At 60.9% G+C, this 57,671-nt stretch carries 40 protein-coding genes and 1 riboswitch (1 of these 41 running past the window's edge); of the genes, 21 read left to right on the top strand and 19 right to left on the bottom strand.

The window, feature by feature from the left end; genetic code table 11:
• A protein-coding gene (locus A6A03_RS03310; RefSeq protein ID WP_066783539.1) for a YifB family Mg chelatase-like AAA ATPase crosses the window boundary here: on the top strand, positions 1-1,154 show its 3' portion. The gene continues 364 nt to the left of window position 1, outside the view; 1,154 of the gene's 1,518 nt are visible here — the last part of the coding sequence; its start codon lies off the left edge, out of view; its stop codon occupies positions 1,152-1,154.
• Position 1,155: 1 nt separating this feature from the next.
• Here the strand turns inward: A6A03_RS03310 and A6A03_RS03305 are convergent, their stop codons facing one another.
• Positions 1,156-1,641, bottom strand: a complete 486-nt coding sequence (locus A6A03_RS03305; RefSeq protein ID WP_066783537.1) for a hypothetical protein — start codon at positions 1,639-1,641, stop codon at positions 1,156-1,158.
• Between the two features lie 480 nt (positions 1,642-2,121).
• Between A6A03_RS03305 and A6A03_RS20270 the strand changes: the two genes are divergently transcribed.
• From A6A03_RS20270 to A6A03_RS03295, 3 genes are read left to right on the top strand one after another with little or no spacing between them, the layout of a single operon-like run.
• Positions 2,122-2,421 carry a hypothetical protein gene (locus A6A03_RS20270; protein WP_172812278.1) on the top strand — a complete coding sequence of 100 codons (300 nt, stop codon included), beginning with the start codon at positions 2,122-2,124 and terminating at the stop codon, positions 2,419-2,421.
• Positions 2,418-3,689, top strand: a complete 1,272-nt coding sequence (locus tag A6A03_RS03300) for a lipopolysaccharide biosynthesis protein (protein ID WP_066783534.1) — start codon at positions 2,418-2,420, stop codon at positions 3,687-3,689. The genes A6A03_RS20270 and A6A03_RS03300 overlap by 4 nt, the downstream gene beginning before the upstream one ends.
• Before the next feature lie 53 nt (positions 3,690-3,742).
• Positions 3,743-4,921, top strand: a complete 1,179-nt coding sequence (locus A6A03_RS03295; protein ID WP_066783533.1) for a glycosyltransferase family 4 protein — start codon at positions 3,743-3,745, stop codon at positions 4,919-4,921.
• A 22-nt stretch (positions 4,922-4,943) separates the two neighbouring features.
• Here the strand turns inward: A6A03_RS03295 and A6A03_RS19935 are convergent, their stop codons facing one another.
• Complete coding sequence (locus A6A03_RS19935; RefSeq protein WP_245668804.1) at positions 4,944-5,258, bottom strand: hypothetical protein; 315 nt, start codon at positions 5,256-5,258, stop codon at positions 4,944-4,946.
• Between the two features lie 384 nt (positions 5,259-5,642).
• Between A6A03_RS19935 and A6A03_RS03290 the strand changes: the two genes are divergently transcribed.
• From A6A03_RS03290 to A6A03_RS03280, 3 genes are all read left to right on the top strand, one after another.
• Positions 5,643-7,127 (top strand): hypothetical protein, encoded by a 1,485-nt coding sequence (locus A6A03_RS03290; RefSeq protein WP_066783532.1) that lies wholly within the window; start codon positions 5,643-5,645, stop codon positions 7,125-7,127.
• A gap of 404 nt (positions 7,128-7,531) precedes the next feature.
• Positions 7,532-8,857, top strand: coding sequence for a polysaccharide pyruvyl transferase family protein (locus A6A03_RS03285; protein WP_066783531.1), 1,326 nt, complete (start codon positions 7,532-7,534; stop codon positions 8,855-8,857).
• Positions 8,854-10,017, top strand: a complete 1,164-nt coding sequence (locus tag A6A03_RS03280; RefSeq protein WP_066783530.1) for a glycosyltransferase family 4 protein — start codon at positions 8,854-8,856, stop codon at positions 10,015-10,017. The genes A6A03_RS03285 and A6A03_RS03280 overlap by 4 nt, the downstream gene beginning before the upstream one ends.
• A 13-nt stretch (positions 10,018-10,030) precedes the next feature.
• On the opposite strand, the gene A6A03_RS03275 is transcribed toward A6A03_RS03280, so the two are convergent.
• The 3 genes from A6A03_RS03275 to A6A03_RS03265 are packed head-to-tail and all read right to left on the bottom strand — an operon-like array spanning position 10,031 to position 13,307.
• Positions 10,031-10,753 carry a class I SAM-dependent methyltransferase gene (locus A6A03_RS03275; protein ID WP_066783529.1) on the bottom strand — a complete coding sequence of 241 codons (723 nt, stop codon included), beginning with the start codon at positions 10,751-10,753 and terminating at the stop codon, positions 10,031-10,033.
• A 53-nt stretch (positions 10,754-10,806) separates the two neighbouring features.
• The gene (locus tag A6A03_RS03270) at positions 10,807-11,238 is read right to left on the bottom strand and encodes a c-type cytochrome (RefSeq protein WP_066783528.1); all 432 of its coding nucleotides are present in this window, start codon (positions 11,236-11,238) and stop codon (positions 10,807-10,809) included.
• Positions 11,235-13,307 carry an NAD(+) synthase gene (locus A6A03_RS03265; RefSeq protein WP_066783527.1) on the bottom strand — a complete coding sequence of 691 codons (2,073 nt, stop codon included), beginning with the start codon at positions 13,305-13,307 and terminating at the stop codon, positions 11,235-11,237. Before A6A03_RS03265 ends, A6A03_RS03270 begins: the two co-directional genes overlap by 4 nt.
• 586 nt (positions 13,308-13,893) lie before the next feature.
• Here A6A03_RS03265 and A6A03_RS03260 point away from each other — a divergent pair.
• From A6A03_RS03260 to A6A03_RS03240, 5 genes are all read left to right on the top strand, one after another.
• Entirely contained in the window at positions 13,894-15,354 is a 1,461-nt protein-coding gene (locus A6A03_RS03260) for an NAD-dependent succinate-semialdehyde dehydrogenase (protein ID WP_066783525.1), read from the top strand.
• The gene (locus A6A03_RS03255; RefSeq protein ID WP_342673053.1) at positions 15,351-16,715 is read left to right on the top strand and encodes a flavin monoamine oxidase family protein; all 1,365 of its coding nucleotides are present in this window, start codon (positions 15,351-15,353) and stop codon (positions 16,713-16,715) included. Before A6A03_RS03260 ends, A6A03_RS03255 begins: the two co-directional genes overlap by 4 nt.
• 88 nt (positions 16,716-16,803) lie before the next feature.
• On the top strand, positions 16,804-18,390 hold the full coding sequence (locus tag A6A03_RS03250; protein ID WP_082908912.1) for an amidase: 1,587 nt from the start codon (positions 16,804-16,806) through the stop codon (positions 18,388-18,390).
• A gap of 77 nt (positions 18,391-18,467) precedes the next feature.
• Complete coding sequence (gene accC, locus A6A03_RS03245; RefSeq protein ID WP_066783521.1) at positions 18,468-20,243, top strand: acetyl-CoA carboxylase biotin carboxylase subunit; 1,776 nt, start codon at positions 18,468-18,470, stop codon at positions 20,241-20,243.
• A gap of 186 nt (positions 20,244-20,429) precedes the next feature.
• Positions 20,430-20,756: a cupin domain-containing protein gene (locus A6A03_RS03240; protein ID WP_066783519.1), complete on the top strand. Its 327-nt coding sequence runs from the start codon at positions 20,430-20,432 to the stop codon at positions 20,754-20,756.
• A 15-nt stretch (positions 20,757-20,771) separates the two neighbouring features.
• Here A6A03_RS03240 and A6A03_RS03235 read toward each other — a convergent pair whose 3' ends face one another.
• Positions 20,772-21,518: a metalloregulator ArsR/SmtB family transcription factor gene (locus tag A6A03_RS03235; RefSeq protein WP_066783516.1), complete on the bottom strand. Its 747-nt coding sequence runs from the start codon at positions 21,516-21,518 to the stop codon at positions 20,772-20,774.
• Between the two features lie 85 nt (positions 21,519-21,603).
• On the opposite strand from A6A03_RS03235, the gene A6A03_RS03230 reads away from it, so the two are divergent.
• The gene (locus A6A03_RS03230) at positions 21,604-22,611 is read left to right on the top strand and encodes a glycosyltransferase family 2 protein (protein ID WP_066783514.1); all 1,008 of its coding nucleotides are present in this window, start codon (positions 21,604-21,606) and stop codon (positions 22,609-22,611) included.
• An 844-nt stretch (positions 22,612-23,455) separates the two neighbouring features.
• On the opposite strand, the gene A6A03_RS03225 is transcribed toward A6A03_RS03230, so the two are convergent.
• From A6A03_RS03225 to A6A03_RS03180, 11 genes are all read right to left on the bottom strand, one after another.
• Positions 23,456-25,117, bottom strand: coding sequence for a phytoene desaturase family protein (locus tag A6A03_RS03225; protein ID WP_066783513.1), 1,662 nt, complete (start codon positions 25,115-25,117; stop codon positions 23,456-23,458).
• A gap of 141 nt (positions 25,118-25,258) precedes the next feature.
• Positions 25,259-27,730 (bottom strand): DUF2298 domain-containing protein, encoded by a 2,472-nt coding sequence (locus A6A03_RS03220; protein ID WP_066783512.1) that lies wholly within the window; start codon positions 27,728-27,730, stop codon positions 25,259-25,261.
• Entirely contained in the window at positions 27,727-35,211 is a 7,485-nt protein-coding gene (locus tag A6A03_RS03215; protein WP_066783511.1) for a DUF2298 domain-containing protein, read from the bottom strand. Before A6A03_RS03215 ends, A6A03_RS03220 begins: the two co-directional genes overlap by 4 nt.
• 93 nt (positions 35,212-35,304) lie before the next feature.
• Positions 35,305-35,556 carry a (2Fe-2S) ferredoxin domain-containing protein gene (locus A6A03_RS19930; protein WP_076798208.1) on the bottom strand — a complete coding sequence of 84 codons (252 nt, stop codon included), beginning with the start codon at positions 35,554-35,556 and terminating at the stop codon, positions 35,305-35,307.
• 383 nt (positions 35,557-35,939) lie between these two features.
• The gene (locus A6A03_RS03210; protein WP_066783510.1) at positions 35,940-36,788 is read right to left on the bottom strand and encodes a 2-oxoacid:ferredoxin oxidoreductase subunit beta; all 849 of its coding nucleotides are present in this window, start codon (positions 36,786-36,788) and stop codon (positions 35,940-35,942) included.
• 75 nt (positions 36,789-36,863) lie between these two features.
• Positions 36,864-38,600, bottom strand: coding sequence for a 2-oxoacid:acceptor oxidoreductase subunit alpha (locus tag A6A03_RS03205; RefSeq protein ID WP_066783509.1), 1,737 nt, complete (start codon positions 38,598-38,600; stop codon positions 36,864-36,866).
• A 678-nt stretch (positions 38,601-39,278) separates the two neighbouring features.
• Complete coding sequence (locus A6A03_RS03200; protein WP_066783508.1) at positions 39,279-39,680, bottom strand: type II toxin-antitoxin system VapC family toxin; 402 nt, start codon at positions 39,678-39,680, stop codon at positions 39,279-39,281.
• Entirely contained in the window at positions 39,674-39,958 is a 285-nt protein-coding gene (locus A6A03_RS03195) for a hypothetical protein (protein ID WP_066783507.1), read from the bottom strand. Before A6A03_RS03195 ends, A6A03_RS03200 begins: the two co-directional genes overlap by 7 nt.
• 415 nt (positions 39,959-40,373) lie before the next feature.
• Entirely contained in the window at positions 40,374-44,606 is a 4,233-nt protein-coding gene (locus A6A03_RS03190) for a bifunctional RecB family nuclease/DEAD/DEAH box helicase (protein ID WP_066783506.1), read from the bottom strand.
• On the bottom strand, positions 44,590-45,093 hold the full coding sequence (locus A6A03_RS03185; protein WP_066783504.1) for a YcxB family protein: 504 nt from the start codon (positions 45,091-45,093) through the stop codon (positions 44,590-44,592). Before A6A03_RS03185 ends, A6A03_RS03190 begins: the two co-directional genes overlap by 17 nt.
• 12 nt (positions 45,094-45,105) lie before the next feature.
• On the bottom strand, positions 45,106-45,519 hold the full coding sequence (locus tag A6A03_RS03180; RefSeq protein ID WP_066783502.1) for an ATP-binding protein: 414 nt from the start codon (positions 45,517-45,519) through the stop codon (positions 45,106-45,108).
• Between the two features lie 122 nt (positions 45,520-45,641).
• Here A6A03_RS03180 and A6A03_RS03175 point away from each other — a divergent pair, with 122 nt between their 5' ends.
• From A6A03_RS03175 to A6A03_RS03140, 8 genes are all read left to right on the top strand, one after another.
• Positions 45,642-46,688, top strand: coding sequence for a [LysW]-lysine hydrolase (locus A6A03_RS03175; RefSeq protein WP_172812276.1), 1,047 nt, complete (start codon positions 45,642-45,644; stop codon positions 46,686-46,688).
• Positions 46,689-47,200: 512 nt separating this feature from the next.
• A riboswitch (cobalamin riboswitch) is annotated at positions 47,201-47,341 on the top strand.
• Positions 47,342-47,493: 152 nt separating this feature from the next.
• Positions 47,494-48,555 carry a prenyltransferase/squalene oxidase repeat-containing protein gene (locus A6A03_RS03170; RefSeq protein ID WP_245668802.1) on the top strand — a complete coding sequence of 354 codons (1,062 nt, stop codon included), beginning with the start codon at positions 47,494-47,496 and terminating at the stop codon, positions 48,553-48,555.
• A gap of 95 nt (positions 48,556-48,650) precedes the next feature.
• The gene (locus A6A03_RS03165) at positions 48,651-49,571 is read left to right on the top strand and encodes an adhesin family cell surface protein (RefSeq protein ID WP_066783499.1); all 921 of its coding nucleotides are present in this window, start codon (positions 48,651-48,653) and stop codon (positions 49,569-49,571) included.
• 104 nt (positions 49,572-49,675) lie between these two features.
• A complete protein-coding gene (locus A6A03_RS03160; RefSeq protein ID WP_066783498.1) occupies positions 49,676-50,287 on the top strand; it encodes a histidine phosphatase family protein in 612 nt (203 codons plus the stop codon).
• 2 nt (positions 50,288-50,289) lie between these two features.
• Positions 50,290-51,042, top strand: coding sequence for an adenosylcobinamide-GDP ribazoletransferase (gene cobS, locus A6A03_RS03155; RefSeq protein ID WP_066783497.1), 753 nt, complete (start codon positions 50,290-50,292; stop codon positions 51,040-51,042).
• A gap of 90 nt (positions 51,043-51,132) precedes the next feature.
• Positions 51,133-52,260, top strand: a complete 1,128-nt coding sequence (locus tag A6A03_RS03150; RefSeq protein ID WP_066783496.1) for an energy-coupling factor transporter transmembrane component T — start codon at positions 51,133-51,135, stop codon at positions 52,258-52,260.
• Positions 52,261-52,759: 499 nt separating this feature from the next.
• On the top strand, positions 52,760-53,515 hold the full coding sequence (locus tag A6A03_RS03145; RefSeq protein WP_082908910.1) for a winged helix-turn-helix domain-containing protein: 756 nt from the start codon (positions 52,760-52,762) through the stop codon (positions 53,513-53,515).
• A 684-nt stretch (positions 53,516-54,199) separates the two neighbouring features.
• Positions 54,200-55,363 carry a Fic family protein gene (locus tag A6A03_RS03140; RefSeq protein WP_066783493.1) on the top strand — a complete coding sequence of 388 codons (1,164 nt, stop codon included), beginning with the start codon at positions 54,200-54,202 and terminating at the stop codon, positions 55,361-55,363.
• Positions 55,364-56,248: 885 nt separating this feature from the next.
• Here the strand turns inward: A6A03_RS03140 and A6A03_RS20585 are convergent.
• Together A6A03_RS20585 and A6A03_RS03130 are read right to left on the bottom strand one after the other, a co-directional pair.
• The gene (locus tag A6A03_RS20585; protein ID WP_172812275.1) at positions 56,249-56,560 is read right to left on the bottom strand and encodes a HEPN domain-containing protein; all 312 of its coding nucleotides are present in this window, start codon (positions 56,558-56,560) and stop codon (positions 56,249-56,251) included.
• Positions 56,557-56,973 (bottom strand): nucleotidyltransferase family protein, encoded by a 417-nt coding sequence (locus A6A03_RS03130; protein ID WP_082908909.1) that lies wholly within the window; start codon positions 56,971-56,973, stop codon positions 56,557-56,559. The genes A6A03_RS20585 and A6A03_RS03130 overlap by 4 nt, the downstream gene beginning before the upstream one ends.
• Between the last annotated feature and the right edge of the window lie 698 nt (positions 56,974-57,671).

Below are 57,671 nucleotides of genomic sequence, written 5' to 3'. Positions count from 1 at the left end.
CAATGGCGGCGGTGGCCCGTACCCACGGCATTGCCACCATGTACCTGCCGGTGGAAGACGCCGCCGAGGCAGCATTGATCGAGGGGTTGCGGATTATGCCGGTGCGCTCGCTGCGCGAATTGGTCGAACACCTCAGCGGCGCGCGGGTGATCCTGCCGTATCACAAAGTCACTGGTTTTACGCCGCCTCCGCCTAAACCGCATGTGGATTTTGCCGATGTGCGGGGGCAAGAGCACGTCAAGCGCGCCTTAGAGGTGGCTGCCGCTGGCGGGCACAATGTGCTGATGAGCGGGCCGCCGGGATCGGGCAAGACGATGCTAGCGCGGGCGTTGCACTCAATCTTGCCGCCGCTGAGCTTTACCGAGGCGCTCGAAGTGACCAAAATCTACAGCGTCGCCGGGCAACTGCCACGCGATATGCCGCTGGTGCGCGAACGGCCCTTCTGCGCGCCACACCACACCGTTTCCACCGCCGGATTGGTGGGTGGCGGCAGCCGGGTGCGACCGGGCATGATCTCGCTGGCCCATCGCGGCATTCTCTTCCTCGACGAGCTGCCCGAATTCGGCCACCGGCTCGAAGTCTTGCGCCAGCCGCTCGAAGATCGGGTGGTGACACTCAGCCGGGCCCATGGCAGCGTCACCTACCCGGCGTCGTTCATGCTGGTTGCGGCCCAAAACCCCTGCCCCTGCGGCTGGCATGGCGACCCTGAACGCACCTGCAACTGCCCGCCAATGCTGGTCAACCGTTACCAACGGCGGGTCAGCGGGCCGTTGCTCGACCGGATCGACATTCACGTCGAAGCGCCGCGGATCAACTACGACAAACTGAGCCACCACCTGCCCGGCGAGCCGTCGGCAATCGTGCGCGAGCGGGTGATCGCTGCGCGCCGCCGCCAAAGCGAACGGTTGCTTGATCACCCGCGTTGCCACAGCAACGCCGACCTCGGCCCAGCCGAAATCCGCGCCTTCTGCACCCCGGACAACGCCGGCCAAGCGTTGCTGAAAGCTGCCGTGCAGCGGCTCAACCTCTCAGCGCGCAGCTACCACCGGGTATTGCGGCTGGCCCGCACCATCGCCGATTTGGCTGGCGCCGAACAGGTAGCAGCGCCGCACGTGGCTGAAGCGATCCAATACCGGCCCCGGCAAGGAGAGTGAGTTAGGGTGAAACTATCACACTGCTCATCACCAACTCACCGGAAGGCAGCGTCTGCACGCTAAACGGTTGCACCTGCTCGCGAGAGTAGGCTGACGCTGCTTGTTCGTTGAACACAATCGCCACCGAATCTCCCGCAGCGACATCGCGGAGCGGAACGCTAAACAGACCATCCGCGCCTGTGGCGGTCTCCGCGATCACAGCATTATTGCGCGACAAATTGACAATCCGAATTGGCGCTTGCGGCGGCCCGCCGCCGTTCAACTGGTTATCAGTAGCGCGCACCGGTTCGACGATGTAAAATGCCAGTATCTGTTGCTGGTTGGGATTAGATGATGGTCCCGGATAGCTAGCAGTGGTAGTGGCGTCCGATGCAGGTTGCGGGGCAGGGTAGGCTACTGAAGCAGTTGGAGTTGGTTCAGGCGTTGGAGAACTAGCACATCCGGCTAACAGCAGAACGCAGAGCCAACCAATGAGTAGACGTCGCATAAGAACCTCGTTAACCAGAACGGATACACATTGCACACCTTATAGAGTATACCGCATCACTCTTGGGTAGCGTGAACCCGGATGCAGATTTCTGCGCTATTGGAGAGGTGTTCACGGTAGGATATTGCATAGATGGAAGCCTTGGTTAGGGAAAGACTCGTTCTGCGGCAAGATGGCGCATCGCTGCCCTACAAATCAAGCTAACCACATTGACAAATGTTTCGCTCGTCTGGTATACTCACCAGCGTTGTTACTAGCCTTGTCAAAATTTTAAGATATAGCAATTGATTTTGAAATTAGCATTCTATAGTTTCATTTTTGCTCGTATCGGAGTACATTTGCTAATTATGAACCATCAACGTTTTGTTGTTTTTGGAATGCGACGGGCTGGTAGTACCCTCCTTGTATCTGTATCGAATTCGCATCCACACATTTGGTGCTACAGCGAACTATATTTATCAAGGACGCTGGAAGAGCTATTTGCGACGGTTACTTAAGCCATTCGTATTGCACTATCTGCTGCTCTATCCGCACTGGGTCTACGTTACCGCCGTTTGTCAGGTCGATGGCTTCCAACTGATCGTTCATCAGAATGAAGAAATGAACCATCTTCTCGCCAAACTGATTAAGCACAACTGGCGAGTTATCTCCATTCGTCGTCGTGATACGCTGCAATGGGTCTGCTTGGAGGCAATGCCCTTCGCAACGCGCATTCCGCATCGTTATGGGCAAAACCGGCGACACGACGAGCCAATGCATCTTGTTGCCATCAAAATATGATTACATCAAAGCAAAAAGCAATCAAACGTTACCTAAACGGGATTATTCCACCAACAATAGCGGTACTAGCGCGTGGATTCGCGGTGGTTACGGCAGGGACATTATTCAGTCGCCTGCTTAGTGCAATTGCCGGCATTTTGTTGGTTCGATACTTCGATGGTCCGGCTTTATACGGGCAATATGCCACATTGATCACCACGCTAGCCTTAATGGCAAATCTCCTTGGCTTTGGCTTCGATACATGGCTCTTGCATGAGGGTGGTCGCGATCCTCATCAATTATCGTTCAATGTGCGCCGTCTGCTAGTTCTGAAGTTTATTGCTGCAAGTATCTTAATCGGCGCAATGACTATAGCTTGGTCACAGGATGGGATTAGCTGGCTCTTAATTATAGGTATGCTCGGAGTCATTGCCGAGAGTTATATTCGTACCGGCCATGTCGTATTGCATTCAGTTAATCGCAACTCTTTAGTAGCCATTCTGCAAAGTCTCGATTCCTTATTATTGTTGGCGCTCGTGCTGATCTTGATGATTTGGCCGCCGAGCGTTGCGATAGTTGTAGCTGGTCAAACGATAGTCAGTGGCATAACCCTTGTTGTGGTGGCTGTGCTCTTAGCTGAATACCTGCGCGGTTCATGGCGACCGCTGCACCTTGGCCATTTGATGCAAAGCGCTAGCTTTTTTGTGCTGTCTGATGTATTAGCTAGTATTTATTCGCAATCGCAAATTGCAATGTTGGCATTTTTTACTGATGATATAATTGTTGGCACGTTTCGTTCCGCTATTAACCTTATTTCTATGACTTTTCTTGTGCCACTTGCTATGTTTAATGTTGGTTTGCCGATGCTTAGTCGCTCTAGCCTTGATCAACGCCAGCGCCGGCAACTGTTGCTTGGTATGATTGGAATGGCCGCACTGTATGGCATAGCTATGTTTATTGGCTTTTGGTGGTTTGGTGGTGATGTGTTGCGTCTGGTATATGGAACGAAATATGATGCCACTATTCCCCTGTTAAAACCGCTAAGTATTGTGCCGCTGGCCAAGTCGCTTAGTTTTGTGGCTGTGGCGGTAATACTGGCATTAGGTGCGCAACGGCTGCGGGTGGTCATTCAAAGTATTGTTATGGTAGCAAGCCTCGTTAGCGGTTTAGTCCTGATACCTCGCTTCGGTCTTGACGGGGCAACGCTGACCTATAGCACGGTCGAAGCCGTGCTCTGCGTGTTTTATTGGGTAGGAGCCATCCATACATTGCGGATGAAACGGCTCTAATCACTGTATCGTTGCGGGCTGGATAGGGATCGCTATATTGTGTTAGGTTAGCTATGGATAAGCGAACTAAAGTCGTACAACTCATTCCGGGGTTGATTGTAGGAGATTTGGGTGGTGGTCTTGAGCTTTATAGTATTCGCTTAGCCCAAGCGTTAGATCCTTCTCAGTTTCAAGTGCAAGTAGTCAATCTCTGGCGCTTTCATCGTTCAATCGAACAAAAATGGGAAGCAGAGTTGCGAAGTTCCGGCATTGAGGTACACTATGGCGCGCCATTTGATTCACGAATGTTGCGATCCGTCTATATGGCTTGGCATCGGTTGCGTTCACTGTTTGCGGTGCTTAAGCCTGATATTGTCCATGCGCACGGCGAATATGCCGGTATCGTAGGGATGGCATTACGGTTAACCTCCGCACGCATGCGGTTGATCCGCACATGCCAAACCACACTCGAATTTCCGCGCCATCCCTCATTGCGCGTCGTTACATCGGCTCTGTACGCATTACTGGTTTCGGCGCAGGTAGGAGTCTCGGCTGATATTGTGACCAGTCTTGAGCGCCAGAAACTCGTCCGGCTCAGGCGCCAGCCAGTCTGGTTAATTCATAATGGGATCGACCTCGAACGAACTCTGAGCCAGCGTACCGGAACAAACTTGCGCGCCGAATTAGGTCTAGCGCCTGATGCGCTGCTCTTTGGCCTCGTTGGACGGCTAACTGAACAAAAAGGCATTCCTGACGCTTTACAAGCCTTTGCGCAGTTGCGGTCGCAGTTGCCACATGCGTTATTGGTCATCGTTGGATCTGGCTATGGTGCAAAGCCGCAAGCTTTGCAGGCACAGGCAACAGCACTCGGTCTCGATCAATCGGTTTTTTGGTTGGGAGCGCGGGCAGATGTGATCAATATCATAGCTAGCTTTGACGTGCTGGTCTCTTCATCGTTGTGGGAAGGATTGCCAACCGTCATTCTCGAGGCCATGGCATTAGGGACGCCAGTGGTAGCTACCGACATTCCCGGCACTCGCGATCTCATTATTCATGAGCAAACCGGCCTCTTAGTGCCACCACGCCAGCCTAGTGCGCTGGCGCAGGCAATGGTACGATTGGCCTGCGATCGAGATTTAGCTGCCCGATTAGCCTCCGCTGCCCGCGAACGCGCAACCCAATTCACAATTGAATCCGCCGCTCGCCAGTATGAACAGCTTTACCGCTTGTTGATGGGCAGAAACGGCGAATAACCCGAAAGTATTATCGAGAGTCCTATGACTCGATTTTGACCCTCAACTCACCGACATCGAGTTGTTGCCCAGCTTCAATTTTCCAAATCCGCGGTGAGCCATCGCTATTACGTACAACATCATTTAGCCCAAAAGGATCTCCCACAACAATGACATACTCCTTTGGCGGTAAATCAGGTAGGACAAAACGCCCTGCGGTATCTGTTTCCGTCGCAGGCGTGAAAGCGACATCATCGACATAAATAGCGCTCTCTTCGTTGCGAAGCACTTCAGCGAAAGCAACGCGCACGCGATAAATTGGCTTTCCGGTAATGCTTGATAGGATCCGGCCAACCACAACTGCCTGTCCACTTGCCGGGGTAGGGACAATCAGAGCGTTAGTAGGTGTGGGAGTGGATGGTGCTGCTGAGCACGCTATTAGACTGAGGAGTGCGAGCAGGATGACAATAGTGCGCAAGGGTTTCCTCCAAGGTAATAATGAGGGAAGAGCTTTCCGAGTTATAACTGCAAGAGTGAGTATGCTCTAGCATAAATCTCCCACGTCAACCCTATGACGTGCCGCTATGACCTCATATTACTCACAAGTACGATTGAATGCAAGCCTGTTACCTAGAGAACGTATGGGTGGTAGTCTATTCGTAGTATAGTCGATTCGACCGTAGATATGGTACCCTAGCTCGTGAATAAGGGTGCAGTCCGCTAACTTCCTAGGAGGTATCTCATGCGCCGGCGATTGAGCTTACTGCTGATGATCATGGCTTTACTAGTCGCTTCGGGCAATTTTGCCACTTCCGTTAGTGCGCAAAGCAGCGCCTACAACACCAATTTTATCACTTCTATCACGTATCAAAACATCAGCAACGCTAATGCAACAGTTACATTCACCTTCTATCCGCCTAGTGGCAGCTCAGCTTCACCAATCACCTTCAACCGCACGCTCGCTGCAAATGCTGGCGCATCGTTGTTTGTCGGTGGTGCATCTGAATTGAGCAGTTTCTCTGGTCAAGGATCGGCCGTTATTTCATCGGATCAGCCAATTGTTGCCACTGTCGTTCAACTCCCGCAGAGCACAACGGTGCGTAACCGCCCGCTCTCAAATGGGTTCGGCAGCAATGATGGCAGCAATAACGTCTTGATCGCGACCGTACTGAAGAATCAATTTAATCAGACGACGAAGTTCTCGATTCAGAACGCTGATACCAGTACCATCAATGTGACATTGCGGTTCTTCCGGGTCGGCGAAGCGACTGCTGTGCATACCGAAACGTTTTCGCTGAATGTTGGCACAGCTCGCTTCTTTGACGCCGGCACGATCAGTCAGCTCGGCACGAGCTTCAACGGCTCGGCAACAATTGAGGCCACGGGTAAGGTCGTTGCCACGGCGATTGAGGCAACAATCGATAGCACGTACCGGGTGAGCGCCTTCGAAGGGGTTGGCACAGCCCAATTCAGCAATACTGTCTATATGCCGAGCGCGTTGTGCGGCTTTGGCGGCAGCTTACAGCGCACCGCCTACGCTGTCCAGAATACGAGCACTACGAATTCGGCAACGGTGACGGTGAGCTATCGCGATACCAATAATAATGTTGTTGCTACGCAGAGTGCTACTATCTTGCCCGGTGGCAAGCAGAGCTTCCAAACGTGCGACGCCAGCGGCATTCCTAGCAACTACAACGGTTCGGCAGTTATTACGAGCACTGGCGCCCCCATCGTTGCTATTGGTAAGGTGTTCGCAATGGCATCTGCGACCGCTTTCCTTACGGCATTCGTTGGCTCTGGCAGCGGCGCCCAGAAGTTGGCTGCTCCGTATGTGCGCTGGACGAATACGCGCTTCGATATCAATCCGGGTAATCGCCAACGCGCGTTTATCGCTATCCAGAATGTCGGTACTGGTGCTTCAGGGAATATTCTTGTGAAGTACTTCGATCGGAATGGTGTTCTGGTAGGTACGCATACCATTAATTCAATTAATCCCGGCCAGAAGACCAATTCAAATCCAACCCAAGCAACGCTCTCGCCCAGCCAAACGCCGGATAAATTGACGGAATTTGGCTATGATGGGACGGCTATTGGTGGCAGTGCAACGATCGAATGCACAAATCCCGGTTGCCGGATCGTGGCCGTCATTCGTATCGTCTCAGCTAACTCAGCCACTAATCCGAATGATATTGTGGCAGAAGACTACAATGGTATTCCAATTAACTAAACCGTAGCCATACCAACTGGCGGCCCCCTGCCCGTATTTGGGTGGTGGGCCGCTAATCATTGTGTAATTTTATTGTAAATCACTCTTGAAGTCTCGGTCACGTGTACTTCTGTGCCGTACTATCTTCAATACATTGATGTTGGAACCGGTTCTATTCGTGGTTCTTGAGTGTTATATAACCGCAAAAATGTGAGTAATATTGCAATTGGAAATGTTGTTGCGGTAAACGCTGTGATTTCTTGTACTTTGCATAATCTTAGATAAAATTGATGGGTGCAGATTTGACTTTCAGACAAAACTCAGTACAATAACGCTTGGATATGTGTTCTTTTGTAATTGCTTGTCTCGATAAGCAGTTATTATTTTCATGTACTAAATGATTCTGAGATGTGGTCTGAAACTGCATGAAGATAATTCTCATCAATAACCATTCAATCCTCAATGCTGGCGACTACGGCATTCTTCTTCAGTCATTACGTTTGCTGGAAATGGCTTTCCCTCAGGCCGATATCGTACTTACGTTCAATGATGTGGCTTCAGCACGGGTCGCATTGCCTACATATCGTATCCATCGCTCGCCGATCAGTTGGATTTCTGAGCAAGATGCCCAGCGTAGACCCATTGGAGTTTTACCGATACTGCGGTATGTTTATCTGCTGGCGATCGTCGTTAGTGCATTGCTGTTTCGCTGGCTGAAACGGCCAGTGCGTATCTTTGGAGATCCACAAAAACAGGCGCTCTATGAAGATCTGGCAACAGCCGACATGGTTGTTGCTTGTGGCGGCGGTTATTTGTATACCAATCCGAAACAGTGGCGACCTACCGGTTGGTTTACCTTTGCGAGTTCGCTATGTTGGTGGAGCGTGTTGCTCGGTCGACCGCTCATTATGCTGCCGCAATCGATTGGCCCACTCTATGATCTGTTCCCAGCCCAATTGGTCAGATCGATTCTCCGCTATGCCAGACTCGTTTGGGTTCGTGAATCGATCTCGTTACGCCGAACACACGAATTAGGCGTTACGCAGGCTCAATTGGAACCGGATCTGGCGCTAGGGATGGAATCAGCGTCAGCGACATTGGCGCAAGCCTTATTGGCCTCGTATCTGCCAGCAATCGCTGATGCACCGATGCGCGTGGGGATCACTGCGATTGATTGGCAGCGCCAGAATGACTCATTTACTCACCAACACATATATGAGACGGCGTTGGTGGAATGTATTGATGAACTTACCGGACGTGGCGCTATAGTGGTGCTCTTCGCCCAAACTTGCGGTCCGACCGTCTTAGAAGATGATCGGTTGGTTAATCTGCGCTTGTATCAGCGCGTGCGCCATCCGCAACGAGTTGTGATGATCAATGAGATACTCCATCCAGCTCTCTTACAAGCCTTATATGGATGCATGGATTATTTCATTGCGACACGCCTTCATTCGTTCATTTTTGCCACTAATGCTGGCGTACCGGCTATCGTGATTGGTTATCTGAGTAAAAGTGCAGGCTTATTGGCAGATATGGGTGCGCTGCATCGCCATATTGATATTCGCCAGTTGACCGGTGCTAGCCTCATTGCAGCATTTGACGCTTTGCAGCGCGATGATTGCCAGCATCAACTCGATACGTATGTGCAGAATGCGCGCCAACGCCACAATGCGATAGTTCAGACACTGCGCAGGATCGCTGGTTCGTTAACAACGGTGTCCAATGATGAGCTGACAAGCTGGAAGATATGACTCACCGGATCAAAGTTGTGCAAATCGTTTCTGGCCTTGTGGTCGGAGATATTGGCGGTGGAAGCGAACTCTATGGTATTCGATTAGCCCAAGCCCTTGATCATAACCAGTTTGATGTGCATGTGGCTAGTTTGTGGCGCTACAATCGCCCGATTGAACAGTACTGGGAAGATGTGTTACGCCAGTGCGGCGTGACTGTGCATTACGGCGCTTCCTATGTGCCGCCTTTGCGATATGCGCTGCTTGCAGCCTATCGTGGGTTGCGCAAATCATTAGCGTGCCTGCGCCCCGATATTGTCAATGGTCACGCAGAATTTGCAAGTATTGTCGGCACAGCCCTTGCTATCTCTGGTATAGGGCAATATTTTATTCGGACAAGTCACTCGACGCTCGAATTTCCTCATCGTCGATACCTGCGCCCATTGATCCAGTCGATGTACGCTATGGTTGCTGCGGCCCAAGTTGGGGTTTCGCCTGTCATCGTTCAGCAACTTCAGCAGAACCCGGTGCAACGCTGGCGTAATACACCCGTTCACTATATCAGCAATGCAATCGATACCAAGCAGATAGCATTGTTGCAAGATACATGCACTATTCGAGATGAGTTGCACATCGGGTCAGAGATCCCGCTATTTGGGATTGTTGCTCGTCTGACCACTCAGAAGGGCATTCCCTACGCGCTGCAAGCGTTCGCGCAGGTGCTCGAACGCTTGCCAGCGGCGCGATTGGCGATCGTCGGCGCTGGTCCAGACGAGGAAGAACTACGTAGTTTGGCGGTGCAACTGGGTGTGGCTGATCATGTCCACTGGTTGGGCGGGCGATCAGATGCGTTGCAGATTATTGCATCGCTTGATGTGCTCGTGCTATCTTCGTTGTGGGAAGGCTTGCCAACCGTCATCTTAGAAGCGATGCTTGTCGGCACACCCGTTGTAGCCACTGCTATTCCCGGCGTAACCGAACTAGTGATCCATCAGCAAACCGGCTTGCTGGCCCCCCCTACTGATCCGAATGCGCTGGCCGCGATGATGATATTGATGATCGAGCGTCCTGAGCTAGCCCGCCAGTTCGCGGCTGCCGCTAAAGAGCATGTCAAGCAGTTCACGATCGAGCGGGCTGCTCAACAATATACCCAACTCTACCTCGACGTCATGAAGCGATAACTAAGCCCAGTGCTTATTCGGGTTGTTCTACTGGTACAGGTTTGCGCACAATCGCAACATAGTTTTTGGGGTAACCGCGAGCCGTGAACTTGATCCGCGTTTCGAGTGCGTGAAACGCAATTGATAATGTCGCAAATACGATCTTTAACAAAAGCAAGATAGGGGCGAGACCATAGCCTGCTATTCCAGCACCGATCGCACGAGGGCGGTATGGCAGATAGCGAGCCATACCGTTTAATTGATAACCCACAGTGCCAAAATACCCTTCTAACCAGTCTATTCGCTCAATGACAAAGCCGGTGGTAGTGAACAAGTATCGCAAAGCGAACTGTGTATACCGATAGAAATCGTACGGTTGTTCATGTTCCTCATAGAATAGCGGCCCAGTATAAATCATCTTACCACCCGGTTTGAGCACGCGATATAATTCGTTCAAGACTAATACCGGCTCTGGCAAGTGCTCCATCACTTGGTTAAAGACGATAACATCGAACCGGTTATCTTCAACCGGGATGCTTTTTAGGTCACACACGTAAGTTGACGGTGCATACGGCTTGTTCACCTTATGGAAATCGGCTGATTCGTAGCGGGTATGCTGGAAGAGACTACGGTATGGCGCTTCGCCGGCGCCAGCATCTAAGACGAGCGCACCTTGGGGAATGGTCGCGGCGAATGCGGCATTTTCCTGCCATAACCGGTACCGCGAAGAATTGAAGTTAAGTAATCGCTTGATCATAGTCGGATATCCTCACGTTAGCGATCTCATAGTACGTTGGTGGAACATCATGTTCACTCCACCTGCAACAAATACGCTACCAATGCTTCGATTTGGGACGGACGGAAGTCGTTGCCATAGGTGCGCGGCATTAACCCGGCTGGGTAGCCGGGGGTGAGTACGGCGTCGGGATCGACAATCTCGCGGCGCAGCCACTCGGCGGCGCTGAGGCCTTCGCCGTTAGTCGCTGCGCGGGCGCCGATGCCGGCCAGCGGCGGGCCGAGCGCGGTTGGCCCCGCTGGATCGAGGCTGTGGCAGCCGAGGCAGTAGATGGTGTAGAGCCGTTGCCCTTCGGCGACCGGGTCGGGCGGGTCAGGCCGGTTGCAGCCGCCAAAAAGCGTGATTGCGATCAGGCAGGCGGCATACACGCTAAGGCGCAATATACGGGCATTGCGGCCTTGCCGGCTTACGACCTTACGGCTGGTGTCTGGCGGTGTTGCACTCATCCCACATCCACTTCGGCAATCAGGCGATCGATCTCAGCCAGCCAGACGGCGGCGCTGGCGTCGCTCGGCGCGCGCCAGTCTCCCCGCGGCGAGAGGGCGCCGCCGGAGCCGACTTTGGGGCCGTTGGGCATAGCCGAGCGTTTGAATTGGCTGATTTGGAAGAAGCGGTAGAGGAAGACCCGCAGCCAGTGCAGGATGGTGGGTAGGTCGTAGGCTCGCCGGTCGGCAGCCGGCAAGCCTTCTGGCCACGCGCCGGCGCTGGTGTCGCCCCATGCATGCATAGCCAAGAATGCCACTTTGCTGGGCCGGAAGCCGTAGCGGGTGATGTAGTAGAGGTTGAAATCTTGCAGCGCATACGGCCCGATAATCTCTTCAGTGCGCTGGGCCGGTTTGTCGTCGCTGTTGGCCGTCGCCGGCACCAGTTCGGGCGAGATTTCGGTGGCGAGAATATCAGCCAGCACGCGGTTCGCTTCTTCACCCAATTCGCCGCTGCGAATGACATACCGGATGAGGTGCTGGATCAGCGTTTTCGGCACCGAGGCGTTGACGTTGTAGTGGGCCATTTGGTCGCCGACGCCGTAGGTACACCATCCCAACGCAAGCTCGCTAAGGTCGCCGGTTCCAACGACGATCGCATTGTGGTAGTTGGCCAGCCGGAAGAGATGCGAGGTGCGCTCGCCAGCTTGCACATTCTCGAAGGTGACGTCGTAGACCGGCGCGCCTTCGCCGGCGGGGTGGCCGAGGTCGCGCAGCATTTGCAAGGCCGAGGGCCGGATGTCGATTTCGTGCGCACTGACGCCGAGCGCAGCCATCAGGGCATGGGCATTGGTGCGGGTTTGGCTGCTGGTGGCGAAGCCCGGCATCGTGTAAGCTAGCACGTTCCGGCGCGGCAGGCCGAGCCGATCCATCGCCCGCGCGGCTACGATCAGAGCTTGGGTACTGTCGAGACCGCCCGATACGCCGATCACCACCTTTTCGACCTTGGCACTGCGCATGCGCTGGATGAGGCCATGCACCTGAATGTTGTACGCTTCGTAGCAACGCTCGTCGCGGGTGGCGGGGTCGTTGGGCACATAGGGAAAGCGCGCCACGTCACGCCGTAGATCGGTGACGATCGGCGCGGTGAGCGGTAGCGCGATCGTGCGCATCGCTCGCAACCGCTCGCGGTAGTCGCCAATGCTGTCGCTGAAGCTGGTCTGGCGCATACGATCTTGCTGCAACCGTTCCAGATCGACGTCGGCAACGATGATCTGCTCTTCGTCGCAGAAGCGTTGCGATTCGGCCAGCAGATCGCCGTTTTCGCAGATTAGGGCATGGCCATCCCACGCCAGATCGGTCGTGCTTTCGCCCAAACCCGCTGCCGAATAGAGGTACGCAGCGATCGTGCGGGCCGATTGGCCCATGCACAAGGCCCGCCGGTAGTCGGCTTTGCCGATGGTGATGTTGGAAGCCGACAAATTGCAAAGTACAGTTGCGCCGGCCAGCGCGGCGAAGGTGCTCGGCGGCAGCGGCGTCCACAAGTCTTCGCAGATTTCGACATGCACGGCTAAGCCGGGAATAGCCGGCGCTTCGTAGATTAGATCGGCACCGAACGGCACGGTCTGGCCGGCGATGCGAATCGTGTCGTTGATCGCGTCGCGGGCGGCGGCGAAGTGACGTTTTTCGTAAAATTCACGATAGTTAGGTAAATAACTCTTTGGGGTTACTCCTACGATGTGCCCGTTGCAAAGCGCAATTGCGCAGTTGAACAAGCGGCCTTCGTGGCGGAGCGGCGCACCGATGAGCAGCAGCGCGTTAAGCTCGCTGGAAGCGGCGGCAATTTCGGCCACCGCCTGCTCAACAGCGTCGAGCAAAGCGGTCTGTTGGAAGAGGTCGTCGTTGCTGTAGGCCGAGATCCCTAGTTCGGGGAAGAGCACGAGCACTGCGCCGGCAGCGGCGGCGCGGCGAGCGAGGGCGATAGTGCGCTCAGCGTTAAACGCCGGCTCGGCGATGCGCACCGCCGGGATAGCGACGGCGAGGCGGGCGAAGCCGTGGCGGTAGATCGATTGGAACGGATGGGTGTGGTTCATAGGCGGATCATGAGGCGCAGACCTGATGGCAATCTGCGCCGGTTATGCTAAGGATGGCTAAGCGTATGATACCGCATTCGCGAGGGAATTGGCGCTGGGAGAGCGCAAAGCAAGCCAAGACGCAGAGATTCTTAACGCAAAGGCGCCAAGGACGCAGAGGGCGCGAAGGTGTGGGAAAGGGTTATCCGCAACATGCCCTCAGCGTCCGTTATGGAGGCAACCGGTTGCCTCCACTCCAGCCCTCCCCCGTTTAAGGGCAGACAGAATGCATGTGCATAGGTGTGGTTGATGGCTTTGAGATACGCTCGTGTCCCCTCACCCCCAGCCCCTCTCCCACTGGCGCGGGAGAGGGGAGTCCGATTCAGTCCGTGCCGGCATCCTTCCCGCGTGAGCAGGAGATTACTTCGCCGCGCGGAGCGCGGCTCGCAATGACAACATAGGAGCGGGAGATGGCATACCGCTTGCCGCAGGCGCGGTACAATAGATGAGGTTCATTCGGCGGGCAGAATCTTATGCGATGAGCAAGTGTGGCTGCAAGTTGCCGCACCGCCTGCGAGCTTGGGCGTAGATTGGGAAGGAGCGAACGATGACCGTAGCGGGAGAGGGGCCGTTGGCAACGCTGCCGTTTCGCTTGTTGATCAATGGCGAGTGGCGTGAGGCGGAGAGTGGCGCGACCTTTGCGGTGGTTAATCCGGCGAATGGTACGGTGTTGGGGTATGTGCCTGACGCTGGCGTGGCCGAGACGCGGCTGGCGATTGCGGCGGCGGTGGCGGCGCAGCCGGGGTGGGCAGCGACTCCGGCTGGCGAGCGGGCGGCGCTGTTGCGCCGGGTGGCAGGGTTGATGTTGGAACGGCAGCAAGAGCTGGCGACGATTATGACCCTCGAACAAGGCAAGCCGCTGGCCGAGGCGCGAGGTGAGATCGCCTACGCGGCGAGTTTTCTCAGTTGGTTTGCCGGCGAAGCCGAGCGCATCTATGGGATGACCATCCCGGCTTCGACTAACGCCAAGCGAATTATGGTCTTGCGCCAGCCGGTCGGGGTGGTGGCGATGATTACGCCGTGGAACTTTCCCAGCGCGATGATTACCCGCAAGCTGGGGCCGGCCCTCGCTGCCGGCTGTACGGTGATCGCAAAACCTGCTGAGCAGACGCCGCTCTCGGCGCTGGCGCTCGGCCAACTCTTTACCGAGGCCGGCGCGCCTCCCGGCGTGGTCAATATCATCACCTGCCAAAACCCGCGTCCTTTTGCCGACACGATCTTCGCCGACACCCGCGTGCGCAAGATTAGCTTCACCGGCAGCACCGAAGTCGGCAAGGAACTGATGCGCCGCTCGGCGGATACGCTCAAGCGGGTGTCGCTGGAGTTAGGCGGCAATGCGCCGTTTATCGTCTTTGCCGATGCTGATCTCGATGCGGCGGTGCGCGGCGCGATCGCCTCGAAGTTTCGCAACGCTGGCCAAACCTGCGTCTGCGCGAACCGGATCTTTGTCCAGCGCCCGATCTATGCCGAGTTTGCCGAACGGTTCGCCGCCGAGGTGGCCCGGTTGACGGTTGGCGACGGTTTGCAGCCGGGGGTGAACATCGGCCCGCTGATTGACGAGCAGGCTCGCCGCAAGGTCGAGCGCCACGTGCATGATGCGCTCACCGCCGGGGCGCGAGTGGTGGTTGGCGGCGGCCCGGCCCCGCTCGGCGGCAATTTCTGGCTGCCGACCGTGCTGCTCGATGCGCGCAGCGATATGCTCGTCGCTCGCGAAGAGACATTCGGCCCGGTCGCGCCGCTTATCCCCTTCGATGATGAGGCGGAGGTGATCCGGATGGCGAACGACACGCCTTACGGGTTGGCCGCCTACGCATTCACCCGCGATGTGGGCCGGGTCTGGCGGTTGGCTGAAGGGTTAGAATACGGTATCATCGGGATTAACGATCCGATCCCTTCGACCGCGCAAGCGCCGTTCGGCGGCGTCAAGCAGAGCGGGATCGGGCGCGAGGGCGGGCCGACCGGGATTGATGAGTATCTTGATATCAAATACGTTTCGATTGGGATTTGAGCGGGCGGTTTGGGTTGGTCTCGTCTTGGCCTTTGCTCAAGCGATGCCAGAGACGGGAACGGGGGATAAACGGAAGCATGGCCGGAACAATAGCTGATGATCGCCTCGATGTGGTGGTGATTGGGGCCGGCGCGGCGGGGTTGGCGGCGGCCCGCACCTTGCACGACGCCGGCGCGCGGGTGGCGGTGGTCGAGGCGCGGCCCCGGATTGGCGGACGAATCTGGACGGAGCGCAGTTGCGGGCGGTACCCGATTGAGCTGGGGGCCGAGCTGATCCATGGTGCGCAGACGAGCACGGTCGAGCTGGCGGAAGCGGCTGGGTTGACGCTTGACGAGGTGGATCGGTACAACGGCTTGCGCTGGGGCGCGCCGGCCCGTCCGGTCAACGAGTTGCCGCCAGACGATCCGGCGCGGCAGGCGATTGGGCAAGCGCGCGCGGTGTGGGGCGGGTTGGCCGCGCGTTATCCCGATGGTGCTGCCGATCGTTCATTAGCCGATGAATTACGGTACAACGGTTTGACCCCAGCCGCCATTGCGATTGCCGATGTGGTGCTGGCGCAGACCTGCTGCGCCGAAGCCGAGTCGCTCAGTTGCCTCGACGCGGCCCGCGAGCAACGGGTCGATCGGGCCGGGCCGCGCGAATTTAGGCTGCGCGAGCGGTACGATACCCTCTTGGCGTGGCTGGCCCGCGATCTCGATCTGCGCCTCGGCCAGCCGGTGCGGGCGATCCGCGATCACGGCGACCGGGTGACAGTGGATACAACCGCTGGCATCATAACCGCACGGCGCTGCATCATCACTGTGCCGGTAGCCGTGCTGGCCGCCGGGATGATCCGTTTCGATCCCCCGCTCTCGGCCCGCAAACAGGCGGCGATCGCCGCCTTCCGCACGCGCCCGGCGACGAAACACTTCTTCTGGTTCGATGCTCCGCTGTGGGACGCCGGCTTTGCCTACGCCGCCCACAACGGCCTCTTTGCCCGCTGGTGGACGCCGGCCCATCCCGATCTGGCCGCGCCGCTGCTTTGCAGTTACGTCACCGCCGAGCGCGCGGCGGCGCTCGACCGCTTAGCTGACGAGACGGTGCGCGAGTTGGGGTTGGCGGAACTGGGCCAGTTGCTGGGCCGCGACGATGTGGCGGCGCACTGTGTGGGCTTCCGGCGCTACCGCTGGGCCGCCGACGAATATGCCCGCGGCGGGTATGCCCATCTGCCGCCGGGAATGGCGTGGGCGCGGCCAGTGTTGGCGGCAGCGGAAGGCAATCTGCATTTCGCCGGCGAAGCCACCGCCCACGACAGCAACCCGCAGACAGTGCATGGCGCAATCGACAGCGGGCGGCGGGCCGCCCACGAATGTTTAAGATAGCGTAAAGATAATGTAGAGACGCACGGCCGTGCATCTCCCAACGGCCGTGCGTTTCCACCACCGCCAATAACGACAACGTGAGGATAGCATGCCCAACGACACCACCATCGACCGGTTACGGGCCGCATTGCGCGCCGCTGGCATTCCGGCCACCGAATCCGATTTTGCCGGCATCATCGAAAAGGGCTTTCTCAGCCGCCTGCCCGACGTCGAACGGCTGCTCGACGCGGTGGATCACGAACAGTTGCCTGATATGCTCGATGCGGCCAGCCTGCCGCCAGCGGCCAGCCCGCCCAACGGCGGCCTGCCGGCGAGCGATGACCCGACGACGATCCTCGGCATTGCCAGCCAATTGCAGCGGCGAACGGTCTCGGCGGTGGAGCTGGCTGAGCAGGCGTTGGAGCGGATTGCCGAGCATGATGCCGAGTTGAACGTCTTCCAGATCGTGATGGCCGAGAGCGCGCTAGCCGATGCCCGCGCCGCCGATGCCGAACTGGCAGCGGGCAAGGTGCGCAGTCCGCTGCACGGCGTGCCGGTGGCGGTGAAGGATCTGTTCGACGTAGCCGGCTACCCAACGGCGGCAGGTTCGCGGATTCGCGCCGGCGTGATGGCGGCCACCGATTCGACTGTTGTCGAGCGATTGCGCGCCGCTGGCGCGGTGATCATCGGCAAAACCCGCATGTCGGAGTTCGCCTACTCACCCGGCTCGAACAACGCGCACTACGGCCCGACGGCTAACCCCTACGATCGCCAGCGCGATAGCGGCGGCAGCAGCAGCGGTAGCGGGGTGGCAACCGCAACCGGCATGGCGTTTGCCGCGATCGGCACCGACACCGGCGGCTCGATCCGCATTCCGGCGGCCCACTGCGGGATCGTGGGTCTCAAGCCGACCCATGGCCGGGTGAGTCTGGCCGGCGGCTTTACCCTCTCGTGGTCGCTGGATCATGCCGGGCCAATGACGCGCACCGTCGCCGACGCGGCGCTGGTGCTGAGCGTGATCGCCGGGCCTGATCCGCGCGATCCGCGCACCTTGCGCCCAGCGCCCGACTTTACCGGCGGCGGGTTGGTGGCCGGCGTGCGCAACCTGCGCGTAGGTTTGGTCACTGCTGACGGCAGCGGGCAAGCGCTGGCCGGCCCCGCCGAGCTAGCGGCGATGCAGCGCGCTGCCGATGCACTGGCCGGCCAAGGGGCAATCGTGACGCCGATCGATGTGCCTGAACTGGAAGAGCTGCGCTTGCTCAATCAGGCGCTGCTGGCGATGGAGGCGGCGGCGCTGCATCTGCCATGGCTGCGCACCCGGCTCGACGACTATGGCGAGTTTATGCGCCACCGCATTCTGGCAGCCTTTATCTATTCGCCGGCTGATGTGACGCGGGTGCAGCAGGCGCGGGCGGCGTTGCGACGGCGGGTAGCGGCGCGCTTGGCCGACGTTGATCTGCTGATCACACCGGTTGTACCCGGCCCGGCGCCAGCGTTAGGAGTACCGACCCCAACCTCATTCACCGGGCCGTGGAACTTCCTCGGCTGGCCAGCGCTAAGCTTGCCGGCGGGGATGGGTGATGACGGCGTACCGCGCGCGGCGCAACTGGTGGCTCGCCCGTGGAACGAACCGCTGCTGCTGCGGGCGGCTTTCGCTGCTGAACAGGTGCTAGGCCGGCTGACGCCATCTCTGTAACACGGCGCGCTATGCTACAATTGGCACCGCGCTGCACAACGTTGAAGCGGCGCAAGCAGCATTGAGGAGCGGCTGCAATGTTTCGTACAGTACTTGTTGCGAACCGCGGCGAGATTGCGTTGCGTGTGATGCGCGCCTGCCGCGAATTGGGTCTGCGCTGCGTGGCCGTCTATTCAGAGGCCGATCGCGATGCGCCCCATGTGGCTTATGCCGATGATGCTTATCTGATTGGCCCGCCATCGCCGGCAGAGAGCTACTTGAACATCGAAGCGATTATTCGCGCTGCCAAGGCCACCGGCGCCGAGGCGATCCATCCCGGTTACGGGTTTCTAGCTGAAAACCCCAACTTTGTGCGGGCCGTCACGGCGGCTGGGTTGGTCTTTATTGGCCCGCCGGCGGAAGCGATGGAGCGCATGGGCGGCAAGACGGCGGCCCGGCGCGAAGCGGCAGCGGCGGGTGTGCCGCTGGTGCCCGGCGTGCTTGAGCCGGTGGCCGATGCGGCTGAAGTGAAGCGGTTGGGGAAGGAGTTTGGCTACCCGATCGCGATTAAGGCGGTTGGCGGCGGCGGCGGGCGCGGTTTGCGGGTGGTGCGCTCGCCGGAAGAGGTGGAAGAGGCGTTTGCGGCGGCCCGCCGCGAAGCCGAGGTCGCCTTCAAGAACGGTGAACTTTATGTCGAGAAGTACCTCGACGACCCGCGCCACATCGAGATACAGGTGCTGGCCGATGGCTACGGCAATGCGGTGGCGCTCGGCGAACGCGACTGCTCGGTGCAGCGCCGCCACCAGAAGCTGATCGAGGAGTGCCCTTCACCGGCGCTGACCCCTGAACTGCGCGCTGAGATGGGGGCGGCGGCGGTGCGTCTGGCTAAAGCGGTCGGCTATGTCAGCGCCGGGACGCTTGAATTTCTCTATCAAGATGGGCGGTACTACTTCCTTGAGATGAACACCCGCATTCAGGTCGAGCACACAGTGACCGAGATGGTCTACGGCGTCGATCTGGTAGCGGCCCAAATCAGGATCGCCCAAGGCGAGAAGCTATGGTTGAAGCAAGAAGACCTTGTGCCGCGCGGGCACGCGATTGAATGCCGGATCAACGCTGAAGACCCGCTGCACAACTTCCGCCCGGCGCTGGGTGCGATCGGCGAGTACCGCGAGCCGGTGGGGCTAGGGGTGCGGGTGGATAGCGGGGTGCGGGCTAATTACACCGTGCCATCGCACTACGACTCGCTACTGGCGAAGCTGATTACGTGGGGAGCCGACCGCAACGAGGCGATTGCGCGCATGCGGCGGGCGCTCACCGAGTACCGCATCGAAGGCGTCACCACGATCATCCCCTTCCACCTTGCTGCCCTCGAACACCCGGTCTTCGTGGCTGGCGCGGCGACGGTCAACTTCATTCCACGCCACCCGGAGCTGCTCACCCGCACGGCGGAGCTGATGCCGCCAGCGGCAACGCCGGCTCCGGCAGAACCGGCCCCCGAACCACGCCGGTTTACGGTGGAAGTGAACGGGCGGCGGTTTGGGGTGGCGGTGTTCGGCGATGGTATGAGCCTTGTTCCGCCCCATCCGACTGCGGTGCGCGGCCCTGCGCCGCGCCGGGTGGCGCCGAAGAAGGCGGCGCTGGCCGCGCCGGTTGATGGCGTAATCAGCCCCATCCAAGGCCGGGTAGTGGCGGTGCGGGTGGCCCACGGCCAGCAGGTCGAAGCCGGCCAAGTGTTGTTCATCGTGGAAGCGATGAAGATGGAAAACGAGATCGCCGCCCCGCACAGCGGTACGATCGGCGAAGTGCGGGTCGAAGTCGGCGCGACGGTCGAAGCCGGCGCCGTGTTAGCGACCTACCAAACCACCGGATAAAATGCCCCCGTAGAGCCGCACGGCCGTGCGGCTCCAATTATATCAACGTGATCTGGATCACCCCCGTCAGGCCGGTGATCAACGCAATCTGGATCATCCCATCGCGCCGCACAGCCGTGCGGCGCAACGATTTTTTTGGTATCATCACCGTAGGATCAGCGTGATTTCCCGACACAGGAGGTCCCCATGTCCGAACGGCCATGGATCGAATTATTTCCCGGCGTATTCCGGCGGCGCATTGCCTTGACCGGGCGGATGTACCAGATGGCAGTGCGGCTAGAGGAGGGTAGTCACGTACCGTTGCACAGCCATCCCGAAGATCAGGTGGCGTATGTCGTGAGCGGTCGCTTGCGCTTTCAGCTTGGCGACGAGCTGATCGAAGCCGCTGCCGGCAGTTCGATCGCTATCCCCGGCGGCACGCCGCATGCAGTCTGGACGCTAGAAGAGACGTTGGCGATCGACACCTTTAGTCCGCCGCGGGCCGACTATTTGGCGGCTGATGGTGATCGGTGAGGTTGTGGTTGCGCATTAATGCGCGCCAAACCACCTTGACAGCAGCGCCAACAACCCGCACACCCGTTCGCGCAGCTCGTCGCGCGCGGCGATAAAGGCGGTGTAGCGTTGGTCATCGTCGCCAGTCGCCGCCGCCGGGTCGGCAATACTCCAGTGAATCTGGCGAGCAGCGGCCGGCCAGACCGGGCACTCTTCGCGGGCAATGTCGCACACGGTGACGATGACCTGCGGTTGCTGATCGAGGATCGCTTCAATCGGTTTGGCGGTCTGCTGATCGATCGGTACGCCAACCGCTGCCATCACAGCAATGGCCAGCGGGTGGATCGGTTGCGGTTGGGTGCCGGCGCTCACGGCCCGCACCTGTCCGCCGCTCAGCGCGCGCAGCCAGCCTTCGGCCATTTGCGAGCGGGCGCTGTTGGCGCGGCACAAGAACGCGACCGTGACGGGGGGCAACGGCGGCGGGGTTGGTTCCGGCAGGGCCAATTCGTGCCCAATTTGGGCGAGCAAGGCCGTGAGCGCGGCGAGGTGCAAGCTGTAGTAGACCACTCTGCCATCAGCGTCGCTGCGGTGGGCATTGACCAACCCAGCTTGCCGCAGCATATTCAGGTGGTACGAAACCAGATTTTGGGCCAGACCAGTTGCCGCCACCAATTCAGCGACTTGCCGGTCGCTGTCGCGCAGGACGGTGATGAGTTTCCAGCGGGTTTCGTCGGCCAACAGGCGCAACCCGTTCAACGCTGATGCTGGTTGTAGCTCGGTCATGGTCGTGCAGCCGGCAAGCGGAATCAATGTAGCCGGTATGGTACCAGAGACCGCTAGTATCGGCAAGGATCACGCTGTGACATCGATGCTCCCGATCGCGGCTGAATATCCGCTCTGGGCAGACTATGCCCAGCTCACTGCTCACTTGCCGCCGCCGGTGATCCGCAATCCGGCGCAGCCGTTGGTGAGTATTGTGGTGCCGTCGCTGAATCAAGGGCGCTACATTGGCGATACGCTGCGCAGCATTTTGGCGCAAGAATATCCCAATCTGGAAGTGTGGGTGATCGACGGCGGCAGCAGTGATGAGACGCCAGCGGTGTTGCGCGCGTTTGCCGGCGATGCGCGGGTGCAGGTGGTGGTGGGCAAAGATGCCGGCCAAGCCGATGCGATTAATCGCGGTTGGGCGCGGGCGCGCGGGTCGGTGTTGGCATGGCTCAATAGTGACGATACCTACTTGCCGGGGGCGATTGCTTCACAGGTGGCGGCGTTGCAAGCCCATCCGGCGGCGGTCGCCGTCTACGCCGATGCGCTCTACACCGATGCGGCGGGCCAACCGTTGCGCACCATCGCGGCCCGCCCCTACCATCCACTCGCCCTGCTGCGCTTGCTCATCCCCATCCAGCCGACGGTCTTTATCCGCCGGGCAGCGGTCGGGCTAGCCGGCCCGCTCGATCTGCGCATGCGCTACGCGCTGGATACTGCGTATTGGGTGCGGTTGGCCCAACTCGGCTCGTTTCAACCTACGTCTGCTGTGGTGGCGACCTACCGGCTGCACGCCGCTTCGAAGACCGTGGCGCAGTTTGCCGGTTTTTACCGCGAATGGTTGCAAATTGCCGAGCAGACTTTTACCGCGATGCCAGAGCTGTCGCCGGCGCGGCGCGAGGTGTTGGCCGATATTTACGCGGCGATGGCCAACCTCGAAGCGCGTAACGGCTCGCTACGCGCGGCGCTGCGCTACGCAGCATACACATTGACGCTGGCCGGCTGGCGGCCCCGCTTGGCCAAGACGCCGCTGATGTTGCTGGATCGCGTGCTCGGCAGCGATCTCGCCGAGCGGGCCGGTAGTTGGTGGGGCAGGCAAACACGCGGGTAGAGTCATGGGTTTACCGCAGAGGGCGCAGGGGAAATGTAACCGCAGAGGACGCGGAGGGCGCAGGGGGTTGCGTTCTCCTCTGCGTCCTCTGCGCTGTCTGCGGTAAACCCATCAATCACTCGCCGAAACGCGGAGAACGGGGAGAGGGAATATTACCACAGAGACACCGAGGACGCAGAGGGAAGATGCGCGCCGTAGGTCGCCCCACCCTCTGCGTCCTCTGCGCTCTCTGCGGTAAAACCATCAATCACTCGCCGAAACGCGGAGAACGGGGAGAGGGAATGTTACCACAGAGACGCAGAGGACGCAGAGGACGCAGGGGATTACGTTCTCTTCTGCGTCCTCTGCGCTGTCTGCGGTAAAACCTCAACCATCCGCAGAGAGCGTTCAAGGGCGGACAGAACCTCCGATCCGGCACCCGGCCCTGAAGGGCCGGGCTAGGGTTACGAAGCCCGCTGCGCGGGCTGCTAGCCCTCACCCCCAGCCCCTCTCCCACTAGCGCGGGAGAGGGGCGTGCAAAGCCGGGTGTTGAGGCATTGCACCGCGATCAACGGATGTGACCGAGCACATGTCCTGTCCGCCCATCAATAGAGAGCGAAAGGAGTGTACGTTCTCACGTTCTCCTCTGCACTCGCTACGGTAAACCCTCTCTGCGTCCCCTGCGCCCCCTGCGGTAAAACCTCTTCTGCGCCCCTTGCGGTCAAAACCTCAATCACTCGCCGAAACGCGGAGAACGGGGAGAGGGAATATTACCACAGAGACGCAGAGGACGCAGAGGGAAGATGCGCGCCGTGGGTCGCCCCACCCTCTGCGTCCCCTGCGCCCCCTGCGGTTCATGAACCGCTTACGGGCGCAAGAGCCGGCGTCCGGCAAGCACCGCGCCAGCGGCGAGTGCCCCTGCTCCCAACACCAGCGGCCCCCAACGGCGCTGCTTGGTGTCGGCCAGCACCACGCGGGCCGTGTTATAGCCGCTCGCGCCAAAGACGCCACCACCGGGATGGGTGCTGGCGCCGGTCAGGTAAAGACCGCGGATCGGCGTGCGGTAGCCGGCCAGTTCCGGCAGCGGGCGGAAGAAGAACATCTGGTCAAAGCTCATCTCGACGTGCATCACGTTCCCGTGCAGCAACCCGATCCGCCGCTCAAGGTCGAGCGGGCTTTGGATAAAGCGGTCAATAATCTTGCCGCGCATATTGGGCGCGTAGCGGTAGAGCACTTCGAGGATCGAGTCGGCGACCGATTCGCGGATATCATCCCACTGGCGGCCATCGCTGAGCTTGTAGGGGAAGTATTGCGACCACAAGAAGACGGTGTGCTTGCCGGGAGGGGCGACATCGGGATCGATGGCCGAGAAGGTCATTGCGATCACCGCCGGATCGCGGCTCGGTTCGCCGCGCAGATAGTCTTCGTAGGCCCGGCGCACATAGTTCATACTGGGGCTAAGCAACTGCAAGCCGTGATGGCTTTCGTGCGGGCGACCATAGCTGCGGGCTGCGGTGTAGTCGGGCAACTCCTCGGCGGCGCAACGCACCGTCATCCCAAAGCCGTTGCCGATGCGGATATGATTGAGCCGGCGCACCAGATCGGCGCTGAGGTGGTCGGGGCCGACCAGTTGCAGGAAGGTAGTCAGCACGTGCGCATTCGAGACCACGATCGGGGCCGAGTAGCGCTGGCCGTCGGCGGTCTCAACCCCTTGCACCCGCCCGTTTTGGACAATGATCCGGCGCACGGGGGCGTCGAGCACAACCTCGCCACCCATGGCTTTGAGCGAGCGGGCCATAGCTTGCGTCAACATACCTGATCCACCGCGCGGATGCTTGGCCCCGCTGTAGTGCAGCATCGCATGCCAGCCGAAAAAGTCGCCGGCGCCGATCTCGTCCGGCGGCGGGCCGCTCTGCGCGGCCAGCCACGTCATCGCTGCCCGCATTGCCTCGCTCTCAAAGGTCTCTTCAATCAACTGAGCATAACTGGTGAAGAGACGGCGGGTCACTTCCAGCACCTGCTGCTCGGCCTTGGGCAAGCGCGGAATGCTCGACGCCACCTTACCGAACAGGCGCGTCACCGAGGGCGGATTGAGGAAGACATCGAACACCGCCTCGTTCAGCGGCGTCCAGAAGTCAAGGAAGCGTCGGTAGGCTTCGGCGTCGCGCGGGCTGACGGTAGCGATGCTCTGGCACGTGCGCTCGACATCGCGGTAGAAGTAGATCGCGCCGCTCCCGTCGGGCAGGGGGTAGAAGGCGTACGGATCCATGTCGATGTACTCGAGGCCGTGCCGTTCGAGTTCGAGGTCGCGCACGATTGGAGTGAGATGTATCATGATGTGGGCCGACGAGCCGACATCGATCTTGTAGCCGGGGATGACCTCTTCGGTGCAGACGGCGCCGCCGACGATGGGTCGTCGTTCGAGCACGAGCACGCGCTTCCCCGCTTTGGCGAGATAGCCGGCGCAGGTAAGGCCGTTGTGGCCTCCGCCGACGACGATCACGTCATAATCGGTTGCTGATGGCATGGGTTCCCTCTATCTGTAACACGTTACAGATGTAGTATACCCTCAGTTTGCCGATTGGCGGTAGGGTGGAGCAGCGGGAATGGCAAGGGAAACGCGGAACCGCCACGGACGCTGAGGTGACGCGCATGCGGCGGGGCTAACCTACCGCACCCGGTAGATAACCACTTCGTCTTGGGCAAAGACCACCTCACCCACCTGCGCTAGCGCCGCCAGCCGTTCGGCGGGGTAACGCTCGCGTTCAAGCGCACCGACGTAGATGTAATCAATACCGTATTGGTCGATAAGCGAGCGGATGCGGGCCGGATCGCCACTGCGGTAAATGGCATCAACGGCGAGGCAACGCGGGCCGAGTTCGGCCAGCGCCACCGGGTCGCCGCCGCGCCATTGCATTTCGTGGCCCACCCACCCCAGCACGGTGGCATGCCCGCTGGCCGCCGACACCCCACCGAAGCCTTGCCAGTTGTACGAGCCACCGCAACGCGCTGGTTCGCTGCCGGCGGCAACCGCTGCCTCGTTCTCTACTGCCGCCGCTTCGAGCACGACGCTGCCCGCCGGCACGTTGTAGCGCAGCCACGCCAGCGAGGCCACGCCGGCGGCGGTTTGCTCGCGCGGGGTGTAGCCATTGAGGCCACGCAACGGCCCGCGGCTGATGTCGCGGGTGACAATGATGGGGTACACCAGCGCGCCAGCCAGCAAGAGGGCCGTGCCGGCGCTGATCAGGCTCGCCGCTAGCCGTCGCCAGCCCGTCGCTTGCGCCCACACCCACCACAACCCCACCGGGGCCAGCACGCCCCAGATTAACCAGACCTGATAGTAAAACTTGAAGACCGTGTTCATGCGGGCCGACAGGCCCTCGAACACGTCACGAATGTAGATGATCTCAACCCCGAACAAGATGGCGCTGCCCAACGCTGCGAGCAGCAACCCAAAGCGGAAACCGGGTTCGGCAGCGTTGAGCGCCCGCCAACCCAGCCACAGCGCCAACCCGGCCAGTCCCAGCCATGGAAAGCCGATCAGCAATCCGGCGGTGAAAAGGATGAGCGGCAGCCACGGCGCCCAGCGCGGCATTGCTAAGCCGGCTAATGATTCGTTCTCTGGTGAGCGATAGAGATAGCTGCCGGCGATGATCGGCAGCGCCATTAGGCCAAAGATGATCACAAACTCGTGCCAGCCGCTACGTTCACCAAGGTAGACACCGATAATACTAGTTAGCCGGCTAAGGAGTGGCAGATCGATCCATGGCGTCGCCCCTCCCACTGGCGAGCGAAAGGTGAGGTGAAACGGCAGAAAGAGGGCAAAGGCCAGCACCGCCACGATCACGGCTTCGCGCAGCCATACCCGCCACGGCAACGCAGCGCCGTCACGCCGGCAGGCCAGCGCCAATCCTCCCCAGTAGAGCAGCAGGTAGGTGGGTAGATCCCAACTGTTGATCGCGTACAAACTGCCGAGGATCATCCCATGCAACGCGCGCAGCAGCCAGCCGGATCGTCCGGCGGGAAAGAGTGCGCCATCGCTCGGCAGGGCAGCGGAGCTGCTTTGCGCCGCGACCGCCAGCGCCAACCCAATTGCCAGCGTCGTGAAGGGCAGTGCCATCACGTGCGGGTGCATGTCGCCGAGGCGAAAACTGAAGAAGGGAAACTCGGTGATGGTGTAGCGCTGCTCGCGGCGCGGCGGATCGCCAGCGACGCGATAGCTGTCCCAGAGCGAGCGCGATGGCCACCACCAGTTGAAGTCGTTCCACTTATCGGCCCGCCGCCACCCGTCAACCGTGCCAAAATCGTACGTTGCGGTTTGGGCTGGGGAAGGCAGGGTGATGAAGGTCTCGCCGCGTAGGGCCTGCCCAAGCGCGGCAAGGAGCTGGCGGTCATCGAGCGCCACTGCCCGTTCGTCGCCAACGATCACTTGGATCGCGCCAGATTGATTGCCGGCTAACAATATCATCACAGCGCCAAGCACACCCAGCGCTCCGCGGATCACTGCCGGCGGCGGCCGGCGCAGCAAACCGAGTAGCGCATTGATCACGCCAAACGCACCTTGCGCGGTCATCGCGGCCAGCAGGGCTAGCGCAAGGTTGTAGGCAGTTGCCGGCGGCAAGCCGCTAAGCATAGCCGGGATGGCCATGAGCAGGTAGCCGAAGTAGTAGTAGTTGATGCTGTAGCCAGATAACCACGGGTCGTTAGGCGGGAAGAAGCCGCTGCGCTGGATCGCGTTGAAGAAGGCGAAGTCCATAGGGCGTTCGGTGCCCCATGGGGTGGGGTCGTGGGCGCGGAGCCAGACCACGCCGAGCAAGGTGGCGAGAAAGATCGCTTCGCCGGCCAGCGCCGGGCCAAGCGGCGGCAGCCGTTGTTGGTCGCTGCGCCAAAGCCAGAGCCAGCCGCTGCCGGCAATGATCGCGAGACAGATGACGAGCAGCGGCGTTTCAAAGCGGCCTAGGCCCAACATCGCCAACAGCCATGCCAGAAAGCCGGTGAGCAGCAACCCCAACGGGCGGGCGAAGGCTGCGCCGGCACCCGGCAAATGGCCGAAGAGACGCACGGCTGCTGGCCAACCCGCCAGCGCGAAGATAAAACCGATCACCCACCAGAGCAAGACCTCGCCGGCAACCGTGTTCATGGTTGCCCTCCGCTCAGGTTCGCCAGCATGCGCTGCGCTTCGCCAGCCAATGGACCGTCAGGCGCGAGTTGGAGGTAGCGCTGGAGGGCGTCTTGGGCCAGCGCAGGCTGGTTTCGCAGCAGGAAGAGGCGGGCTAGTTGGAAGTAGGGTTCAGGCAGCACGGGATCAATGCTCATCGCTTGGCCCAGCGCAATCTCAGCCTTATCTAGCCTGCCCCAATCGATCAGCGCTGTTGCCAGCTTGTTGTAGTTGCCGGCGGTGGGGCTGGCTTGGGCAGCGGCGAGATACGCCTGCTCAGCTTCATCGTATCGACCCGCGTCGGCCAAAATGTCGCCCCAGAGGTGGTGCAGACCCACATCGTTGGGGTTAGCGGCGGCGGCGGTGGCCAAAATCTGCGCTGCCTCGAACAAGCGACCCTGCCGGCGATAGGCATCGGCCAACCCAAAAGCGAGCTGCGCGTTGGTTGGTTGGGCAGCAACGGCAGCTTCAAGCTCTGACAGATCGACCGCCGGTTCAGTGGGTGGCGGGGGTGATGGCGGCGGTTGGGCAGCCGGCGGCGTTTCGGCGCGCAACAGCCGGTAGCTGTCAGGCAAGGGCCGCACTTGATAGATCGCGACGCCATCGTGCTCGTAGACCGGACGCAGGTAGCGGTCGCGCAAGACGGTGAATTTGGCCATGCCCTGCGGGTAGAAGGCCCGCTCAACACCGCCAATGTAGACATAATCCACATTGTAGCGAGCGAGAATGCGCAGCGCGGTTTCGGGATCGTCAGTGGTAAAGAAGGTCTCGATATCGCGCACCCGCCGGCTGGTGACTGCCGGATCGCGTTGTTCATCGGCGTGGAGTGCGCTGATCACGGTGGGCAGGCCAGTGGCGGCAGCCACCCGGATGCCGTAGGCGCGGTAGAACCAGAGGCTTGATTGGGCGACTATCGGGGTACCATTGATCTGCTGGTTGAGCCAGCGAATCGCGGCGGCGTCGCCGCGCAGATCGACTTGCACCATCGCGGTATCTGGCGCGCAGCCGCCAAAGGCGGTGCAGTCATACGTGAAGCTGGCTTGTTCCATAAACGCCATGCCGTCGAGGGTGGGGCCGGTGTCGATTGGGAAGCGGGTTGCGATGCGCGAAGGCACGGCCACCGGCAGGTAGCTAGCTGCGATCAATGCCGGAATGGCAATAACGGCGAGTGCTACCGCAGTTGCCGGCTGGCCGCCGCGCTGGTTGAGCCACGCGAGCATACGCGGCAAGAGACCGGCGGCGGCGAGCCCTAGCAGCACCCAAACGTGCAGGCCAAACTTGAAGACGGTATTCATCCGGTACCAGTCGCTGCCATCGAGATGATCGCGGATATACACCACTTCGACGCCGAGCGAGATGGCCCATGCCAGCCATGCCAGCAGCAGCGCGTACCATGCCGGCGCGCCGGCGGCTCGCCGCGCCAGCAGCAGGGTCGTCATCGCCAGCAGCGCAAACAGGCCGATCCGCAGTGCCCATTCGGGCAGCGCCGCACTGATGATAAGCACAATCCCAATGCCGCTCAGCAACAGCGCCCACGACCGTGCCGGTAGATGCCGGCGCCAGCGTTGCAGCGTCGCACCGAGGATGACCGGCGTGACGATGGTCAGCGGCAGGCCATAGAGCAAGATGTAGTCAAGTGGCAGAGTCACGTGGCGCGTCACCAGCCCGATCCCGCCAACCATCGGCCAATAACGGTCGAAGAACGGTGCAAAGAGGGCGAGCGATCCGATCCCTAACCCAACCGCTTTCGCCGCGGCCAGTGTGATCGCCGGCCAGCGCCAGCCGGCCCGCCGCACCGCGCCGGCAATGATCGCGATCCCGGCCAGCAACCCGTAAGTCGGGAAATCCCACGAGTTGGTGACGGCCAGTGTGCCGAGGACGAGCGCGCTCAGCGCCCAGATCGTGCGCCCCTTGCCGAAGATCAATTGCCACGCGCAGGCAATCGCTAGCAGCGAGAGCGGTAACGCGATCAGGTGCGGATGCAGGTCGGCATAGAGGAAGCTAAACAGCGGAAACTCGTTGATCGTGTACGGAATGACCCGGCTCGGCCCGACAAACCAGTCGCCGAGCAGACTGGCATTGCCGCTGAGCAGCAAGCGCAAACCGTTAGCTCCTTGCGACCATCCCGCCGCGATCAGGCTGGTGAGGTTGCCGGCCAGCCCAATCAGGGCCAGCGCCACCACCCCGTACCGCCGCCGCCCGCCTAGCCGTGCCCCCAGTTCATACGCGCCCGCCAGCACCATGCCAAAGAGGGTGGCCAGCGCCAGATTGAAGCCGATTGCTGGATCGAGACCGAGCAGCTTGATCGGCAGCGACATCAGATAGAGACCGTAATAGTAGTAGTTGATGTAGCCGTTGCTGTAGAACGGGTCGTAGGGCGGCATGACCGGACTGCGCAAGATGGCGTTGAGGAAGCCCTGCTCCATCGGTTTTTCGCCGCCCCACACCGGATGCCACAGGTCAGGGTTGAGCGCGCGGATGATCGCCATTGCGATAAAACCGGCCAGAAAGATCGCTTCGCCGGGGATGAGCGTGCGCCATGCGGCGCGATCGGGCCGTGCCCCGCGGAACCACAGCGCGATGGTGATGCCGCTCATCACCGCTAGCCCGCCTATCACCCCCACTGCATCGTAGCGCCAGAGGCCCAAACTGGTAGGGAGCCAGATCGCGTAGCCGAGCATGATCAACCCCACCGGGCGCGCCCATGCCAGCCCGGCCCGACCGAGCGCGACATACGCCGGCAACGCGCCAAGGCCGGCGATCAGATACCAGACCAGTAACCATGCCGCGACCGCTAGCCATTGCTGTTCGCTCAGCAGCGTATTCCAACCCAGCCGGCCCGTCGCCGGCAACTCTTGCACCGGTTTCGTCAATTCGAGCTCCGGAATGGTGCGCGCGCTCGGCGGGCGGATCGGCAGGTCGTTGGTGAGCATGCGCGGCTGGCCGGGAGCGCGCAGCCGGTAGATCACGCTCTCGCCGTGCCGGAAGACAAGATCGGCGTCGCCGCGGTTCACCAGCGTGGCGAACTTGGCCAGCCCTTCGGCGCTGTAGAGTTGCCGTTCAACGCCGCCAACGTAGATGTATTCAACGCCGTAGCGCCGGAGCGCCGCCAACGCGGTGTCGGGATCAGGCGTGTTGTAGATAGTAGCGATGATCTGCTTGCGGTAGTTGATCACCGGCCCAGCGTTGACCGCGCTGCGCTGCTGAATCTGGTGCCATTCCCAGCCGAGCAGAGTGGGCATACCGGTGAAGGTGGCGATCCGCCCGGCCCACTGGTATGAGGGTTGGTGGGCTTCGAGGATGATCGGCGTGCCGCGCGCATTGCGGCGCAGCCAATCGATTGCCGCCGCATCTTCATCGAGCGAGTAGGCAGAGCCGGCGCGGGCCGCCGTGATGTTGGCAAAGAAGGCCATGCCGTCGAGGGTACGCGGCGCCGCTGGATCCCAGCGGTCGGCGACACGGGCCGGTGTAGCAGTGATGGGGTAAACTAACCCGGCTGCGAGCAACACTCCCACTATGGCCCGCACCGTCCAGCCCGTCTGGCGCGATAGCCGGCCCGTTGCTGCCCACAGCCACGGGAGGGATGCCGCCGTCGCCAACGCCAGCAACATCCACGCATGCAGGCCAAACTTAAAGACGGTGTTCATACGGCCCACATCGCCGCGCACGACGATCACCTCAACCATGGCCCACAACCCGATCCCGCCAAAGGCGAACAACACCGGAACGAGAGTTGTCAGCGGGTGAGCGCGCAGGTTCCATCCGATCCAGCCAGCTACTCCCAGCACTGTTAGGAGCGGGATAATGGCCGGCCAATTGAGCGCCCATGCCACCAGCAGCACTGCCAGCGGCCCCATCACGATTAGCAGATTGATCCCGCGCCGCCATGCCCACAACCCGATCATAGCTAGCCACATCGCCAGCCAATGACCGCCAATTTGCAGCAGTTGGCCGGTCGTGGTGCGTTCAGCGGCTACGATGGTCTCAAGCAGGGTCAGGCCCGGCCCGCGCCAGAGGTCAATCCCGCTCGATTCGGTGGCGAAGTTGGCGATAAACGGCGCAAAGAACAGATTGCCGAGCAGCGCTGGGGTGATCGCCACGGCCAGCGCCGCCGCGACCGTCGCCGGCCAGCCGCTCCCCGCCCGCCGCCAGCGCCGTCCAGTGGCCAACGCGAGCATCAGCCCTGCCAACCCAACAAAGGTGGGGTAATCCCATGTGTTGGTGGCCCGAATCGCGCCCGCCACCAACCCCAGCAGCCCGATCAGCCACCATTGCCGCGCCGCGCCCTTGCGCATCCATGCCAGCGCCAGACCGAGCGCGGCAAGGCTGAGCGGCATAACGATCATGTGCGCATGCAGGTCGGCAAACAGGAAGGTAAAGAAGGGCACCTCGTTGATCGTGCCCGGCGTAATCCGGGTTGCATCCCAGAAGGCCCACTCGTAGCGCCCTTTAGCCGCTTGCTCGGCGGCATACCCGTTGAGGAACCAGCCAGCCTGCGCCAAATTGCCGAGCAGGAGCATCAAGCCGGGAGCAAGCGCACCGGCCACCAGCGCCGCCCGTTCGCGGCGTGGTGATGGCGCGCGCGCGGCGAGCAGGTTATAGACGATGCCGAAGGCGCCGAAGGCGGTAAGGGCAAAGATCGTCGCCACCCCAAGGTTGTAGCCGACCGCCGGCGCAATCCCGCTGAGGTGGATTAGCGCGCCCACTAGCACAAACCCGAAGTAGTAGTAGTTGATATAGCCGCCGGCGTGCCATGGGTCGAGCGGCGGGAAGGCTGCGCTGCGCAAGACTGCATTGAGGTAGGCGAAATCCATCGGCTTTTCGCCGCCGCGGGCCGGATGCCACAGGTCAGGGTTGAACCAGCGCAGGGTGAGGCCGAGCAACAGAAACCCGATGAAGAGCAATTCAGCTACGAACAGCGCCGTAGAACGCTCTTGCCAGAGTTGGCGCAGCGACTCGCGAGTGCGCCAGCCAACCACTGCTCCTATCCCCAACCCGATCAACCCGATCGTCCAAAGGGTGGCTGGCGCAAAGGGGGCAAGGCGCAGGCTGCCGGCCAGCCATGCAAGGTATGCCACCAGCAACAGGCCAACGATTTTGGCCAGCGTAAAGCCACGGTCGGGCAACCCGCGCAGGCGCGGCCCAATCACGGCAAACACCGCCAGCCCCAGCGCCTCGAGCCAGAGCACCCAGAGCAGCGGCGAGAACGGGTTCGTTCCCAACCACGACCACCACTCGCCACCGGCAGCGTACTGCGGCCAGACGCTCTCAGTGAGGCGGAGGGCGGTCGGGTTGCGATCGGCAATCTGCAGCGGCGATTTGTAGACCTCACCCCATTCGACATCGTTGGTAATGAGGCGTTCGGCCCGTTCGCGGCTGTACAATGGCGTCTTACGGAAGATCAATACCCGTGGATGGTCGTAGACGCTAAATGCCTCTTCGGCCATCCAATCGGGAATGCGAATGCCAAGGATCGTTGGGTAGGACGTGATCTCTGCCGCGAGCTCAAAGCCTAGCTCGCCGGTAAACAAGCTGTGGTAATACCGCATCAGCGCCGGGTAGCGCATGCGCAAGCGCGAGGTGCTATCGTAAACGCGGTTGCTGGTCAGGGTAATGTAATCGGCCCGGTCGAGCTGATCGAGCAAGCCGGGTTCGCCGCCGCTGCCAAAATACTTAGCCGGCTCATCTTCGGCGTACGGCGACGAGTCGATGCCGAAGAAGGTGATATTCCACGCCGCCATAGTGGTTGTTTGCAATGGCAGCGGATCGTCCCACCGTTCTGAAATGACATAACTGCCGGGTGAAGCGTGCTCGGCCAGCCATTGGGCCGCTTGCACCCGCGAGTGGGGGACGGTATAGATGCGCGAGAAGGCGTAGGCCCAAGCTGCGGTCGCGATCAGCACCGCTGGCAGCGCCAGCCGGGCCGCCCATGCCAACCCGCGACCCAACCACACGCGCCATGCTGGCCACAACCCTGTGCGTCGTAGGGCCAGCGGGTTGGCATACAACCAGCGCCGCGCCCAGCGCGCTGCCGTGATCAGCGCCCATGCCGCCAGCACGGTTAATGCGCCGTAGATCGGCAACAGGTAGCGCATCGTGATCGCAAACTGGCCGCCTTGCCACGCAAAGTAGAACGCGACCCAGACCCACAACACCCACGCCGGATGCCATGGCCGGCCAACGACAGGTGACGGTTGAAGCGCCCACTGCCAGCCGCGCCGGGCATAGCGGGCAGCAAAGAGCAGCCAGCCTCCCCACGCCGCCAGCCCTAACAGTGGCCCCATCCCCCATAGCACCATATTGATCCATGGGAAGAGGTAGGCTGGACGGCCTACCCATTGCTGGCCGGGAGGGAAGTCGTATTCACCCGTCACCAACGCGCGCACGGTGGTGAGATTTTCGCGAAAACGCGGGTCAAACCTAACATCAAAGAAGCCAGCGCCGTGCAAGATCGAAGGCCCATCGATCAGCGGCGAATCAGCGCGCGAGCCGATGAACGAGTCGGGGGCAAGGGTGCGGAAGGTCACGATGGTGAGCGTGCCGGCCACGATCAGCAGCCAAATCTCGCGGCGGACGAAGCGATCAAAGACGGCTGGCCACGGCTGCCCGCGCAGCGCGCGTTGGGCGGCAATCAGCGCCGCGACAATCGCCAGCCCACCGATCGTCGCCATCGTGATCCGGTTGGCCATCGCCGCGCCGATGCTAAGGCCCAGCGCAGCATAGACAATCACACCACCGCCCTGCGCCGCCCGCACCGTCCAGTACAGCGCCAGCAGGCAAAAAAAGGTCGAGAAGGCCGGATCAACAAAGAAGTGGCTCTGCTGGATGTGCATCACGGTGAGCGCGGCAAACAGCGCGGCGAGCAACCCAACCCGCCGGCCAAACAACCGGCGCCCGATCAGGTAGACGAGCAGAACGCTGCCCAGATCGAACAGCGCCGCCAGCCCGCGCCCGATCTTCCCAATCTCGCCGTAGCTGGTCAGATTGACGCCATCAGGGTTAAGCCACGGCATCAAGGGGAGCAAGCGCGGCCAATGATATTCGGGGTTGGGCACAGGCGGGCCGTAGTCAGTACGCCGTTCATTCGGCGCCGTTGGATCAGCGCCTACCCGTGGCGGCCCTTCGATCGAGAGCACCTGCGCCGGTAATGCTTCCGGCGGGGTGAGCATCACCGCCACCACCCGCGTCAACATAATTGGCAGCGGCCCGTAGACATAGAGCGGAAACTGTTCGTAGCTGCGCGGATTAAGCGGCGAGCGGCTCGAGTCGTAGAATTCGCCAAGATTATCCGGTAGGCGAACCGTTGAGGCGACGTAGGTAAAGAAGCGTTCGTCGGGATGTTGGCCGGTGCCGGAGTCCCAACCGAACAAGTTGAGGGTGCGGAAATAAAGCGCCAACAGTAAAATGGCCGCCAGCCCAAGGCGGACGACCCATGTGCGGTGTCGAGTTAGAGCCTGTCGCACGGCGATTCTCACGAATGTGTTGCCAACCCGATGTTGTTTGCATGAACGTGCGAGCGTGATGGGTTTGCGAGCATCACGCTGTGCGCGTTGGCATTATACACCGGTCTGGCTGAGCAAGGCTACGATGGCGCTGATCTGGCGCGGGGTAAGACCGTGCCAGCGCCTCCCACCCGGTTGGAGGAGCAGGTTCGGCCCGCGTTGGCATCGGTCTTGGCAACCGCTGGCAATACACTCTACTTGTCCTAACAAGCCGGCTTGCCAGAGAGCTTGCTCTAGTGCGGCGTAGACATTGGCCGCGCCGCGGCCGCGGCAATGTGGTCCCATACAGAGATAAAGGCGTGGCATAGTGGTGTCACGTGAACATTGGGCAATGCAAGCACTCTCTATTATACACGTTCGTGCTCTAAAAGCCCTCGCAGCAAGCTCCCCCTTCAGCGAAGAGAACCACCTGTCATTGCGAGGGAGCGGCGGCGTCCGACCGAAGCCATCTCCTGCTGAAGCGAGAACGAACCCTCAGCGGGTGCTGTCCGTGTTCGTAGGGGATTGGTGGGCAGAGCATTGCTCTGCCCCTACGCGCGGCTCGCAATGACCGTAGGGGAGCGGGGGATTGCGTCGCCGTGGTGGGCAATGCAGCGCATTGCCCCTACGGCGGCTCGCAATGACAAGAGGCGGGCCAGCGGCCCGCGCTCCTATGGGCCAGCGGCCCGCCCCTTTGCCGGCTTACGATTTTACGCCCGGAACCGGTTCAAATAGGCTTGGGTATCGAACGGCTTAGGCGTTGGACGCGGCAACGGTTCGAGCGGCGGGCGGCGGTAGAAGATGCCGAGCGGCAGCCGCTCGCTCTCAACCGCGTAGTGCATCGCCGCATCGAGGTCGGATGGGTCGTGCGTGTCGGGCAGGTTGTAGACCAGCTCCTTGTACAATTTGTAGGTATCGTAGAAGGTGACACAGGGGCTGAGCACGTGAATAAAGGCAAAGCCGCGATGGGCGAGACCGGCCTTGATCAGCTCGGCCAACTGCTTGGGCTGGCTCGAGAAGCCGCGGGCCACGAACGACGCGCCGCTGGCGAGTACGATGGCCAGCGGATGCAGCGGTTGGGCCGACTGGCCGTAGGGAGTGCTCTTGGTGACGTGGCCGCGCGGCGAGGTCGGCGAGGTTTGGCCCTTGGTCAACCCATAGATCGCGTTGTCCATCACCACGACGGTGATATCAAGATCGCGCCGCGCCGCGTGGGGCAGATGGCCCAAGCCGATACTGAAGAAGTCGCCATCGCCGCCGACGGCCATCACGGTCAGATCGGGGCGGGCGGTCTTGAGGCCAATCGCTGCCGGCAGCGCCCGGCCATGCACCGTATGCAGGCCGTAGGTCTGCAAGAAGCCGGGCAAGCGCGAGCTACAACCAATGCCTGAGACCACGGCCAGATCCTTGGGGTTGATCTGGGCGGCAGCAAGGGCCTGCTGAATCGCGGCCAACACGCCGAAATCGCCGCAACCCGGACACCAGATCGGTTTGAGGTCGCTGCGGTAATCGGATGGTTTGTAGACGACGGGTGCTGAGGTGATCGGTACGGCTGTCATAGGTGTGACCTTGTTACATCTGATGTTATTAGGGCAACGCATCGCGTTGCCCATACTGAATGCGGCAAAGCTCCATCAAGCCAGCACTGGCTCGGCGAGGCCGTGCAGCGCGTGAATCTGGCGCAGAATCTCAAGCCGCGAGAAGGGCATACCGGTATACTTGGTCATCGAGCGCACCTTGATGCCCAGTTCGGCCTGCAAGAGCTTGGCGAACTGGCCTTGGAAATTGACCTCCGGCACCAGCACAATCTCAACCTGTTCGAGAAACTCGTTAATGGCGTCAACCGGCAGCGGCGAGAGCATCTGCACTTGCAACATCGCCACCGGCAAATCCTCTTGGCCGGCCAGATAGACTGCGCCGCGGCACGGGCCGGCAGTGGTACCCCAACAGATCAGCCCGACTTTGGCCCGCTCGGCCCCAAACCGGCGCACATACTCGCGTGAATGCTGCAACGGGGCCAGCTTGCCCCAACGCTTTTCGGTCATGATCGCGTGGTTCGCCGGCGTATAATCAGGGTTGCCGAACTCATTATGCTCAAGACCGGTCGCGGTGTACTGGGCATAGGCCACGCCGGGAGCGACCATCGGCGACACCAGATTTGCGGTCAGTTCGTAGCGGCGATACTGCTTGGCAGCTAATTCGCCATTGGGGCGCAACCGGTCGATGCGCGGATACTTGCTCAGATCAAACGGTTCCACCGTCTCGGTGCGGAACGAGAGCGAATAGTCGCTCAGCACAATCACCGGCGTTTGGTACTGTTCAGCCAGATTAAAGGCCCAAACCGTCAGATGGAAACACTCGGCGACGCTGGCCGGCGCCAGCACAATGCGCGGACTATCGCCGTGGCCGCCGTGGAGGGCGATATTCAGGTCTGACTGCTCCATCTTGGTGGGCAGGCCGGTGCTGGGGCCGCCGCGCTGGGCATCAACGATCACCACTGGAATCTCGGTCATGCTGGCATAGCCAATCGCCTCGCTCATCAGTGACAACCCCGGCCCGGAGGTAGCGGTCATGGCGCGTTTGCCGCCATACGACGCGCCGATGCACGCCATAATCGACGCAATCTCATCTTCGGCCTGCAGATAGCCGCCACCAATCTGGGGCAACATCGCCGCCATGCCTTCCATAATGTCAGAGGCAGGGGTAATTGGATAGCCGGCAAAGAATTCAACCCCGGCGTGCAATGCGCCGGCCACAATCGCTTGATTGCCAGTCATCACATAGCGATCGTGCTCACCGGTCGATTCCATCCAGAACGGATCGCGTTTGGCAAGCTGGTGGGCGTACTCGATCCCGGCCCGCAGCGCGGCCAGATTCGACTCGAGCAGATCGGCTTTCTTGCCCAACTTGGCCCGCACGATATCTTCGAGTTTATTCAGGCCGAGACCAAACAACGCCGCCACCACACCGAGCGCAGCCACATTCTTACCGCGCCGGTTGCCGGCGGCTTGCGCGATCTGGCCAATCGGGGCCGGGTAGGCAATGCCGGTAAACTCGGCAGGGAGGTCAAACTCTTCGGGATCGTAGAGCAAGACGGCATTGGGGGCCATATCGGCGTGGTGGAGATCCCACGCTTCGCGGTTAAAGGCAAACAGCACATCAACCGCATCACCCATCGATCGAACTGGGCTGTTGGACGCGCGCACCTGAAACATCACCGGCCCGCCCTTAATTTCAGCCGGAGTGGTGCGGAAGGTAAAGACGTGGAGGCCAGAACGGGCAGCCGCTTGCGCCAGCATCTCGCCGGTGGCGCTGCTGCCGTCGCCGCTTTCGCCAGCGACACGGATGACGACATCTTCTTTCTGGATCATGGCGACCTCGCCGTAGCTGCGTTGCTCTGCGCCGGCGTTGGCGCTAGAACGACACGAGAATGGTGAAGGTATCATAGCACTGGCGTGCAGTCGCTGCAATGCCCTTTTTCTTGTGATAGACGGTGCGATGTTTGTGCAAAAATGTTGCGTTGCCAATCGGGTTGGAACGAGGGTTGGTCGTAGCAGTGAATTGTTGGGAGGCTTGCGAGAAGCTGTGGCGTGCGGCAGTTTGACTGCCGCACGCCACATAGCGGCAGGTGCAGAGGTAGCATCGCCTTAACAAGACGCAAAACGCACAAAGGTTGCTAGGGCAAAACCTATCTGGTGTTTTTTGGGTCTTTTTGTGGCTATTCACCGGCTCAGCCGGTTGTGTACCGCAGAAAACGTGGAGAAGGGCCTTTCCCCCTGCGCGATCGGTGTCCTCGGCGGTAAATCAAACCAACTTCCTCGTCCTTGGCCGGTTCCGCAGCATCGTACCCGTCGTGCAGCCAGCGTAACAGGTCATCCGGACGAGTATCCGTGCAACATTGTACCGCCGCTGAGATACCTTGTTCCGCGGTCGTGGACAGCACCACCAGCATGATTGGCGTATTCTCGACTCTGGTCGCATGCTCACCCTCGGCGAACACGAGGATGGTATGGTGGAAGTTGGGTGCAAGCCGAAGAACAACTAGTCCCTCACTCGGTTTCACTGATGATGGTCAGACCCGGAATAGCCTGATAATCTACCGGATTGTGGGTGATGAGCGGGAGCTGGTAATACAGCGCCGTGGCAGCAATCCACGCATCTTGGGGCGCGATCGGCATTCCTGCTTGGCTGCGCATCGCGCGGATCGTGGCCCATACCCGGCATAACGGCATATCGATCGGGATGATGGTATAGCGCTCCATTGCCTGTTCAAGCTGCTGGATCCGATTGTCGCCCCAATGCCGCACCGCTGCCCATTGGAACAATTCAGCCACCGTCATCAGGGAAATGGCGAGCTCGCGATTGAGCAGGTGCGGCGCGTAGAGTGCCACCCGGCTATCGCGTTTGAACAAGTAAGACACGATATTGGTGTCGAGCAGCACCATCACCATCGTTCGTCCATCGGATCGGATCGATCAGCGTGCCGTTGTTGCGCCAAATATGCGATGACTGCATCCGCCGTTTCATCTTCCGGCCAAAAATCAGCCGCCAGCGTTGCAAGGTCTTGCACCGGCGCGGTGCGCCGGACTGATGGCGGGAGCGCCGGTGCTGCCGCGAGCGTGCGATAGTGGCGCATCAACGATTGTGACAGCGCTTGGATCACGATCAACTGGTCGACCGGCGACAATTGCTGCGCCGCTTGGAGAACTTGCTCGACGCTCGTTGTCATCGGTCGCCTCCTTTCCATTGCCATCACGTGCTGGTGGTATTGTACCGAGAGCGTCGCACGATGGCAACATCATCACCTCTGCCACAATACCGAGCATGCCCGGGACGACCCCGTCCTTGGCCGGTTCCGCAGCATCGTACCCGTGTGCGCAACCGGTATGGTGCATGGAAAGTGGTTGGTCAGCGCAAGTCTCACCGCTAAAGACGCCGAGGACGTGGAGGAGTGCGCTGCCTCCCTGCACTCTCGGCGTCCTCTGCGGTAAAGATTGCGAGGGTAAAGCCGGTTGCGTGTCGCACCGTCATCATAGTTGTTCGGAATAGCCACAAAAAGACCCAAACGGCACAAAACTCGATGGAACACCATACAATGCGCCGTTAACGTTCTTGCGTCTTTTCGTGGCTATTCCCCATCCTAATCAAGCGTCTTCCTCGTTCCCCCACACCTCAACCGCAATACCGTCACGTTGGCCTTGCCAGAGCGGCACGCGACAGGTGTCGCGCAGCAGCCGTTTCCAGAGTTGGGCGTGCTGGAAGATCTCTTCGTCGGTGGCGAAGAGCTGGAAGACGGTGCGGGCGGCGATTAAGATCAGCTTGTGGCGCGCGCGGCTGAGAGCGACATTGAGCCGGCGCGGATCGAGCAAGAAGCCGCTGGCGGCGCGCAGGTAGTCGGGGTCGCTTTCGGTGGCCGAGACGATAATCACGTCGCGTTCGTCGCCTTGAAAGCGCTCGACGGTATCGACGGTGGCGCCGTCGTGCTCGATCAAGAGCGCCTGCATGATCTCGGGCAGTTGTTCGCGCAGCACCAGCCGTTGGGCGCGGTGAGGCACCACAATGCCAATGCCGGTGGTCGCATCGAGGCCGAGCTGGCCCACCAGCGTCTCGATCAAGGGCCGGATCAGGCTGGCCTCGAACGGGTTGCTGTCTTGGCTTTGCGCTTCGTCGTGGACGATGACCACCAGCGGGTGGCGCGGGTCGAGCGCAGCGGCGACCATAGGGTCGCTGATCGGCGCGGCGGCTAAGGTGGTGTTGCGGCGCGAGAAGTAGGGAATGCCGTCTTGTTCGTAGATGGCGCGGCGCAGAAACGCGGCCAGATCGCGGTGGAGCCGGAAGCTTTCGGCCAACCGCGCCAGCGGCGGCGGCGGATCAAGGTTGAGCAGCGTCTCAAACAGCGAGGCGTAGACGCGGTAGGCTTGGAAGGTGCGCCGGCGTTCGCCGCGCCATTCGTGCTGCACGATCGGCGGCATCTGGCGGTGATCGCCGACTACGATCAGCCGGCCGCTGGGGGTGAGGGCCATCGCCGCCATACAGGCTTCGGGCAGGTTCATCTGCGACGCTTCATCGAGCAGCAGCAGATCGGCGAAGGGTTCGGTGTGGTAGCGTTGATCGCGTTTGAGTAACGACGCAACGGCGAAGGGGGTGGCGGCGACGAAGCAGACCGGCGCGTTGGCAATCGGGCCGATGTTGTCGATCTCTTGCGCCGTTGGCGGCACATCAGCGCGCTCTTTGGGCCGGACGCGGAAGAGCGGCACGGTCAGCAATCGTTCGTCAAAATAGGCGGCGAAGAGATCGGGCTGTTGGGTGCGGATAGCGGCCAGTTTGGCTTGCACCTCGGCAATCTTGCGCAAGAGCACATCGGTGGCGGCGTGGGTCTTGCAACTGAGCAGCACCCGGCAAGGTTGGCCGGCGGCCAGCAAGCCTTGCATGCGGGCCAGCAGGGCAAAAGCCGACGTATAGCTCTTGCCGGTGCCGGGAGGGCCTTGCACCAACAGCGTGGGGGCATCGCCATGGTTAGCGATGTAATCCATCTGGTGTTCATCGAACGGGTGCAACACGCCGGCCTCGGCCAGCGCGCGCAACCCGGCGACGAACTGGGCATGGCCAGCCTGCGCCGCCGCCGGCAGCGCGACCTGCACTCCAGCGGGATCGGTCAAACGCGCGTAGAGGGCATTGGCCGCCCCTTGGCGCAATTCCTGCACCACCTCCATACAGCGCTGGCCGTAGATGTCGTTGGGATCGGTCTCGATCGTGTAAACCTCGCCGGGTTGCGGCCATCGCCAATTACTGTCAAAGGTGAACCGCCGGTCGCCTTTATTGTAGCGGGTGTCTGGCTTCAGCAACACCAACCCGTCCGGTTCAATCGCCACCAGCGTGGCCCGCGGCTGATAGAGCAGTTGACGGGCAGTGGTGGTGAACGGTTCGCGCTGATCGGGCGGCAACCGTTCATCAACACTCCAGCGCGGGGCGAGAATGACCTTATCGCCGGGCGAGAGGCTGGTCAGACGCAACGCCGTTGCCAAATCGCACTCAACCTCGCTGAGATCAATCCGCAGGCGCAGCGGCACATCGGGCAGCGGCAATGGCTCAACCTGCTTTTTCTGCTCAGCCTTCAACCGCACCCCTTTCCGCCCGCCGGTTAATTCCGCCTTCAACGCCTGCCGGCGCTCGTTTTCGGCCAGCGTCTCAAGCAAAGCCGGGTCTTGATCGGCCAGCTCATAGCGCACGATTAAACTCGTGCCAGCCAGCACCCGCTGTTCGGGAGGCGGCAGATGCTGCTGGCCCCACGTCACCAGCGCCACGTACCGCTCGATGAGCAGAAACTCGGCTAGCGCATCGGCCAGTGTGCGCGCTTGGCGGGAATATTCGACAATACACGACAGATCGAATGGCGGCTTGGTGGTGAGCGGGTTGCGCGGCAGCTTATCGGCCAGCAGCTCGAGCGCGTGCAGCCGCTTCTCGACAAAACCGATCACGTGCGTGCGTTTGACCTGCCGGTAATCGATCAAGTCATCATCGCCGCGATCGGGTGGCGGCGGCAGCGCCTGCCACGCCGCGTAGAGATACTCGAGCGGAATCTGATTGTTGAAGCGCACCCGCCGCGTATACCAGCCCAAATCCTTGTCATTACCCAGATCGTCGAAGACGCGCCGGTAAAAGAGCCGGCGATACTCACCCCAATCAAACCGCTGCATCTGCGCCAGCCGCGCCAGCGAATCATAGGCCAGCGGGTCGTTGCGGAACCGGCGGCGCTCGCTGATCAGCACCGTGACCATGGACGCTTCAAAACCGGCGCTCTGCGCGGCCAGATCGTAGAGCGGGGTCGAGCCGAAGACCTGCGGCTGGCGAGCCAGCCCGTCGAGCAGGTTTTGCAGGCTGAACGAATCGGGCACGATCAAATGGATGGGCGCGCGCAGAAGACCCTCGGCGTCAGGCACGGCCACCTTGGCGATCGCCTGCAACAGCGCGCCAATCCACTCTGCCAGCAACCGTCCCTCATCAGCCGGCGACTGCGGCGGTTGATCGAGCAGCTTGATCACCGTCTCGCGCCGGGCCGGCACGCCATTCTCATACCCCACCACCAACGCGCCGAGCAACACCAGCATCCCCTGCGTATGGTCATAAAGCGGGTCGATATAGACGGCGATCAGGTTAGGATGCAGATCGGCGCTTACCGCGGGCAGCGAGCTATGGCCTTTGTAGGGTAGATAAGAGGTGGTGGCGAGCTGGTCGCCCCGCCAGCGGCGAAACGCGCGGGCACGGTGGATCAGCTCATCGAGACGGGGAGCCAGCGTGGGATGGCTGAGCAGTTGGCTGATTAAGGAACGATGGCGTTCCGGCGTGATCAACCGCTCGCCGTCGAACTCTTTGAGTAGAGCAAGTTGGTTCGCGGTAGTAATGCCGTGCGCGCGTAAGGCCGACTTCTCTGGCTCGGTGAGCGACGGGATGAGCGAGAGGTCCTCGTGGGTGGCGGCCCAGCGCATGCAGACCTCGTTGTAGAGGCAGCCATCACACTTAGCGGTGAGGTGAAACGGCAACTCGGCAAACGGCGCGGCGGCGGTCGCGGCCAAGATCGAATCTGGCCCGGCCAGCAAGGTCTCGATCTCAGCCAGATAGGGCACCGGATCGGCAATCAGCTCAAGCTGGGCCGTAGTCACGCCGAGCAGATCGAACGCCTGTTGCCGTTCGCATTCGATCCGCCGCCGTTCGGCAGGGGTTTGCTGCGGTGACGGCAACTCGCCGCGGTAGAGCACACCGAGCCGGATGGACGCCAGCCTCACGCCGGCAGCGCCGGTGATTTGTTCGAGCAGGAGCTGGTAACAGGCCAATTGCAAGCGATGCTCGATCTTGGCCGCCGCCGAACTTTTGGCGTCAATAATGACGGCGTGGCAAGCGCCAGCATCATCGCAGGACAGCAACAGCAGATCGACATCGCCGCTCATGGCCCAACCGTGTAACTGGGAGGCCAAACGCGGTTGAAACAGCACTTGGGCCGTGTTCGGCGCGAGCTGCTGGATGTGGGCAATGACGATGTGATTGTGATCGGCGGTCATAAACGCCGGATCACCCTGCTGGCGGCGCTGCGCGCAGTGAACCGCCTGCGGAAACCGCTCGCGCACCTGTGCCTCGATCGCCTGCTCGAACCGGCGTCCGGCGATGGTCAGCATCGGCGGGATGGGCTGAAGCGCCATACCATAGCGAGGCAGCCAGTTTAGCTCCTTCCGGCGTTCGTGCAGGCGCAAACGCAGGTAGCGCCTACACTGATCGAGCCGCAGATACTGGGCAAGGTCGGTGGGAGAAATCGCCTGCGGTTGGGCCGGATCAAGCGCTAACGGCGGCAAGTGATCGTCGATCGTCTCAAGCCGCCGGTTCATCGAACACCCCCGGTTCTGGCTTGGGCTCGATCCGGTTACGCAGCATGCGCTCGAAAGCGCCTACTTGGCGCGGGCCGATCGCGCGGGCCGAGATCAGCAACACCTGCCCATTGATCAGTTGCAGCTCGTAAACGCCGCCAAGCTTGCGCCATGCGCGTACCTTCGACCACGGGATTTCGCTGCGCCCACTGCGCGCGCTGACGATCAACGTCTCGCGTCCCAATTCGTAGCGCGTTGGCTGGTAAATCGGCAGATCGCGGTTACGGCTCTGGCGTTGGATGAGCACAAAACCGGTGATGGCATAGACCAAAAACGGGATCCAGCCGCCGAGCAGGGCCGGTGCTTGCGGGATGCTCGGATCGTAGATCACGAATGCGGTCAAGATCGCGGCGACAAACGCAAACACATAGAAAATCGGCCGGCGAAAATAACGGCTCAGTGCGTGGCGAGTAAACTCGCGTTGGCTAATCGTGCTCTCGATAATCATGGCCAGTTACCACTAAAAGGCATTCCACTTCACCAATATTAATTCATTTCCACCCTGAGGCAAGACTCGATGTTGTAAATCATCGAGCAGATGGCGCGACAAAAACAGCCCCAACCCGCCGGCGCGCTGCTGGCCACGCCCGATCAAATTGCGCGGCAGCGGCACATTGAGCGGGTTGAAGGCCGGCGCGGCATCACAAATGCGCACACACAGCGAATCACCATCGTTCCAGACATCGACCCAAATGGGGCCAGCTTGGCCGCCGTAGCCGTAGGTGATCGCATTGGAAATCAGCTCGTTGGCCGCATACACAATATCGTCGATACTATCCCGGCGAGCGCCGATATTGCTGGCCGCATCAGTAATGAAACGCCGGATCTGTTTGAGGCTGCGGAGGTCGGCGTTAAAGGCGAATGATGCGGACATACTATCTCCGGTATAAGGTGGGGATTCGGCAAACACATCGTGCATGATACCATAGGGTGAGCGAGTAGTGAATTCAGGAACGTTCAATACTTCTATTAGGTAATGCTAAGGAGTGTTCGATAATGCATGAAGCGGTTGACTTTCTCATTCGCCTCTTGCGCACGCCGTCGTTGTCGGGCCACGAAGCGGCGGCGGTGCAGGTGATGGTCGAGCAGATGGCGGCATTCGGCTGGGAAGCGTTCGTCGATGAGTCGGGCAGCGCGGTGGGGCATGTAGGTACAAGCGGGCCGCTGGTGGTGTTGCTCGGCCATATCGACACGGTGCCGGGTGAGGTGCCGGTGCGGATCGAGAATGGCAAACTGTACGGAAGAGGGGCGGTTGATGCCAAGGGGCCGCTGGCAACGTTTGTATGGGCCGCGCGGCGGGCCGAATTGGCCGGCATGCTCAACTGCCGGCTGGCGATCGTTGGCGCGACCGAGGAAGAGGCGGCGAGTTCGCGCGGCGCCCATGCCGCCCGCGACCGCTATCGCCCGGCGTTCTGCGTGATCGGCGAGCCGAGCGGCTGGGATCGGATTACGCTTGGCTACAAAGGTCGCCTGCTTGCCCACTACCGCTACGCCCAGCCGGCAGCTCACAGCGCCGGCGAGCAGCGGGCCGCGCCGGAACAGATGGTCGACATTTGGCGCGCGGTTGAACACCATTGCCAGACGGTCAATGCCGGGCGCGAGCGGTTGTTCGAGCAATTAATCCCCTCGCTGCGCCGGGTGCAGAGCGGTAGCGATGGCATCACCGAATGGGTCGAGGCGACGGTTGGCCTGCGCCTGCCGCCCGGCGTCGATCCGGACGCGCTGGCCGGGACGCTGCGCGAGCTGGCTGGCCCGGCTGAGGTGACGTTTGAAGGGGCATGCCCGGCCTTCCAAAGCCCGCGCACCACGCCGCTGGCCAGCGCCTTTGTGCGCGCGATTCGCCAGCACGGCGGCCAACCCGCCTTCTTGCACAAGACCGGCACCGCCGATATGAATGTGGTCGGGCCGGCGTGGCAATGCCCGATCGTCGCCTACGGGCCGGGCGATTCGCGCCTCGACCACACCCCCGACGAGCACGTCGAGCTGGCTGAGTACGAGCGGGCGATTGCGGTGTTGGCCGAGGTGCTGGGGCAATTGCGATGATGGGGAGATAGGGAGGTGGGGAGATAGGGAGGTGGGGAGGTAGGGAGATGGGGAGATAGGGAGATGGGGAGATAGGGAGATGGGGAGATGGGGAGGTAGGGAGATGGGGAGGTAGGGAGATGGGGAGATAGGGAGATGGGGAGGTAGGGAGATGGGGAGGTAGGGAGATGGGGAGGTAGGGAGATGGGGAGATAGGGAGATGGGGAGATAGGGAGATAGGGAGATGGGGAGATAGGGAGATGGGGAGGTAGGGAGATGGGGAGGTAGGGAGATGGGGAGATAGGGAGATGGGGAGGTAGGGAGATGGGGAGATAGGGAGATAGGGAGATAGGGAGATAGGGAGATGGGGAGGTAGGGAGATGGGGAGATAGGGAGGTAGGGAGATGGGGAGGTAGGGAGGTTGACAATTCCCAATCCCTACTCCCTACTCCCTATTCCCTACTCCCCCCTTCATTGACGCACAGCAGCAATTGTGGTACTATCGCCGCAATTGAATATAAGCAATTGCGGGGCAACAACCCCGCCAGTAGGGAGCCCGGAGGAAGCGAAGGGCTTAATTGGGGGAAGTCCGGTCAAAAGCCGGCGCAGTCCACGCTACTGTAGGTCGCCGTTGGCGACGAGCCAGAATGCCCGTCCCTGCTTGTTCGCTGTCACACCCGCGCTGGAAAGGGGGTGAGGCGCGCGCAAGATCGGCATCCGTCTTGCTTTCGTCGTTACACCCTTCCACAGCCGTGGAAGGGATTTTTGTTGTTGGGATCATCAAACGATTGCCTTGGTGATGTTGTTTTGAACGAAAGGGATCTGCATGATGCGCCGGGTTCTTGCACTATTCCTTGCCACAGTGTTGAGCGTCGCCGCTTGGCTGCCGGTTGCCGCGCAGGGCACGGCGGTCGAATCGGCGCTAAAGTGGGTAGCCGGCCAACAACAGGCTGACGGCAGCTTTGCCGGCTTTGGGCCGGGTGATACCGCTGACGCGATCGTCGCTTTTGTCGCCGGCGGCCAGCAACCGCCGGCCAATGCCGTGAGCTATCTTGCCGGGCAGTCAGCTACTTACGGCATGTCAACCGCCGGTGCAACGGCTAAGCTGATTTTAGCCGCTGTCGCCGCGCAGAGCGATCCGCTCAACTTTGGCGGGAGCAATCTGGCCCAACAGCTCGGTTTTGCGTACAACCCAGCCACCGGCCTGTACGGCAGCGATGTCTACGGCCATGCGCTGGCGTTGCTGGCGATCAAGGCTATGGGAGTGCAGCCGCCGGCAGCGGCGATTGACCGGCTGATCGCGTTGCAACTGCGCGATGGCGGTTGGAGCTTCGACGGCGCCGCGGCGACCGGCAGCGATACGAATACCACTGCGTTAGCGGTGATGGCGCTGGCTGGCCGGGCCCGCGCCGCCGATGCCTTGAATGCGGCGCGCGCCTACCTGCGCGGCCAGCAAAACCCTGATGGCGGCTTCCCCTACTCGCAGGCGTCGCCGTTCGGCAATGCCAGCGATGCCAACTCGACGGCAGCGGTGACGATGGCGATCATTGCCCTCGGCGAAGATCCCAGCGGCGCAGCGTGGAAGCAAGGCGACGCAACGCCGCTCAGCGCGTTGGCCGCTTTCCAAAACAGCAGCGGCGCGTTCCGCTATCAGAACGCGATGCCCGATGATAATGCGCTGGCCACGTATCAGGCCATTCCGGCGCTGGCCGGGAAGACATTGCCGGTGGTGACGGCCTCGATCCCGGCGGCGCAAAGCCTGATTGCGCCGGCGACGACGTTGCCGCGCACCGCAGGCGCAGCGCAGCCGCTGTTGCCGCTGCTGGCGCTGGCCGGCTTGCTGGCGCTCGCGGCAGGGGTCGCGGTGCGGCGGGCACAGGCGGGATAACGAGAAGCTGGCTTGCAGGGCACAGCGCTGCTGTGCCTATATGGGCACAGCACGCTGCTGAGGGCACAGCGGCGCTGTGCCCGTACCGTACAGCGATGAAGCAGATTGTTCTACTCGTTGGCTTAATCGCGATCGCGCTCCTCTCCGGCGTGGCTGCCGCCCAGCCGGCGGTGAACCGCGCCGGGGTGGTCGTGCGGTTTGGCAATGGCGAAGTCGTCACTGCGTGCGTCGAGTTTAGCGAGCCGTCGATTAGCGGATTGGAGCTACTCGAACGCAGTGGTTTGCCGGTGATTAGCCAGCAAAGCAGTATCGGCGCGGCGGTGTGCAAGATCGGGCGCGAAGGGTGCGATTATCCGGCCACCAGTTGCTTCTGCGCTCGCGATCAGCAGGGCCGGGCGGTGTATTGGGCCTTCTACCGGCGCGAAGCGGGTGCGTGGCGCTACTCTAACCTCGGCGCGAGCAGCGTGCGGGTCAGCGATGGCGATCTGCACGGGTGGGCATGGGGGCCGGGTGACGCTAGCGGCGGCGCGGTACCACCTAATTTAGAACTTGCCGATGTGTGCCGGAGTGCAGCGGCGGAACCGGTCGCGACGGCTGAGCCTACCGCAACACCATTGCCCACCGCGACGGCAGTGCCTACCGCAACGCCATTGCCCACCGCGACGGCAGTGCCTACCGCGACGCCATTACCCTCAGCGCCGCCAACACCCACCGCAACGCCGATGCCGGAAGCAACAGCAGCACCCACGGCGACAGCAGTGCCCACCGCGACCATGGCGCCCACGGAAACACCGGCCCCCGCAGCCACGGCAACGCCTACCTTGACGGCAGTGCCCACAATGACAGCAGCGCCTACGATGACGGCAGCGCCGGCGGGCGGAGCAGCATCCAACGCGCCGGCGGCGACCGGCAATGGTAATGCCGGGCAATGGCTCGGCTTTGCGGCGCTGGCGGCGTTGTTGATCGGCGGTATTGTCGTGGCGATAGCGAATAAACGAATGGGTGGAACGAATTAACGAATAGGATGTGCCTGTGTAGAGCCGAAGATACCTTGTCTTATCTCGCTGCAACGCCAATGCGCTCACCAATTATGGAATGAGGATAAGGGGTTAACACCACCATGCGCACCAGTATCTGGTTCGTTCGCCATGGCCAAACCGAAGCCAACCGCGCGCGCCGGTATTTGGGCCGCGGCGATAGCCCGCTGACCGAGTACGGCCTACGCCAGCACGCAGCGGCGGCGAACCGGCTGCGTCCGTTGCCCTTTACGCACGCCATTGCCAGCCCTACCCAGCGCACACGCGCATTGGCTGAGACCTTGCTGCAGCATCGTTCCATCCCGTTGCGGGAAGACCCGCGCTGGATTGAGGTTGATCAGGGGTTGTGGGAGGGGTTGACGTACCGCGAAGTGACGCGACGTTTTCCGTCCGATGCCCAAGCACGTTGGGCGCTAGGGGTAGATGGGCGGCCTACCGGCGGCGAGAGTCTGGCCGAGGCGGCGGCGCGGGTGGCGGCGGCGTGGCAGGAGTTGTTAGCAACCTATCGCGGCGGCAGGATTCTGGTGGCGACGCATGCCACGCCTATTCAACTCGTGCTCTGTTTGTGCTGCAATACCCCGATCGCCGATCATTGGCGCTGGCGGATCGATTTGGGGAGTATCACTGCGCTTGATGTCTACGGTGCGTCCATCATTATCCGCACGGTCAATACCGTGCCTCCTCTGGGAGGATGACTATGAGCGAATCGCCGGCTCGGCCCGCCAATGGTCTGCTCGAAGCTATCCGCTTTCTCACCATTATCCCGCTGCCCGGTCTGCCGCCGATGAACGAGCAGAGCGTGGCGCGGGCGATCCCGTGGTTCCCGGCGGCCGGGTTGGTCATCGGTGGCGCCATGGTCGCCGTTGATGCGGTTGCCCGCCCGCTTTGGGGTGATCTCGTGGCGGCAGTGTTGGCCGTCGCGATGTGGGGGATTGTCACCGGTGGCTTGCACCTCGATGGCGTCAGCGATACGTTTGATGCGGTGATGAGCTGGCGTTCGCGTGAGCGCAAGCTCGAGATTATGAAAGACAGCCGGATCGGCGCGATGGGGGCGATTGCGCTGATTATGATCATCTTGCTGAAGGTGGCGTTCATCGCCAGCGCAACCGTGGCATGGCCGGCATTGCTGTTAGCGCCGATGCTTGGCCGCTGGGCCGATTGCTACGGCATCTATCGCTTCCCCCCCGCGCGCGAGGGCGGCTTGGGCCGGATGTTTAACTCACACGTCCAGCAGCGCGATCTCTGGCTCTCGTCGGTACTGATGCTGGGCAGCGCATGGCTGATCGCCGGTCTGGCCGGGATTATCGCGGCGGCGTTGGTGCTCGCGGTCGCGCATCTGCTAGCGCGCTGGTGGGTGCGTGATCTCGGTGGTCTGACCGGTGATACCTACGGCGCGCTGTGCGAGATCGGCGAAGTTGTAGCGTTAGCGGCGCTGACGATCAGGATGTAAATTGGGAATCAAAACACACGGTTGGTTCCCAGCCTCGTCGGGCTTTCTCAACCAACCGCGTTGCGCCTTGGCGTGGCAGAAAGGCTCGCTATGCACACCCGCACATGGCTTTGGTGGCTGGTCGCCGCCGCCGCGATCGCGACGCTGGCCCCGCACCCGCTCTACCATATCTTGTTGATGCTGGCGGTGACGTATGTCTTTGCGGCCCGGCGCGACGATCGCCCGCTAGCGCGCAGCTTTGCACTCTTTGCCCGCGCCGGTGCGATCATCTGGCTCGGCTATGTCATCTTTGCCGTGGTGACGGTGGGCGGGCCGCGGGGGGCGACGGTGCTGGTTGCGTTGCCCGCCGTGCAACTGCCGGTCTGGTTGGGCGGGATTGTGTTGGGTGGGCCGATTACTGCCGAAGCGTTGGCGTGGGGGGCGACGCGCGGGTTGGGGTTGTGGGCCTTGCTGCTGATCTTTGGCGCCTTTAATGCACTGGTCGATCACCACCGGCTGTTGCGACTGGCGCCGCGCTCACTCTTCCACGCCGGGTTAGCCGTTACGATCGCGATTGCCTTTGCGCCGGGGTTAGTGCGCTCCATCCAAACCATCACCGCTGCCCAACGCGCGCGCGGCCACCGCTTTGGCAGCCTGCGCAGTTGGTGGGCGCTGGCCGGGCCGCTGCTGGCCGGCAGCCTCGAACGGGCGCTGCAATTGGCCGAAGCATTGGAGGCGCGCGGTTATGGACGCACGCTCACTGCAACCCCAGACACCGGCCGGATGCTGATGCTGCTGGCCGGCCTCAGCAGTCTGGCAGGCGCACTGATCGGCTGGCTCTGGGCCGGCCCGGCCGCATTTCCGCTGATGGCGCCGCTCGCCGGCGCCGGCCTGCTGCTCACCGGCTGGGCCGCTCGCCAACTCAGCCGGAACGTGCCGCGCACCACCTACCGGCGCGAACGCTGGCGCCGCCACGACACCATCGCCTGCATCGCCGCCGGCATTGCGTTGATCGCCGTCGCCGCGTTGCGCCTGCTCGAACCAGCCGCGCTGGTCTATTACCCCTTCCCCACCGTTTCCATTCCCGCCTTCGATCTGCGGGTGGGCGCCGCCATCATGTTGCTGGCCGTACCTGCCCTACCGCTACGCGCACCTCTGCCGCGCCGCGCCCGCCGGATCGTCGCCGATCGGCGCGCTGCCCGCCGCGCCGCCGCGCAACAGGGCGCGTTCGCTGATTAGCGGGTGGACGTTTTTGGCTTGCCGTACATCACAGTGGATCGTCTGTAACCTGTTCGGCGGGTTAAGACGGCTGTGCATGGATCTGTCATAAGGCGCGTCCACTACCCCTGTTGCGAGGGGCGAGCTTCACCTCGCTCAGCTCAGCTTGCAATGACAACAAGTGAGTGGGAAAACCTCGGAGACAGCGAGCGTACGATATAGGGTTGGACAGGTGTGTACGGATCAGAAACATCCGTGCGTATCGGTCTTGATCCGTTCTAATTCAAAGATTGCGAGCAGCAGGCGCCGCTAAAAACCGTTTCTGACAGACACGGTTGTTGGCCAAATCTTACAATCACTTCTCCCAATTTAGAGATAATGTTTCAAAAAAATTGCCAACTTTTTTGGTTCATGCATCTACGCATTATATCCATGTTTATTTGCATAAATTTCGATCTTTGTTTATACTCTCTGCCAATTGCTTTGGGTTGTAAATCAACTATTTCAAGGTCGCCCCGTCATGAGTCGCGGTGTTGCTATTCTCCTCGATCACGATAGCCCTAGTCGTGCTGAATTAATTGCGCTTTTATATGCGTGGAGTTGGCCGGTGTTAGCAACCACCAATCCAACGCTAGCGACAAAGTATCTTCATGATCGGCGCGTCACGCTCTGGATTGCTAATACCGCACTCTTATCAGTTTCACAGCATGATCTTGCCACAATGCAGGCAGCGCTATTGCCGCACCAGATGCTGGTTTTAGCCGGCTCTTGCGCCGATCTGTCAATTCCTGTTCTATCTCATCTCACATCGCAAGTAATCCACGTTTCGTATCCGATACCAATAGTGAAGCTTCAACCCATCATTTCTTTGATGCTGACCGGTTGTCATGACAACGCTTGGTTGCACAGTGTGCCTGCACAGCCGGTGAGTCAGCCGGATAACGAATTTACGCTTGATGTCGCCCTACGCCGATTATACTTGCATGATCGTGAGATACGGTTAAGCAAGGATGAAATAGCGCTTGTGCAGTATCTCTACGAAGCGAAGGGGCGCGTTTGCCGATACGAAGATTTGGTGCGCCTCATCTTTCCGCCCCATTATGATGAAGCAGAGGCGCGCCACCTCTTGCGCGGACGCATGCGCTACTTACAAACCAAAATTGAGAGTGATCCAAAAAACCCCAAATATCTGGTGTGTGAACGTGGTCTTGGCTATCAGTTACGTCTGCCGGGTGTGCTGAAATATTACGGCGCTCAGCAAAGGATGCCAAAATGATCGTGTAAGGTTTTTGGTGTACGTCCACTAAGGTGTAAAGCGAGCAAAGCCGCAGGAAAGCCGGCTGTCCGGCTCCGCAGCGGGCGCAAAGAATGAAAACGCAAAGACGCCAAGAACGCAGAGGGCGCAAAGCGGTTTGGACTGACTCTCATCCCCCCGCGCCCTCGGCGTCCCCTTCGGTCAACGACCTCCCCCCTCCCCCAGCGGGGGAGGGGTTGGGGGTGGGGGCAACCCCAAGCCGCAAAGCAAGCCAAGACGCAGTAGAGCCGGACGGCTGTCCGGCTCCGCAAAGGACGCAAAGGGTTGGGAATGGGAGCATCCCCCGCGTCCTCGGCGGTAGCAACTTCCGCAAGCGGGAGCCAGCAGCGCCCCCTCTCCCGCCGTCAGGTGGGAGAGGGGGTTGGGGGGTGAGGGCCAGCAGCCCGCGCAGCGGGCTTTGTAAGCCCAGCCCGGCCCTTTAGGGCCGGGTACCGGACTGAACCCCAGCGGGGGAGGGGTTGGGGGTGGGGCCTCTTCAGGGGCTGGGGTGAGGGCAACCCCAAGCCGCAAAGCGGGCCAAGGCGCAACGTAGAGGAAATTTGACGATCGATGCTTCTAACCAGTAAGATGTTTATTAAACGATTCGGTCATTTCCTTTAATAATACTCACGGTTATTAAAGGATCAGATCACAAGGAGGTTCTGCTTGCTGCGGGGCCCGACTGGACGCTATCACATCACGAATGTTGGTGGCGAGACTGTGCGCGCGTTCATTCCTCATCCACTGCCGCCTGAACCGCCGCTCGAACTGACTGCTCAGCGCCAGCAGTTGCTGGAACGAGCTACTCTGGCGTTAGGCCGGCTTGACAGCATCACCTTATTGCTACCGGATCCGGACATCTTTCTGTACGCTTATGTGCGACGCGAAGCTGTGCTTTCATCGCAAATCGAAGGCACCCAGTCGTCATTGGCGCAACTACTCCTTTTCGAGTTAGATGAAGCGCCCGGCGCCCCTATCGATGATGTGATCGAAGTGTCTAATTATGTTGCTGCCCTCGATTACGGTCTGAAGCGATTACAAGACGGCTTTCCCTTCTCGAATCGGCTCATTCGCGACATGCACGCGATACTCTTGCGGCAAGGCCGTGGCAGTGAACGGCAACCCGGTGAATTTCGCCGGTCGCAAAATTGGATCGGCGGAACGCGACCGGGCAATGCGGTGTTTGTGCCACCGCCGCCGGAAGAGGTGCCGGATTGTATGGCGGCGCTAGAGCGGTTTCTGCACGGCGAGCGTAATCCCTATCCTACGCTGATAAAAGCAGCCTTGGCCCATGTGCAATTTGAAACGATCCATCCCTTTCTCGACGGCAATGGGCGTATTGGTCGCCTGTTGATTGCGTTTATCCTCCACCATGACCGGCTCTTATCGCGCCCGCTGCTCTACCTTAGCCTGTACCTCAAGCAACATCGGGCCGAGTACTATCGATTGCTCGATCTCGTGCGCCTGCAAGGTGATTGGGAGGCATGGATCGATTTTTTTCTCGAAGGCGTCGAACAGACCGCAACGAATGCCGTAGACACAGCTAGACGGCTCCTCGCGCTATTCCGGCAACATGAGCAAACTATCCAGCAAACGGGCAGGATTTCGGCGAACGCCTTGCGCGTCTTTCGCGCGCTATGCGAGCGGCCATTGATGAACTTGCCGCAGGTGTGCGCGGGGACTGGCTTGTCTTTTCCGACCGTCAATAAGGCTATGCAGGTCTTGCAACAGATTGGCATCACCCGCGAGATCACTGGACGGCAGCGCAACCGCATTTTTGCGTATCAGGCATACTTGGATGTATTGAATGAGGGAACTGAAGCGTTGTAGGCTTGGTTGCCGTCTTAGCAGCGATGGATGGATCTCCTTGCGCGCAACGTCATGTTCGAGCACACTCTAATCGCAGAGGGCGCAGAGTGTGAAAACGCAAAGACGCAGTAAAGCCGGACGGCTGTCCGGCTCCGCAGAGGGCGCAAAGGGTTGGGAATGGGATCATCCTCGGCGTCCTCGGCGATAGCAACCTTCGTGAGCGAGATCCAGCAGCGCCCCCTCTCCCCCTGTCAGGTGGGAGAGGGGGTTGGGGGGTGAGGGCCAGCAGCCCGCGCAGCGGGCTTCGTCAGCCTAGCCCGGCCCTTTAGGGCCGGGTACCGGACTGAACCCCAGCGGGGGAGGGCTGGGGTGAGGGCAACCCCCAAGCCGCAGCGCAAGCCAAGGCACAGAGGGTGAAAACGCAAAGACGCCAAGACCGCAAAGGGCGCAAAGCATTTAGAAAAGGATCACCCTCCGCGTCTGCAGCAGTACCCTTTCCCCCCTCCCCCAGCGGGGGAGGGGTTGGGGGTGGGGCCTCTTCCCCCAGCGGGGGAGGGCTGGGGTGAGGGCAACCCCCAAGCCGCAGCGCAAGCCAAGGCGCAGAGGGTGAAAACGCAAAGACGCCAAGACCGCAAAGGGCGCAAAGCAGTTTGAACTGACTCTCATCCCCCTGCATCCTCTGCGCCCCCTGCGGTCAACAACATTCCCCCTCCCCCAGCGGGGGAGGGGTTGGGGGTGGGGCCTCTTCTCCCAGCGGGGGAGGGCTGGGGTGAGGGCAACCCCAACCCGCAAAGCCAGCAAAGATACAGGGAAACTTTACAAACCCAATGTATTCACATAATCGCGAATTGCTTCCACAAAACGCCGCGCATCGTGAATGCTTTCATTCGCAATCTGCACATCCGGTCATTCAATATCCGCATAATCGTGTCGCTGCCGGCGTTGAAATGCTAAATGCAGCGATCTTGACAACTCTGGCGGGAAGATGCCCGTCTTCACAAATTCACGATCAAACAAGGCGATAGCGCCGCTGTGTTTTGACGACACCAACTGTCGCGTTGCTAGCAGGCCGAGCAGTGCATAAAACATCGCATAGTAAGCACGGTTCACTGCCCCGCGATAGGAACCGGCATCGCGTAAGATTTCCGCTTCGGTCAAGGTCTCAGTTGCTTCAAGCAGCCGGTATTTCACGAGCGCTGAGACTGAATCTTCGCTCATACCGCCACCCCTTCGTTTTTGATGTGGGTGATGAGCGGATTCGCCAACGTATCTTTCGTCACCACGAGCGGAGCAATGACGAGTCCGGCTGCGAAACCCACTTCCCATGCCAGCTCGTCGATGCGCCGGCGTAACTCTGTTGGAGCGGTTTCGAGCATAATGAACAGATCGAGATCCGACTCCCATGTCGCTTCGCCGCGCGCGCGTGAGCCAAACACCCGGACATCGACCGGTTGGCATAATTCAGTAAGGTGGCGTTTGAAGATCGCCACCACTTGCCGGTCATGGTCTGAGAGGCGGTTGTGATCAACCGTTGGCGCTTCATCCGGCGCTAATGCGATCGCTGTTGAACCTTTGCCGTCAGCGATCGCTAGCGCGCGCCGTTCAGATTCATCGAGAAATTGCCATTGCATAGCGATTGGCGGTTAGATATGCGGAGGTTGGGCAGATAAGGCAGTGTACTGCTTCCATTGTACCACGTCACGGGGTGGAGGGTCAGGCGCAAGCCGCAGCAATGCTGTTCCCGCACGATCATCGGAGCGTGCAATGCGCACAGCCGCAAAGATGCCAAGACCGCAGAGGGCGCAAAGGATGGAAACGCAAAGGCGCAGTAGAGCCGGACGGCTGTCCGGCTCCGCAGAGGGCGCAAAGCGGTTTGGACTGACTCTCATCCCCTGCGTCCTCTGCGCTCTCTGCGGTCAACGACCTCCCCCCTCCCCCAGCGGGGGAGGGGTTGGGGGTGGGGGCCTCTTCCCCCATCGGGGGAGGGCTGGGGTGGGGGCAACGACACAAGGCGCAAAGTAAGCAAAGACGCAGTAGAGCCGGACGGCTGTCCGGCTCCGCAGAGGGCGCAAAGGGTTGGGAATGGGATCATCCCCCGCGTCCTCGGCGGTAGCAACCTCCGTGAGCGAGATCCAGCAGCGCCCCCTCTCCCGCCGTCAGGTGGGAGAGGGGGTTGGGGAGTGAGGGCAACAGCCCGCGCAGCGGGCTTCGTAAGCCTAGCCCGGCCCTTTAGGGCCGGGTACCGGACTGAACCCCATCGGGGGAGGGCTGGGGTGGGGGCAACGACACAAGGCGCAAAGTAAGCAAAGACGCAGTAGAGCCGGACGGC

It is taken from the genome of Chloroflexus islandicus, from assembly GCF_001650695.1.
Lineage (GTDB): Bacteria > Chloroflexota > Chloroflexia > Chloroflexales > Chloroflexaceae > Chloroflexus > Chloroflexus islandicus.
The sequence above is the reverse complement of the archived record's forward strand: the minus strand, read 5'-3'. Positions and strand labels throughout refer to the sequence as shown.

Coding starts and splice junctions, on each gene's coding strand:
- A6A03_RS03280 (WP_066783530.1), top strand. CDS start 8,854: ATGACTCACCGGATCAAAGTTGTGCAAATCGTTTCTGGCCTTGTGGTC.
- A6A03_RS03220 (WP_066783512.1), bottom strand. CDS start 27,730: ATGAACACGGTTGCCGGCGAGGTCTTGCTCTGGTGGGTGATCGGTTTT.
- A6A03_RS03165 (WP_066783499.1), top strand. CDS start 48,651: ATGAAGCAGATTGTTCTACTCGTTGGCTTAATCGCGATCGCGCTCCTC.
- A6A03_RS03205 (WP_066783509.1), bottom strand. CDS start 38,600: ATGATCCAGAAAGAAGATGTCGTCATCCGTGTCGCTGGCGAAAGCGGC.
- A6A03_RS03250 (WP_082908912.1), top strand. CDS start 16,804: ATGCCCAACGACACCACCATCGACCGGTTACGGGCCGCATTGCGCGCC.
- A6A03_RS03290 (WP_066783532.1), top strand. CDS start 5,643: ATGCGCCGGCGATTGAGCTTACTGCTGATGATCATGGCTTTACTAGTC.
- A6A03_RS03295 (WP_066783533.1), top strand. CDS start 3,743: ATGGATAAGCGAACTAAAGTCGTACAACTCATTCCGGGGTTGATTGTA.
- A6A03_RS03145 (WP_082908910.1), top strand. CDS start 52,760: ATGAGTCGCGGTGTTGCTATTCTCCTCGATCACGATAGCCCTAGTCGT.
- A6A03_RS03260 (WP_066783525.1), top strand. CDS start 13,894: ATGACCGTAGCGGGAGAGGGGCCGTTGGCAACGCTGCCGTTTCGCTTG.
- A6A03_RS03305 (WP_066783537.1), bottom strand. CDS start 1,641: ATGCGACGTCTACTCATTGGTTGGCTCTGCGTTCTGCTGTTAGCCGGA.
- A6A03_RS03200 (WP_066783508.1), bottom strand. CDS start 39,680: ATGGTGATGGTGCTGCTCGACACCAATATCGTGTCTTACTTGTTCAAA.
- A6A03_RS03285 (WP_066783531.1), top strand. CDS start 7,532: ATGAAGATAATTCTCATCAATAACCATTCAATCCTCAATGCTGGCGAC.
- A6A03_RS03195 (WP_066783507.1), bottom strand. CDS start 39,958: ATGACAACGAGCGTCGAGCAAGTTCTCCAAGCGGCGCAGCAATTGTCG.
- A6A03_RS19930 (WP_076798208.1), bottom strand. CDS start 35,556: ATGCCACGCCTTTATCTCTGTATGGGACCACATTGCCGCGGCCGCGGC.
- A6A03_RS20585 (WP_172812275.1), bottom strand. CDS start 56,560: ATGAGCGAAGATTCAGTCTCAGCGCTCGTGAAATACCGGCTGCTTGAA.
- A6A03_RS03160 (WP_066783498.1), top strand. CDS start 49,676: ATGCGCACCAGTATCTGGTTCGTTCGCCATGGCCAAACCGAAGCCAAC.
- A6A03_RS03230 (WP_066783514.1), top strand. CDS start 21,604: ATGCTCCCGATCGCGGCTGAATATCCGCTCTGGGCAGACTATGCCCAG.
- A6A03_RS03300 (WP_066783534.1), top strand. CDS start 2,418: ATGATTACATCAAAGCAAAAAGCAATCAAACGTTACCTAAACGGGATT.
- accC (WP_066783521.1), top strand. CDS start 18,468: ATGTTTCGTACAGTACTTGTTGCGAACCGCGGCGAGATTGCGTTGCGT.
- A6A03_RS03270 (WP_066783528.1), bottom strand. CDS start 11,238: ATGAGTGCAACACCGCCAGACACCAGCCGTAAGGTCGTAAGCCGGCAA.
- A6A03_RS03180 (WP_066783502.1), bottom strand. CDS start 45,519: ATGTCCGCATCATTCGCCTTTAACGCCGACCTCCGCAGCCTCAAACAG.
- A6A03_RS03150 (WP_066783496.1), top strand. CDS start 51,133: ATGCACACCCGCACATGGCTTTGGTGGCTGGTCGCCGCCGCCGCGATC.
- cobS (WP_066783497.1), top strand. CDS start 50,290: ATGAGCGAATCGCCGGCTCGGCCCGCCAATGGTCTGCTCGAAGCTATC.
- A6A03_RS03210 (WP_066783510.1), bottom strand. CDS start 36,788: ATGACAGCCGTACCGATCACCTCAGCACCCGTCGTCTACAAACCATCC.
- A6A03_RS03185 (WP_066783504.1), bottom strand. CDS start 45,093: ATGATTATCGAGAGCACGATTAGCCAACGCGAGTTTACTCGCCACGCA.
- A6A03_RS03190 (WP_066783506.1), bottom strand. CDS start 44,606: ATGAACCGGCGGCTTGAGACGATCGACGATCACTTGCCGCCGTTAGCG.
- A6A03_RS03275 (WP_066783529.1), bottom strand. CDS start 10,753: ATGATCAAGCGATTACTTAACTTCAATTCTTCGCGGTACCGGTTATGG.
- A6A03_RS03235 (WP_066783516.1), bottom strand. CDS start 21,518: ATGACCGAGCTACAACCAGCATCAGCGTTGAACGGGTTGCGCCTGTTG.
- A6A03_RS03175 (WP_172812276.1), top strand. CDS start 45,642: ATGCATGAAGCGGTTGACTTTCTCATTCGCCTCTTGCGCACGCCGTCG.
- A6A03_RS03130 (WP_082908909.1), bottom strand. CDS start 56,973: ATGCAATGGCAATTTCTCGATGAATCTGAACGGCGCGCGCTAGCGATC.
- A6A03_RS03240 (WP_066783519.1), top strand. CDS start 20,430: ATGTCCGAACGGCCATGGATCGAATTATTTCCCGGCGTATTCCGGCGG.
- A6A03_RS03225 (WP_066783513.1), bottom strand. CDS start 25,117: ATGCCATCAGCAACCGATTATGACGTGATCGTCGTCGGCGGAGGCCAC.
- A6A03_RS03265 (WP_066783527.1), bottom strand. CDS start 13,307: ATGAACCACACCCATCCGTTCCAATCGATCTACCGCCACGGCTTCGCC.
- A6A03_RS03170 (WP_245668802.1), top strand. CDS start 47,494: ATGATGCGCCGGGTTCTTGCACTATTCCTTGCCACAGTGTTGAGCGTC.